This is a genomic window from Embleya sp. NPDC020630 (assembly GCF_044334985.1).
In the GTDB taxonomy this organism is placed as follows: Bacteria; Actinomycetota; Actinomycetes; order Streptomycetales; family Streptomycetaceae; genus Embleya.
Genome location: NZ_JBIRUB010000001.1, coordinates 458790 through 516460, shown reverse-complemented (window position 1 = coordinate 516460; position 57671 = coordinate 458790). Strand labels below are relative to the sequence as shown.

Genomic DNA, 57671 nt, shown 5'->3' with positions numbered 1-57671 from the left:
ACGGCCGCCGACGCGGATCCGGCCGGCCTCGTGCGCGCCCTCGCCGCGGACGTCACCCGGCTGCGCGCCGAGGTCGACCCCGAGCCGCCGCTGGGCGTCCAGGAGGCCGCCGCCGCGCTGCAACACCTGGCCTGGCTGTTCGCCGACGAGGCCGATCGGGCCGCGCTGGTCGAGGAGTTCGCCGCCCTCCAAGCCGGTCTGCCGACCCGGATCCTGGTCGCGCCCAACGGCCCGTACCTGGTCACCAACGCCACGCGCGTCACCGACCGGCTCGGCGAACCGATCCCGGTACTGCCGCAGACCGCGCTGTGCCGGTGCGGCGAGTCGACCACCAAACCGCTGTGCGACGGCAGCCACGCCCGGAACGGGTTCACCGGCGCCAAGGACCCCGGCCGGGTGCCCGACGAGCGGCGGACGTACCCCGGCGCGCCCGTCGCGGTCACCGACAACCGCGGCATCTGCGCGCACTCGGGCCTGTGCACCGATCGGCTCTCCACGGTCTTCCGGCAGAAGGAGGAGCCGTTCGTGGCGCCCTCCGGCGACCGCATGGACGAGATCGTGCGCACCGTGCGGGCCTGCCCGTCCGGCGCGCTCGACTACCTGATCGACGGACAGTCCCCGCCGCCGCAACCGCGCGACCCCGCTATCGAGGTCTCGCAGGACGGCCCGTACCGGGTGACCGGCTCGATTGCGCTGGTCGGCGCCGACGGCGAACCGGAACCGCGCGGTCCGGGCGCCCCGACCGAGCACTACAGCCTGTGCCGGTGCGGCCATTCGCAGAACAAGCCGTTCTGCAGTGGCATGCACTGGTACGTGAACTTCGCCGACCCGCCGCGCTCCGAGGAGCCCACGCTCTACGAATGGGCCGGCGGACTGCCCGCGCTGACCCGCATGACGCACATCTTCTACGACAAGTACGTACCGCAGGATCCACTGCTCGGCCCGCTGTTCGCCCGGATGGCACCCGACCACCCCGAGCGGGTGGCGGCCTGGCTGGTCGAGACCTTCGGCGGCCCCAAGCTGTACACCGAGCAGTACGGCGGCTACGACCACATGGTGGGCGAGCACGCCGGCAAGGCGCTGACCGAGGAATGGCGCACCCGCTGGACCCAGTTGATCGGCCGGGCCGCCAACGACGCGGGCCTGCCCACCGACGCCGAGTTCCGCGCCGCGTTCGTCGCCTACGTCGAGTGGGGCTCGCGCATCGCGGTGGAGAACTCCCAGCCCGGCGCCCGACCGCCGGCCCACATGCCCGTACCCCGCTGGTGGTGGGTCTGCGGCGCCACCCCCGGCGCCCGGGTCTCCGCACTGGCCCCCGTCGCGACCGAGGAGACGACCGGCATGCCCCTGCCGACCGAGGACCAACCGATCGGCTTCGCCGAGCACATCAAGCCGCTGTTCCGGGAGATGGACCGCAAGTCGATGAGCTTCATGTTCGACCTGTGGTCGCACGACGACGTCAGCGCGCACGCGCAGGCCATCCTGGCCCGGCTGCGCCAGGGCAGCATGCCCTGCGACGGCGCCTGGCCCGCCGACCGGGTGGACGTCTTCGCCCGCTGGGTCGACGAGGGCACCCCGGCGTAGTGCCGGTACGCGCCGGTGCCGGCGGTCCGCACCACGGGGGCCGACCGCCGGCGCCGGTCGTACTCACCCGGCACACCGGTCGGTTGCCGACCGGCCTCGGGCATGTCCCGGTTCCACGACAGCGGTTGCTTGTCGACCCGAACCGCGAACGTCCCCGGTAGGCTCGGCGCACGTACGGAATCTGTGGTGCGGAGGCAGGCGGCGTGACATCCATATCCGCGGGGCACGCGGGCGAAGGCGACGAGAACGCTTGGCGGTTGCCGCGACTCGACGAGATCGAGAGCAGGCTGCCCACCCGGATCGACACGACCGTTCCGCATACCGCCCGGATCTACGACTATCTTCTCGGCGGCAAGAACAATTTCGCGGTCGATCGGGCCACCGCCGACACCATCGTCGCGGCGATCCCCGACCTGCCGGTCAGCCTCCGGCTCAACCGGCTCTTCCTGCGCCGCGCCGTGCGCTACGCGGCCCGCCGGGGCATCCGCCAGTTCCTGGACATCGGCACCGGGATCCCCACCTCGGGCAACACCCACGAAGTGGCCCACGAGATCGCCCCGGACGCCCGGGTGGCCTACGTGGACAACGACCCGATCGTGCTCGTGCACGGCCGGGCGCTGATGACGGACGCGGATCCGGGCCGGACCACGTTCACCCAGGCCGACCTGCGCGCGCCCGAGGACATCCTGTCCGCACCGGAGGTGCTGGAGGTCATCGACTTCGACCGGCCGGTGGCGCTGATGCTGGTGGCGATCCTGCACTTCATCCGGGACGACGAGAAACCGCACGACATCGTCGCCCGCCTCCGCGACGCGCTGCCCTCCAAAAGCATGCTGCTGCTCTCGCACGCCTCCTTCGACGCCAACCCGAACCAGGGCCGCAAGGGCGCCGAGGGCTGGAAGAACGCCTCCGCCGAGATGACCATGCGCCCCTACGACGAGATCCGCGCCATGTTCGCCGGATTCGACCTGGTCGAACCCGGATTGCGCACCCACTGGAACCCGGACGGGGAGCCCGAACACCCGCTGGACGAGGTCGAGAACGTCTGGGGCTACGGCGCCGTCGGCATCAAACCCTGACCCCCGCGACACCGCACGGACTCGCGTGCGCGCGGCGATTCACGATGCGGACGGGCCGCCCGCGCCCGACGGGATCCGACCCGCGATACTTACCCGTCGGATTCCCGGGTTCGCAGGCAAGGAACGTCGTGTACACATCCCGAATGGCCGTGATCGCCATGGCGGTCGTCCTCTGCTGCGCCACGCTCGCCGGCTGCGCCGGTGTCGGTGACGCGCTGGAGTCCAACGTCGACCGGGACGCGCGGGACCTGGTCCGCGAGTCGGCGAGTCTGGTCCGCGGTGCCGACGACATCCGCATCATCGGCGACCAGGTGCTGACCTCCACCAGGCGCGTCGACTTCGACCTGTGCGTGCGCGAAGGCCGGGACTACCGGGGCACGTTCGAGATCAACGGGCGCCCGGGCGAGGCGATCGTGGTCGGCGGGAAGTCCTACCTCAAGGCCGGCGCCGAGTTCTGGGAGTGGGCCGGCACGAGCCTGCCCGACACCGCCGCGAACAGGCGCAAGTACGCCGATCGTTACGCGATGCTCGCGTACGATCCGACCAATCCCCTGGACACGGTCGGCGTGGTCTTCGCACCCGGCGCCGACGGCTACACCAAGGGCGAACCGGTCACCATCGACGGCCGTACGCTGATCCCCCTCACCCGGGTCGACGGGGAGGGGGACGCGCAGGGTCGGCGGCGGTCGCGCACGGTCTATGTGCGGGCGTACGGCAAGCCGTATCCCGTCGTCATCCGCTCCGAGGGCACCCGTCCGCAGAATGCGAGGATCACCCGCAGCGAACGCTCGTGCGTGCCCGCCGCACCCCCCGCGGGCGAGGTCGTGGATCGCCTGCCTGCGGGGAAGTAGCGGCTCGGGTCGGTGACGTCAGCCGTGCAGGGCCTCCGCCGGACGGCGGCCGAGGATCGACTCGGCGATCTCGCCGCTGCGGATGGCGAGATTGGACAGGAGCGAGGAGGTCAGCCCGTGGGTGTGCTCCGTACCGCCCTGGAGATAGATACCGCAGCGCAGTTCGGGCGAGGTGACCAGTCGGTAGTCGCGGCCCACCCGATGCCGGCCGGCCTCGTCGCGCAGGCAGTACCGATCCAACTCGCCCAGCAGGCGGCTCGGTTCCATCGCCTCGTAGCCGGTGGCGAACACGATCGCGTCCACGTCCAGTTCGGGCGACTCGTCGTCGAGCAGCGACAGCAGTGACACGCGCGTCTCGTCGCCCGCCCGCTTGACCTCGTCGACCCGGGTCAGGTTGAGGAAGTGCAACCGCTCGGCCCCGCGCACCTCCTCGTCGTACGAGCGCCGGTACAGGTCGCGGATCACCTCGGCGTCGACCACCGAATAGTTGGTGTTTCGGTGGTACTGCCAGAACGCCTCGCGGGTGCGGTCGGTCCCGAAGTAGTACGCGTCGACCGCGTTCGGGTCGAACACCTGGTTCGCGAACGGGGTGTCGTCGGCCACGCAGTAGCCGTACGACGGGATGATCGAGTAGACCCGGGCATGCGGGAGTTCGTCGTAGAGGAACCGGGTGATCTCGGCCGCGCTCTGGCCCGCGCCGACCACCGCCACGGTGCGCAGCCCGGTCGGGTCGGTCCGGCCGTACTTGTCCAGGAACTCCGAGCTGTGCCAGACCCGTTCGTCGGCCTGGATGCCGTCGGGCAGACGCGGTACCAGGCCGGTGGAGATGGCCACGTTGCGCGCGTCGACGGTGCGGGTCCCGGAGCCCTCGCGGATCTCCAGGCGCAGATGCTCGGCCGAGGCCGGGTCGACGCCCGCCGGCAGCCGGATCGCGGTCACCTCCGAGCCGTAGTGCACCCGGTCGGTGAAGCTCGCCTGCGCCCACTCCAGGTACTGGTGGAACTCCTGGCGGGTCGGGAAGAAGTCCTGGTTGTTGACGAACTGCGTGAGCCGGCCCACCTCGTGCAGATAGGACACGAAGCTGAACCGGGACGCCGGATTCCGGAACGTGGCCAGGTCCTTCATGAACGAGATCTGCATGGTCGCGGTTGGCAGCAACATATTGCGATGCCAGCCGAACGCACGCTGCCGCTCGAAGAATATCCCCCCGGGTCCGTCCGGGGATCCGTCTCCACCGGCACCCCCGTACTCCTCCAGGGCGATGGCCAGGGACAGATTGGAGGGCCCGAATCCAATGCCCGCCACGTCGTAGATTTCATGTGCAAAAGTACCCATAGAATACTCTCTCGCTAGCGTGGCGGCGACAGGGGCTTCGGTAACTTCGACGGGTCGGTCACGGAAACCGGGAAGGGACCCTGGTCGGGCGTCCTGGAATTCAGCGGAAAACTTCGTCGAGCGTTGTCGGCTGTTCCCGCATCTCTCGACCGGAGAACCGGGAGAAACGCATTCGGTATTGCGCCGGGAAGCACCGCAGCTTCAACTTAGAGGGGCCGAGCACACCTTTCAAGGGCTCGGTCGCAATGCAGCGGAGTACGCCGTCCTGCCGACGGGACAACACCCCCGCCGCGGCGGCACCCCGCTCGTATCCATACCAAGGACTCCGGCTCCGTCGTCGTGGAGCCGCGCCCTGCACCAGGTCACCGAAAGGGTGAGTTCCGGATGTTCGTTCCCGGGCAGTATCGCGAACCGGACGGTTCGTGGATGGTCGAGCTGATCCGCAGTAATCCGTTGGCGCTCGTGGCACTGAACGGCAGCCCCGAGGACGGGCCTTTCGCCACACACCTGCCGGTGATCCTCGATCCCGAGCGGCACACCGAATGGAGCGACGACCTGGTCGGTGTCACGTTGCTCGGACACATGAACCGGGCGAATCCGCATTGGCGGGCGCTGACCGACGGCTGCACCGTGCTGATCACCTTCACCGGACCGCACGCGTACGTCTCGCCGACCGTGTACGAGATCACGCCGGCCGCACCGACCTGGAACTTCACCTCGGTTCATCTGCGCGGCACGGTGGAGAAGATCGATTCACTGGACGAGACGCTGGGCGTGGTGAAGTCCACCGTCCGGGCCTTCGAGAGCGAGCACGGAACCGGATGGGACATGACCGAATCGGTCGAGTACTTCCGCAGCATCGTGGCCGGCGTGGGCGCCTTCCGGATCCGGGTGACCCGGGCCGACGGCATGTTCAAGCTCAGCCAGGAACAACCCGGCGAGGTGCGGGACCGGGTGCAGCGCTCGTTCGACGAGCGCGGGTGCACGCGGCATCGCGCCACGGCCGAGTTGATGAGCCGCCTCCCCTGACCGTGGCCCCGACCTGCCGATGGGGCCCGTGCTCGACCCGGAGCACGGGCCCCTCGGCCCACCGGAGCGGGAAGTCGGGCGGGGCGTACCGGACTTCGGGCCGCCCCCGCGCCGACCTGCGTCCGGATCGGTCAGACGCCGACGCCGGCCTCCTGCGGCACACCCTCCTGTACGTCCTCCAACGCGACCTCGATGGCGTCCTCGAGCACCCGTTCGGCGGCGTGGTCGAGAGTCGCGAGCACCCATTGCTCGAAGTCGATCCCGGAGTGTTCGGCGGCCTTGTGCCACCACTGGATACGATCACCGGGCACCGCGAGACGACGGGTCGCCTCGATCTGCCGGCCGTCGCGCCCCTCGTCCGCTCGCGCGTCGCGGATAGCGTTGCGCAGCTGCTTGGTGGTCCACTTCATCTGTTCCGCGCGATCCAGCCACAGCTCCTGTTCACCGATCGGCAACGAGGCCAGCTCGGCATGATGCTGGAAACTGAGCGCGGATCGCCGACGATCGAAGTCGAATCTCCTGGAGACCCACGCATAATTCCGAAGCGTCTGGTAGCTTAACCCCGCTGCGCGTATCCCTCGCTGATACAGGTCGGTATAGTGATCTTTTCCGTATACCAACCAGTCGCCGAGCCACCACGACGAGGAATCAAGTATTCCCGAGAGCTTACGCCCGGCTTGCTCCCAATCCTCGAAGGTCATGTCGGCCGGGATTTGCAGACCCACCTTTGTGGTGAGCAATCGTCCGCAATGCGGCGGATGTTCCCTGACAGCTCTTCGCGGGCGGGCGACCACTCCCGGCCCCGAGTGCAACTGGGCCTCTCTCTCGCGTTCGTGAACTCTCGTCTGGTTCGCCACCATGCCTCCATGTGCGTGCATGCTCGAACAAGCAAATAATGCGCAGGTCATAACCGCTGTTTGCGCAGTGCGTTGCCCCAGGGAGTTCTGCTACGGGGTGTGCCCGATATCCGATCTGCATTCAGCGGACCATCGGCCCCGCCGCGGGCTCCGGTGTCGCCGGTCGCCTACGGATCACCCCCACCCGGGTGATCGGCGGCACGACTTCCGGAAGCATGCGGCTACACCACGCAGAGGGCGCGGTGTCAGGGTCGGACATGGTCGACATGTGTACGAATGCGTGCATCAACGGTTTGCCCCGTTCGCCTCTTTACAGATCCCCGTTGGCGTTGCGGCTGTCGGCGGCACACCCCCGCCGACTCCCGAAGATCCACATTCAGAGTGGTGCTCTTCGGGCCTACCCGAGTAGATCTCAGCAGGTCCCGGAAATCAAGGAACCAACCACCAACACTTCGCGACCGACCGGCTACGCAACTGTTTGGTTGGTGTTCATCGACATTTTGCCGACGGCGGAAATGAATCGACCAACCGGATCGTCCCGCAACCCAACCCATAGGAAAGGCAATCGGTTGGCCGTGGGTTCGGATCCGGCGTACTCGATCGTTCGCTTCGGCCACTCTCGCGGGGCGGTCACTATAGACGAAATGAACCGCTCCGCACTCGGCTACTCATGCGTATTGACGCCTTCCTAACGCACGACCCGCCGATATTCACGACGGGACGCACCCGAGACATCCGATCACCACCCGGATGGTTTTTTCGAACACCAGGTCGAAGCCTCGATCGGCGCCGCGCCGGCGGCGCGATCCGGCCGGCGAACACGCGGGGTGGCGGGGTCGCAGCGGGGTGCGACCGGACGGGAAGAAGTGCCGGAACGGCCTCGAAGGAGCCGCCGGGGTGTGCGACGTGTCGCGCGCGGGAGCGGGCGCGGGAGTCGTGAGGCGCGGTCCGGGGTGCGGATGTGGGTGCGGATCCGGGTTCGGCCATGAGCGCGGGCGTGAGCGCGGGCTCGCTCGCGCAGGCGTTCGACTCGGTCGTCCAGGGGGCGATCCGGCGCACCCGGGGGGGGTCGGCCGGGCCCCGGGGCCGGCGGTGGCACCGGGCGGGGTTCGGCGACCCGACCGACCCGACCGTGCCGGCTCGGCTCGGCTCCGGGTGTGTCCCCCGCGCGACCCGCCGGCCCGGGACCCCGCCCCCACCGCTTCGGGGCCGCGACGCTCGCTTCGGTGGGAAATTTGGCCGCGAGTCCGCCGGAATGCGCGATTGTCGTTCTCCGGCGCGATCCGTCGTGGAGCCCTTCACGGTGCCGCGTCGACCGAAACGGCGGCTGTCCTGTCAACGGGACGGATATCGGTCGAACCTCGTGCTAGTTTCGATCGGCGGCAATCCCGCTCTTTTCCGGTATGCCCGCATCATCGGGCGCACACCGTGTTTTCCTCCGGTGTCGCACACCGCCGAATTCGGCATTGATTTCATCCCCCGGACACAATCACGGAGAAAAAGGGAATCAACGTGCCCCAGCCAGAGACCGAACGACCCACACAGGACAACCGAACGGTTGGACCGCGTCGCTATCTGATGTGCCGGCCGACCTACTTCGACGTCACCTATTCGATCAATCCGTGGATGGACCCGAGTGTGCCCACGTCGGCGGACACCGGTCTGGCCCAGTGGAAGCGCCTGCACGACGCCTACGTCGCGCTCGGGCACGAGGTGGCGCTGATCGAACCGGTGCCCGGACTGCCCGACATGGTGTTCTCGGCGAACGGCGCCACCGTCGTGGACGGCCGGGTGCTGGTGGCCCGGTTCCGCCACCCGCAGCGCGTCGACGAGTCCGCCGCCTACCTCGACTGGTTCCGCGCCGACGGCTGGGCCGAGGTCCACCAGGCCGAGTACATCAACGAGGGCGAGGGCGACTTCCTCCTGGTCGGCGGGCAACTGCTGGCCGGCAGCGGCTTCCGCAGCGATCCGCGGGCGCACGACGAGGCCCGCGAGTTCTTCGGTCTGCCCGTGCTGGGCCTGACCCTGGTCGACCCGAGGTTCTACCACCTGGACACCGCGCTGTCCGTGCTCGGCCCCGACGAGATCATGTACTACCCGGAGGCGTTCGACGAGGCGGGCCGCCGCGCCTTGGCCGAGCGCTTCCCGGACGCGATCCTGGCCGACGAGGCCGCCGCCGCCACGTTCGGGCTCAACGCGCTCTCCGACGGCCGGCACGTACTGCTCCCGGAGCGCGCCGTCCCGCTGCTCGGCCCGCAGTTGCGCGAGCGCGGCTACATCCCCCAGGGGATCGACCTGACCGAACTGCTGAAGGCCGGCGGCAACACCAAGTGCTGCACGCTGGAACTGCGTCGCTGATCGACCGGTTGTCGCAACGGTGCCGGCCGGGTCGCCCGAAATGCCCGGATCCCGTCGACGGGACGGCCCTCCGGCCACGCGCCGGCACCGTCGCGGCCTCCCCCGACACCGCGTCGGCGCCCGGGCGCCGTCGATGGCGCCGGACCGACCCGGCCGAGGCGGGCTCCCGGTTCCCCTAGGGTATTGCCAGTTCCGGGGACGGTGTGTGCGGTTCCGGAACTCGGATCCCGACTACGGGGTGAGGAGGCCGTCGCGGATGTCCGATGTGGACACACCGGGGTCGGGCCCGCCGGGTGCCGACGACCCGCCGGGTGGCGACGAGGAGACCAGGTTCGTCGCGATGCTCTACCGCGAGTATTCCCGACCGCTGCTCGCGGTCGTCTCGCGGTTGAACGGCGGCGACCGCCAGCGGGCGGAGGACAGCGTGCAGGAGGTGCTCGTCCGCGCCTGGCGCAATCGGGAGAAGCTGGATCCCGCCGCTCCGCTGCTGCCGTGGCTGGTCACCGTGGCCCGCCGCCTGGTCATCGACGAACAGCGGGCCCGATCGGCCCGCCCGCCGGAGGTCGGCGACGAGCCGTTGGCCACGCTGCCCACCGGCGACGAGGTCGACCGGCTGCTGCGTTCGGTCGTGGTAGGCGACGCGCTGGACGCGCTTTCCACATCGCACCGGGAAATTTTGATCGAAACCTTCTTCCGCGACCGTACTGTCAATCAGGCGGCCGACGTACTCGGCATCCCGGCCGGTACGGCGAAGTCGCGCGTGTACTACGCGCTGCGCGCCCTGCGGGTCGTCCTGGAGGAGAGGGGGGTGTCGTCATGAGCGTCCAACCCGAACACGCGGATGTCGGCGCGTATGCCCTCGGACTGCTGGAACCGGCCGACCGGGAGGCGTTCGAGGAACACCTGAGCACGTGCGACCGCTGCCTGGACGAGCTGGCGGACTTCTCCGGCATGGCCACGCTGCTGACCGAGCTGCGCGACCAGGGGGTGTACGAGCTGCCGGAGGCGAGGGGTGAACCCGAGCCGGCCGGGTCGGCCGTATCCCCGCCGGAGGCTCCGGCTCCGGAACCGCCGACGCTGCGGGTGGCCGCTCCGGCTCCCCGGGCCGGCTCGACTCGCTCGGACTCTTCGGCCGGCTCGGCCACTCCGGCCCCCTCGGCTCCCGTGGACGAACTCGCCGCGCGCCGGGCGGCCCGCCGGACGCCGCGGCGCTCGTTGCTGGTGGCCGCGTGCGCGGCGCTTTTGGCGATCGGCCTGGGCGCCGGCGTACTGACCGGGCGGACCTGGTTCAAGGACGACTCGTCCACCGCGACCCGGGCGGTGCCGGGCGACCCGATGGCGGTGATCGCCGCGAACGGGCAGGTGGTGGGCGCGACCGGGCCGAACGGCGGCGCCGCCGCGCGGATCGCCCTGGAGAGCAAGGCGTGGGGCACCAACCTGGCACTCGAACTGCGCAACGTCCGAGGCCCGTTGAAGTGTTCGCTGGTCGCGGTGGACAAGGCGGGGAAGGAGCAGCAGATCTCCTCCTGGATGGTGCCGCCGAAGGGCTACGGCGTCCCGGGCTCGGAGGCCCCGCTGGTGCTGCAGACCGGGACGTGGACCACGAAGGACAATCTGGCCCGCTTCGACGTACGCACATCCGACGGGGGCACGCTGGTCAGCGTGCCGGTGTAGCGGCGGCGGTACCGGTGCCGGTGCCTCGGGACAACCCGTCCCGGGGCACCGGCACTTCGGACGGGTCCTAGGCGAAGCGGCCCTGGAGCAACCAGACCCCGGGCGCGCCGGGGTCGGCGACCGGGTCGCCGAGCAGGCCCCAGAATCGCTCGACCACGGCGGCCCGCGGCACGTCGGCCACGTCCATGCCCTCGGGGAAGACCGAGCTCAGCACCTCGAGCACCTCGCCGATGCGCTTGCGGCGCATCCCGATCAGCCGGGTGATGTCGGGCAGTTGCGTCTTCCACCGGCCGACCACGGCCTCGGCCAGCAGGTTCTCCAACTCCGGGCCCACGCCCGACACTTCGGCCAGGCCCTGCATGGACAGGCCGAGCGCGCGAACCAGGAATCCGGTGCGCTCCTCGTCGGCCCGCCACTTGTTCGCCCGTTCGAGCCGGGTGTAGCCCACCTCCCGCATCCGCACCCGGTTGGCCAGTTCGGCACGGGTGAGGCCGGCCGCGATCCGGTGGTCCTGGAGGTTGGTCGGGCGGCCGCCCATCAGTCGGCTCACGGGCACGACCAAGGACTTGGCGAGGGCGAGCAGTTCGGCTTCGTTCGGGCGTTCCGTACCGGCTTCCCACTGGGCCACGGTCGACGGCATCACCCGCAGCTCGTACGAAGCCAATGTCGCGGCCACACGCTCGCAGGTTAGCGCCATCACCCCCCGTGCGGAGGCGGCTGCGGACGGCGAGAAAGCCGGTGGGACATCGAGGTCATTGGGGTCGGTCACGCGGCAAGCATAGAAAGTCCGGGCCGCGACTCCGAGCCGACGCCCGGGTGTTGGGGCGGACCGACACCGACGGCGAGCCGAACCGACCGGCCATCCGGTCCGGATCGATCGACGACCGATCGGGTCCGGATCATTCACGGACGGTACCCGGCTGCACGCGGTCGGTTCGCACACTCCTGGCGACTTCGACGAAGCACCCGAGCGACGTCCCGATCACCGTCCGTACACCCCACTCGGGCATAAGTCCGGAAAAAGTCCAACACCGTTTCGATGCGCTCCTGTTCGCCGGTCGAACCGGGCATAATTCGACGCCGAAATTCCCCCCTCCCGAATTGACTAAACATGCCGTCGCCACGATTCTTGCGTGCGGTGGCCCAGGGGTGGGGAGCCCGGTGAACAGGCCCGGGCTGCGGGGGCCGCTTTTTCGTGAGGGAGTCGTCTTTTCATGTTCCTGGCACAGCGGGGTATATCCCGCGCGGCGTCGGCGTGTGCCGTCGCAGGTCTGGCCGCCGTCGCGCTCGTCGGGTTCGCGCCCGTCGCGCAGGCGGACACGGCCGCGCTGCAATTCCGTGGGCACGTCGACCGCACGGAGGGCGCGGTCGCCCTGTCCGGCTTCCGGTGGCTGCAGCAGACCGAGCTGATGATCCTGAGCGCGGAGGGACGCCACGCCCCCCAGGTTCTCGTGTACTGCATCGACCTGGAGACCTCCGTCCACGGCGGTGTCGACTACCGCGAGGGGGCGTGGGCCGACTCCTGGCTCAAGGACACCGCCAAGGTCGCGAAGATCAACTGGGTGCTGAACCACTCGTACCCCAAGATCAACGACCTCGACGCGCTCGCCAAGGCCGCCGGCCTGCCGGACAAGAAGCACCGGCTCGACGCGCAGGAGGCGGTCGAGGCCACCCAGGCCGCGATCTGGCACTACAGCAACGGCGTGAACCTGTCCGGCTCGGGCAACGGCCAAGATGTCGAGGCGCTGTACAACTACCTGACGGGCGACGCCAACAAGGGCGAGGCGGCCGAGCCCGGGGCCTCCCTCGAACTGGCGCCGACCACGACCAGCGGCAAGGACGGCGACACGCCGGGCGTGGGTCCGGTCACCGTCAAGACCACCTCGACCGAGCCGGTCGCGGTCAAGCTCGACGGCACCGTCCCGACCGGCGTCTCGCTGGTCGGCAAGGACGGCAACCCGCTCGGCACCGCCGGCAACGGCACCGAGTTGTACGTCAAGGTGCCGAAGAGCCAGAACCCCGGCGAGGCCCGGATCTCGGCCTCGACCAAGGCCGGCGTCAACATCGGCCGGGTGTTCCTGGCCAAGGACCGCAAGCACTCGCAGACCCTGATCGCGGCCGGTTCGCAGCCGTTCTCGGTCAGTGCCGCGGCCCAGGTCAAGTGGAGCCACCAGCCGGTTCCGGTCCCCTCGTCGGCGTACAAGGAGGACTGCGTCCAGGGCGGGGTCACCGTCACGCTGAAGAACACCGGTGACGGCCCCGCCGACTTCAAGCTCAACGGCGAGAAGGTGACCGTTGCGCCGAACTCGACCAAGACGCAGTTCGTCAAGGTCGCCGAGGACACGAACTACACCATCACCGTGACCGGTCCGGGCGGCTACGCGCAGACCTACACGGGTCGGCTCGACTGCGTCGAGACCCCGACGGTGCCGCCTACCACGACGCCGCCGACGGCTCCCGCGAGCACGACGCCGCCGGTGGTGACCACGCCGCCCGCCACCTCGAAGCCGCCGGCCTCGACTACCCCGCCGACGTCGAACACCTCGGCCCCGGCGACCACCTCCGCCCCGGCGACAACTTCGGCTCCCCCGGTCACGCCGACCATCCCGCCGAGCACGTCGGCGCCGGCCACCACGGGCGCGCCCGCCACCACGGGCGCACCGGCGACCTCCTCGTCCGCCCCGGTGGGCAGCGCGAGCCCGAGCGGCAGCCAAGCACCCACCAAGCCGATCGTGGAGCCCGGCACGGACAACCCGCCGATCGAGGTGCCCTGGCTCCCGGTCGCCCCTGCGGGCAGCCGCAAGGACCTGGCCAACACCGGTGGGGACGACTCCAACGTCGTCCTGATCACCGGCGTCGCCGCCGGCCTGCTGCTGGCCGGTGGAGGCGCGCTCTACCTGAACCGCCGCCGCGGCCGTCACGAGGTGTGACGCTCCACCGAGGTGATCGCACCACCACGCAAGGCAGTTGAACCGGGCGCTGTCGCAAGGTGACCCGTTCCGACGACGAAGGCCCCGCCGTGTGGCGGGGCCTTCGTCGTGCGCCGACTCCTTTTCCACACCACTTCGAATGCAATCCCTATTTGTCGACAGCACGATTCATTTCCTGAATCACGCCACGCGAGGGCATTCGAAATCAGCCGTAGGAAGCCGCGGTTCGGACCGTCCCGAAGCGCGGGAAGATGCGCTCGACGGTGAAGTCGTGCTCGTCCGCCGCGAATCCGGACATCGCGTCGGCCACGAACTCGACCTCGTAACCGTGGTCGTCGGCCGCGCGGGCCGTGGACTCCACACCCATGGTGGTGACCAGGCCGGCCAGCACGAGTCGTTCCACACCGCGCGCCCGCAACTGCGCGTCCAGGTCGGTCCCGTGGAACGCCCCGACGGTGTGCTTCACGATCGTCACGTCGCCGGGGCGGACCAGCCCCTCAGCGAAGTCACTTCCGGGTGGCTGCTCGGCGACGCCGGGTCGGTCCACCCGCACCAGGACCACCGGGTTCGCGTCGGCCCGGAAAACGTCGGCCAACCGGCGGCAGCGGGCGAGCACGTCCTCGCCGGAGTGCGGTGCCACCGGCAACGCGACGATGCGCGGCATGAGATCGATGAGAATCAGGGCGGTAGTCACGGTCGTGATCGTAGACACGCCGTCCGCTCGACGCCGGACCCGGGCGGCCGGCCGCCGTAACGGGCCGGCCCCCGGACGTCGGGGCGTCGGCGCCTACCGGCCGGTGGCCAGGTTCGCGCCGCCGGTGCAGTCCGTCACCGTCCCCGTCATGAAGCCGTTGCCCACGAGCATCCGGATCACATCGGCCACTTCGTCGGCGTGGCCGACCCGGCCGACCGGGGTCGCGGCGCTGATCCCGGTGAAGAGTTCGGTGCGGGCCTCGCTCGGAATCGTGTCCCACCACGGGGTGTCGATCACGCCCGGCGAGACCGCGTTGACCCGGATCGGCGCGAGTTCGACCGCCAGCGGCGGCACCATCGCCTCCAACGCGCCGTTGATCGCGGCCAGTCCGGCGGTACCGGGGAAGGCCGCCCGTGCCGACGCCGCGGTCACGAACGTCACCGAGGCGTGCGCGGCCAGCCTGGGCAGCGCCGCCTGGACGATCCGGACGAACGGCCAGAACTTGCCCGCGAAGCCGGCCGCCAGCTGCTCCAGGTCCAAGCCGGCGATCGGGCCGCTGCCGGCGGCGCCGCTCAGCGCCAGGACCAGGTGGTCGATCGGCCGCTTCGACGCCGCGAAGAACTCGGTCACCTCGGCCTGATCCGCGCCGTCGAGCCGGTATCCGGTGGTCTTGCCGCCGATGCGCTCGACGGCGGCGTCCAGCCGCGCCCGGTCGCGGCCGGTGACCACGACCTCCGCGCCGTCGGCGGCCAGCAGGGCCGCGGTCGCCTCGCCGATTCCGGAGGTGCCGCCCATGACGACGACGTGCTGACCATGCAGGGAACGGGACAGAGCCATGACGGTGCCTTGCCTTCTCTTCATACGACCCGATGCAGACGACGGGAGGGCGCTCGCTTTACCGAGACCTTCCGTCTCGCCAAAGCATTACCGAGACCGATGGTCTCGTCAAGCGGCTATGCTGAGCCCATGACGAACCCCGACGACGACAACGACGACCCCCCGCGCCGAGCACACACCGGCAGGCGCCGCAACGAGGACGCCCGCCGCGCGATCCTGGACGCGGTGCTCGTCCTGCTCGCCGAGTCGGGCGGCGCACCCGTGACGATCGACACCATCGCGCGCGCGGCCGGCGTCGGGAAGCAGACGATCTACCGCTGGTGGCCCTCGAAGGGCGCGGTCCTCCTCGAGGCCCTGATCGGCCTGGCGGGCGACGTTGTGTCACCACCCCGGGGCGAGACGCTGCGCGCCGATCTGACGTCCTTCGTCACCGCCACGTTCCGCGGCGCCCGGGCCGAGTCGACGGCCGCCGTACTGCGCTCGCTGGTGCGCGAGGCGGCGCGCGATCCGCATGCCGCCGACCTGGTCCGCACCTTCACCGAGACCCGCCGGGACGCGCTGCGCGCGCTGCTGGCCGGGCACCCCGACGAACTCGCGCCCGAAGCCGACCTCGACCTGATCGTGGATCAGATGTACGGACTGTTCTGGTACCGCTTCCTGCTCGCCCACCGCCCCCTGTCGGACGAGGCCGCCGCCGCCCTCGGCGCGACCCTCGCCGCCCAGGCCAAAGCGGGATCCGCCCGCCCCTGAGGGGCCCGGCCCCGCGTCACTCCCGCGCGGCCGACTGCGCGAGTCGTCGGTGGATCGCCGGTCCCTCGGCCGCCGCCGTCACGACGAGGATCGCGGCGGTCGCGCCGATCAGGCCCGCCACCGGCAGCACCCCGGCGGCGGGCAGCAGCGCCGACACCACCACGGCGGCGGCGATCCTGATCCACACCGTCGCATCGCGCGAGCCGGCGAACGCCGCGCGTACCCCCGCCCCGGCGACCAGGAACAGCACGATCCCACCGAGCAGGCACGCGGCGGTCGCCGTGGAAACGTGCCGGTCGTCGCCGCCGACGACCGTACCGATCGCCGCGCCGGTCACCGCGATGCCCAATTGGATGGGCAGATGCCCGAAGACGTACACGTCGCGCAGGATCGGGCTGGTGGCGATCTCCTCGTGGCCGCCCACCCGGGTCGCGCTCGCGTTGAAGTACATCCACCAGACGCACGCGCACAGCGCGAACGCGCTCAGCCCGATCAGCCCCGTGGACACCGCGTCGCGCCCACCGTCGGCGAGTCCGCCGGTGCAGCCGAGCACCGCCTCGCCGATCACGATGATCGTGAACAGCCCGAAGCGCTCGCGCAGATGCTCCGCGTCGTGCGAGGCGGCGGCGATCCGGCGGCGGGCCAGGAACGGCAGCGACAACTCGCCGACCATCGCAACCGCCCAGAGTCCGTAGCGCACCGAGTCCCGAGGCACCAGCAGACCGAGGACCCACACCGAACCGGTCAGCGTCGACATCGTGCCGAACGAGCGCAGGATCGGCCGAAAGCTCGGGTCGGATCGAGCACCCCAGGCGTACGAGAACACGATCACCCCGCGCGCGCCGAGGTATCCGGCGACGAACCCGACATTCGCCCCGGTCCCGTGTCCGACCCCGCCGACGAACACCGCCATCGCGGCCACGGCGGCCATGCCGACCATGGTGATCAACCGATGCGCGGAGTCGTCCGGATCGAAACGATTGGCCCGCACCGTGTACAACACCCAGGTCCACCACACCGGCACGAACAGTGCGGCGGCTCCCACGACCGATCCGCCCGTGGGGTGCTCCCCCACCCGGTGTACGACCTGCCCGACGGCCGCCACGAACACCAGGTCGCAGAACAACTCGAACCAGGTGGCCCGCCGCTCCCCCACCGCCTCGCTCACCCGAATCCCCCCACAGACCGGCCCGATACGCCGGCCGATCCTATGACCACCCCGTACACGCCGGAGGCGCCGGTCGGGTGCTCCCCCGACCGGCGCCCACGCGGCGTGCGGCGTGCGTCAGGCTTGGACCAGATGCGAGCGTTGCCGACCGAGCCGGTCGATCTCCAGTTCCATCACGTCGCCCTCGGCCAGGTACGGGAACCGACCGGACAGCGCGACGCCCTGCGGCGTCCCGGTGTTGACGATGTCACCGGGCTCCAGCACCAGATACTGCGACAGGTGGTGGATCAGGTACGCCACGCCGAAGATCATGTCGGCCGTGGTGGAGTCCTGCCGGGCTTCCCCGCCGACCCACGAACGCAGCCCGAGCGTCTGCGGATCGGGGACCTCGTCGGTGGTCACCAGCCACGGGCCGAGCGGGTTGAACGTCTCGCAGTTCTTGCCCTTGGACCACTGCCCGCCCGACTGCTCGAGCTGGAAGGCGCGTTCGGAGACGTCGTTGCTGATCGTGTACCCCGCGACGTGTGCCAGGGCCTCCTTCGGCGAGGCGAGGTAGCGGGCCCGGCGGCCGATCACGACGGCGAGTTCGACCTCCCAGTCGGTCTTGACCGCGCCGCGCGGGATCAACACGTCGTCGTACGGACCGACCACGGTGTGCGGCGTCTTGTAGAACAGGATCGGCGTGGTCGGCGGCTCGGCGCCGGATTCGGCCGCGTGCGCCGCGTAATTCTGGCCGATGCACAGGACCGCGCCGGGGCGGGCCACCGGGGCGCCGACGCGCAGGCCCGCGACGTCCAGCTCCGGCAGTGTGCCCGCCGCCGCGGCCTCGCGGACCCGCTCGACGCCGTCGGAGGCGAAGAACGCGCCGTCGATGTCGGCGGTGAGCCGGCTCAGGTCGAAGTGGCGGCCGTCGGCGGCGAACAGCACGGGGCGTTCGTTGCCGGGCTCGCCTACGCGCATCAGGCGCACGGTGAACTCTCCAGATACGTATGGGTACAGGGGATGGGGATGACGACCGGAAGCAGACCACACACCGCACACGGCGGATGCCACACGGCACACGGCAACGAACGGCCTGCCTCAGCCGACGCGGATCAGCGCCTCCGGGCCGACCTCGTGGTTGAGTGGACGACCCGTCAGATAGCGCTCCACCTCGTCGACGACGATGTCGCCTTGTCGGCGGCGACACTCGACCGTACCGGCGGCCTGATGCGGAGTCAGCAGCACGTTGGGCAATGCCCGAAACCCATGCCCGACGGGCAGCGGCTCGGCGTCGTACACATCCAGCGCGGCATCGATCCGCCCGGTACGCAACGCGGCCAGCAGCGCGTCCTCGTCGACCAGCCACGAACGCGCCGTATTCACCAGCCCGGCGCCGTCCGCCAGCAGGGCCAACTCGCGCGCGCCGATCAGGTGTCGCGTCTCCGGCAGCGACGGCGCGTGCAGCGCGACGATCCGGCTCGTGGCCAACAATCGGTCCAGCGGGACGAGTTCGGCCCCGATCCGGGCGGCTTCCGGCGCGCTCAGGGTGGGGTCGGCGACCTGCACCCGAGCACCGAGGGCGCGCACCACCTCGATGTACGCCCGACCGGTGCGGGACGCGCCGACCACACCGATCCGGGCGCCGAACACCTCGTGCCGCGGCGGGGCCACCGACGCCTCGGCCCATTCCCGTCCGCCGCGCAGCGCGTGGTCGTAGCGATGGGTCCGGTGCAGCAGCGCGAGCGTGAAGGCCAGGGCGACCTCGGCCACCGACCGCGCCATGCCCTGCCCGGCCTGGGTAACGCGCACGCCGCGCGCGAAGGCGTCGGCGCCGACGTACGGGGCGATCGCGGCGCCGGTGTGCGCGAGCAGCCGGACCCGGGGCGCCGCCGCGAGCAGTTCACCGGTCAACCGCGGCATGCCCCAGGAGGACACCACCACGTCCGCCCGCGCGAACGCCGCCCGCAGGGCCGGGAGATCCCGGGGATCGTCCACGACCACGATCCGCCCGACACCCCGGAGCCGCTCGGTCAGCGCCTCGATGTGGGGTTCACCCGAATCGCCGGCCGCCGCCTCGCCGAAGAACTCCGCCCGCAGTCCCGGCGACACGGCGACCGCCACCACGGCCGGCCCCCCGTCCGCCCCGGGCCGGTCGAGGCGCGCCTCACCCGAGCCAGGCATCGAGGTGCTCCCGGACGAACGTGTCGTCGGTCAGCCACGGATACGCCGAGGCCACCCGATCGATCTCCGCGGCCTGCCCCGGCGACAATGTCTCGGCCGGGTCCAGGCACCAGGTCCCCGCCAGCAACCCCTGCCGCCGCAGCACTTCGTGCACCCCGGCGATGCAGCCCCGGAACCCGCCGCGCACGTCGAAGACGGCCGAGTTCGCGTCGGTCAACTCGGGCGCCTGTCGCAGCAGTTCGACCATCGTCTCGTGATCGCCCGCACGCGCCCGACGGACTCGTTCGAGCAGGGTGACCGCCGTCGACGTCCACACCGCCCACTGGCCGAGCAGCCCGCCGGCGAACCAGCGGGGCCGGTCGCCGGCCCGATACGGGGTCAGCAGGTCGGTGATGATCGCGTCGTCGTTGCCGGTGTACAGCGCGACCTCGCCCGCCCGGTCCGCCGAGGCGATCGCGCCGAGCACGTCGGCGGTCCGGTAGCGGTCGAACGGCGCTATCTTGATCGCCGCCACCGACGGGATGTCGGCGAACGCGCGCCAGAACCCCGGGGTCAGGAACCGCCCGCCCACCGCGTCCTGGAGGTAGAAGCCGATCACCGGCAACACCTCGCCGACCGCGCGGGCCCGGTCCAACAACCCCTGCTCGTCGGCGCCCGGCACCGCCGGGCTCAGCAGCACCGCGTCATAGCCGAGCGAGGCGGCGAGTTCGGCCTCGGCCACCGCCTGCGCGGTATAGCCGCACGCGCCGGCCACCCGCACCACCGGCCGCCCCGCCTCGCGCGCCACGGTCTCGGCGGCCAGTTCGAGCACCGGCCGCAGCAGCCCGACCTCGGGCTTGCGGATCTCGAACTGCGTGGTGTGCACGCCGACCGCGATGCCGCCCGCGCCGGACGCGAGGTAGTACCGGGTCAGCGCCCGCTGCCGCCGCTCGTCGAACCGCCCCTCGGCGTCCAACGCGAGCGGATGCGCGGGAATCACCGTGCCCGAAAGCAGCAGCTCGATCGGCGAGTCGATCGGCGAGTGGGGAGCACTCGACGCGGCCGTATCGGAATTGATCACGTTGTGCCTCAGAACTTTCCGTCGCGGACCTGGAACTTGGTGGCCTTCCCGGACAGCGGATGACCGCGCCGGATCCAATCCGCCTGCCAGGCCACGAGCGTGCGCAGGGGGACGTCGGGATAGCCGAACAGCTCGTGGCAGCGGCTCGCGTCCGACAGCAGCGCACTGCCCGACTCGACGCCCGCCACCACCGCTTCCCGCCCGAACCGCGCACCGAACAGGGCCGCGAGGCGTCGCACCGACGCGGTCTCCGGACCGGTGAGGTTGATCGTGAACGGTACCGCCGCCGCGTGCCCGAGGCAGCGCAGCGCGACCTCGTTCGCGTATCCCTGCCACACCACGTTGGCCTGACCCGTCGTCACGTCCACCGGCTCGCCCGCGTACACCGCCGCCGCGATGTCGGCGAGCACCCCGTACCGCAGATCCACCGCGTAGTTGAGCCGGATCAGCGCCACCCGGGTACCCCGAGTGCTCGCCGCGTGCGCGAACACCCGTTCCCGACCCAGGCACGACATCGCGTACTCGCCGACCGGCCCCACCGGGTCGGTCTCCACGCTGCCCCCGGAGCCGACCGCGACCAGCGGATACACATTGCCCGTCGAGAACGCGGCGATCCGCGCGGCCGGGTAGCGGCGCGCGATCCGGTCCGGCAGCGCCGCGTTCACCGCCCACGCGTGCTCCGGCGCGCCGGCCGAGCCGAACTTGGCGCCGACCATGAACACCACGTTGCCGGCGTCGGGCAGTTCGGCCGGGTCACCGTCCATCAGGTCGAACGCGACGGTGCGTACGCCGTCCTCCTCCAACGACCGGGCCGCCGCCGGGTCCGACCAGCGCGAGACCGCGTACACGCTCACGTCGCTGCGACCGGCCGCGTCCAGCGCCCGCCGGGCCAGTCGGCACAGGCTCGGGCCCATCTTGCCGCCGGCGCCGAGCACGACCAGGTCGCCCTCGATCCCGGCCAGGTCCGCGATCAGCCCGGCCGACGGCGCCGCGAGCAGTTCCTCCAGTGCGGCCTCACCGTCCGGGAACACCGATCCGGTCGGCCCTGCCTGCGCCGGTTCCGCCATCCCTACACCATTCATGACGCGTGATCAGCTCTCAGCCCTTGATTCCGGTTGCCGCCACGCCCTCGGTGACGTAGCGCTGGCCCACCAGGTAGGCCATGAAGATGGGGACGAACGCGACCACCGAGCCCGCGAGGACCACGTTGAGCGGCACGTTCTGTTGTTGCAGCGACGCGATGCCGACGGTCAGCGTGCGCATGTCCGTGCTCTGCCCGACGATCAGCGGCCACAGGAAGTCGTTCCAGTGCCACAGGAAGACGAACGTGCCGAGCGTGGCCATGATCGGCTTGATCAGCGGCAGCACGATCCGGACGAAGATCTGGAACTCGGAGGCGCCGTCGATCTTCGCCGCCTCGAACAGCTCGTCCGGCAGCCCCTGGATGAACTGCCGCATCAGGAACACCGCCTGCGCGTTGGCCAGCGACGGCAGGATCAGACCCCAGTAGGTGTCGACGCCGTTCATCTTCGCGATCAGGACGAACGTCGGGATCATCGTCACGTGGTACGGGACCATGACCATCGACAGGAACGACCAGAACATCGCCTCGCGGCCGGGGAAACGCTTCTTGGCGAAGGCATATCCGGCCAGCGCGGAGAGCAGCAGCGTGCCGAGCACGCCGACGATCGAGTAGATGAGCGTGTTGATCAGCCACTGGGGCACGTCCTGCGAGCCGAGCACGTCGCTGTACGCGCTCGTGGTCAGGTTCCACGGCAGCAGGCTGCCCGGGAACTCGACCGCGCCGGACGGCTTCAGGGACAACACGACCATCGCGTAGAACGGGAAGATCGTGGCCAGCGCCACCACGCCGAGCAGCACGCCGCGCAGTACCTTGCCGCGCCGCGTGCCGCGCAGCGCGTAGGGCACGGTGTCCTGTTCGCGTCCCGCGCCGGACCGCTCGCGCCGGCGCAACCCGAGCCGGGAGCGCGGGGATTCGTCCTGCACCGCCGGCACCGACGGCGACTCGGTCACCGTGCGGGCCTCGTGGGTGCCACGTGTGTCCAGGGACATGGTCACTTCTCCTTCCCGATCACCAGGCGCTGGATGACCGCGACGATGAGCGTCAGTACGAACAGGGCCAGGCCGATCGCACTGGCGTAGCCGAGGTCGAAGTACTTGAACCCGGCGTCGTAGAGCTGGAAGACCAGCGTGTAGCTGGCGTTCGCCGGACCACCGCCGGTCATCACGTACACCGCGTCGAACACCTGGAAGCTGGCGGTGGTCTCGATCACGGCCAGGAAGAACAGCGCGGGCTTCAGGCTCGGCAGGATGATGTACCGGAAGCGCTGCCAGGGGCCGGCGCCGTCGGTGAGCGCGGCCTCCTCCAACTCGCGCGGCACGTTCTGCAGGCTCGCCAGCAGGATCAGCATGCCGTAGCCGAACCGCGACCAGATGCCCACGATGGCCAGCGCCGGCACCACGAACACGTCGTCGGCGAGCCAGGATCCGGTGTGACCGCCGACCCAACCCATCACCGTCGACCACGGACCGTCGGTGGAGAAGATCCAGATGAACACCGTGGAGGCGAGCACCAGGCTGGTGACCACCGGCAGGAAGAAGATCGAGCGGAACAGCTTGGATCCGCGGAACGCGCGCCGCGTCAGCAGGGCCAGACCCATCGCGGCGACGATCGTGCCGGGCACGGTGATCACCGTGTAGAGCACGGTGACCTTGAGCGAGGACCAGAAGACCGGGTCGTCCCACAGCCGGGTGAAGTTGTCGAGGCCGGTGAACGTCGGCGAGTCCATCAGCGAGTAGTCGGTGAAGCCGAGCAGCACGCCGGCGATGCTGGGGCCGAAGCGGAACAGCACGAACAGCACGAAGGCGGGCAGGACGAACAGCAGCCCGATCCGGGCCTCGCGGCGTGCGTGCGGCCCGCGTCGGCGGAGCCTGCGGGGTTGTTCCGCGACTGCGGCCACGGGGACCTCCTGGGGCTGGGAAGGCGGATGGAGCACAACGGGAGGGTGGGCGGCCCGCGCGGGGGTCGGGCCGCCCGGTCGGGGTCAGCGCGCGAGCAGCGCGTTCGCCGCCTTGGCCGCGTCGTTCAGCGCGTCCTTGGGGCTCTTGTTGCCGATCAGCGCGGCCTGGATCTCCGGCGCGAGCACGCCCATCACATCCCGCGACTTCTCCTTGAGCGGGCCGGAGCTCATCACGTCGAGCGTCTTGGCCACGTCCGCCTGGAGCGCGTCGCCCGGGTACGGATCGGCGGCCGAGGTGCGGGCCGGGAAGTAGCCGTTGGACTTGACCAGGGCCAGGCTGTTCTCCGGCTTGGACACGAACGAGATCCACTTGCCCGCGGCGTCCTTGTTGGCGCCCTTGAGCATCGCGAACGAGCCGACCGTGCCGTAGCCCGCCGACTTGGCGTCCTTGAGCGGGGGCTTGACCACGATGTTGTCCTTGCCCCAGAACTTCTCCACATCGGCCGGGGTGTTCTGCCAGGTGCAGGCGACCTTGCCCTTGGCCACCGGGGTCTGCTCCAGCTTGGGCGTGGTGGTGACCTGGTCCTTGTCCGTGTAGCCCTTCTCCACCAGGGTCTTGAGGTAGGTCAGCGCCTTGACGCCGGCCTCGGAGTTGAACGCGACCGACTTGCCGTCCGCGGCGAACACGTCCCCGCCCGCCTGCCAGAGCATCGGGTACCAGGTCAGGTTCAGCGTCTGCTGCGTGTCGCCGCTGTAGCTGGTCGCCTGGTAGCCCTTCTCCTTCAGCTTCGGCGCCAGGTTCAGCAGGTCGTCCCACGTGCTCGGGTAGTTCGTCTCGCCGATCGCGGCGAACACCCGCTTGTCGCAGATCAGCGGGTTGGCGCTCATCAGCAGCGGGGTGGCCATCGGCTTGCCGTCCACGCTCACCGAGTCCAGCGCGGCCTTGCGGAAGTCGGCCTTGTCGGCGGGCGGCATGTAGTCGTCGGCGGGCACCAGGCTGCGCGCGTACTTGGGCAGCTGGTCCGGCACCAGGTAGACCACGTCCGGGCCCTTGTTGGCCGCGATGGCCGTGGCGAGCGCGGTGTCCCGGTTGGCCCAGGGGTAGGTCTCGACCTTGACCTTGTAACCCGGGTTGGCCTTGCTGAACGCGTCGCTCAGCCCGGCCCAGTACTCCTTGTTCTTCGCCTCGTCGGCGATCACCGGGTACATCCAGGTGGTGACGGTCTTGCCGCCCGAACCTGGGCCGGACGAGCCGCCGCAGGCGGCCAGGCTCACGGTGAGGGCGGTGGCGAGCACCGGGAGGGCGATCATGCGGGCGGTGCGCGGGCGGATGGTTCTTCTCATGGGGATCGCGTCTCCTGACAGCGAGATGTGACGGGGTGTCAGTTCTGGGGGCCGGGCCGGGCGAGGCCGAGGCGGCGGGGCCTCTCGCCCCGCGCGGGCGCTCAACTTCGCGGCACGGTCTCGGTGTTGCCGCCGAGTCGGGAGCGTTCGACGGCGAAGGCGGCGAGATGGCTGCCGAGCGAGTCGGCACCGTTGGAGCGGATGTGCGCGGGATCGCCGGTGGCGAGCGCCGTGACGAACGCGTCGATCAGCGCGGTGTCCCCGCCACCGTGTCCGTCCGCCGCGTTCGACCCGGACGCGCCCGCGTCGTGGGTGACCACCCGGTCGTCGGCGAAGGTGTGCACAGTGACCTTCTCGCCGTCGCCGCGCAACCAGCCGTGGCTGCCGAAGATCCGTACCTGACGATGCGTCTGCTCGGTGAACGCGGTCATCGTGAAGGTCGCGGTGATCCCGCCGGACAGCTGCATGGCCACCACCTGGTGGTCGACCACGTCGTTGTCGCAGTGGTAGACGCAGCGCCCGTACGGCCCTTCGCGCAGCGCCCGGACCAACTCCGCCTGATCCTCGGGTCCGTGCGCGGCGTCGGTGACGTGGTTGATCGGCCAGGCATCGCCGGTCTCGCGCAGCGCCGGGAAGTACAACTTCGGCCCGGAGTAGGGGCACTCCGGCTCCACCGCGCAGTCCAGGCAGTTGCGGGCCGAGCCCGCCGGCGCGTTCTCGGGCCTGAAGTGGGCGAGGCCGCCGAAGCTCGCCACCGTCTCGATCCGGGCGCCGGTGACGTATCCGATCCAGTCCAGGTCGTGCGAGGACTTGGCCAGGATCATCGGCGACGAATCGGCCTCGCGGCTCCACGGGCCGCGCACGTAGCTGTGCGCGTAGTGCCACCAGCCGACCGGCTCCAGCAGGTCCAGGCTGACGATCGAGCCGAGCACGCCGGAATCCAGGACCCCCTTCACCAGGTCGGTGTAGGGGGTGTATCGGAGCACGTGGCACACCGCGAACGGCACGCCGGCCGAGGTCACGCCCTCGAGGATGCGCCGGCAGTCCGCCTCGGTGGCGGCCATCGGCTTCTCGGTGAGGATCGCGTAGCCGGCCTCGGCCAACGCCAGGATCGGCTCGACATGTTCGCGGTCCTGGGTGGCCACGATCACCGCGTCCGCGATGCGCTCGTCGAGCAGCGGTCGCCAGTCCTCAAACTGCGTGCTCGCCCCGGACGCGGTCCGGGCCGAGGCGCGCGGGTCGGCCACCGCGACCAGTTCGGCGCGGTCGGGGTGCCGGTGGATCCAATCGGTGTAGGTCAGACCCCGGTTGCCGGCGCCGACCAGCGCGAACCGTACGGGTCGGTCGGTGATGGCCGGTCGGTCGGTGCGGGCCGGCGTGGCGGTGTTCGTGGTCGAACCGGTGGCGGTCATGGTGCTTCCCGTGGTGCGAGGGCGGTGCGGATACGAAGGTGCTGCGGGCCCGTACGGGCGGGTCAGATCAGCTGGTTGCCGGCGGTGTGCGCGACGCGCGGGCCCTCGTCGGGCATCGCGGTACGGGTGACGCCGTCCTCGACGCAGCCGCTGTGCAGCAGTGCGCCGGCCCCGCCGAAGGCCGCGCCGGCCAGTTCGAGTCGGCCGCCGGCGAAGGTGTTGCCCGCCGCGCGGTAGCGGTTGGTGCCCTCGCCGATCAGCACGTGTGCGGTGGCGGCGTCGGCGGCGCTGGACACGCAACCGTCCAACTGCCAGCGAACCGTGCGGGCGCCGCCGGTGCGCGAGAGCAGCGCACGGGCCGCGTTGGTGCCGCCGAGCCGGGTGCGCGACAGCGCCACGCTCTGCTCGCCGGTGCCCGCCAACCGCAGCCCGGTGTCCCGCAGTTCGCCGCCGGACACGGCCAGCGCGGCGCCGGTGACGGTGACCGGTGCGGCGTTCGGCGCGCCGATCAGGGTGCACTCGGAGAGGATGAGTCGACCGGCGTTGCGCAGCGCCGCGTTGTCCAGTCCCTTGAGCGTGACCCGTTCCAGGTGCAGGTCGCCGGTCACGTTCGCCTGGGTGATCTCGGCGTCCTTGGCCAGGGTGAACGTGGAGTCGGCGATCACGTTGGCGCGTTGCGACCGGTTGGACGCCTGGGAGACGATCAGCGGCCCCGACGCGGTGCAGCCGCGGATCTGTACGCCGTCCGCGTTGACCCACAGCATCCCGGAGCCGGACAGCGCGGGTTTGCCGATCACCTGCATGTCCTCCAGGGTCAGATCGGTGATCTTCACCCGGGCCACGAACCACGAGCACACGTGCTTGCGGACGGTGATGCGTTTGGCCACCGATCCCCACGCGGCGCCGGAGTTGGCGAACGTCATCAGGCCGGAGTTGCCGGTGTAGACGAGGTCGTGCTCGAACTGACCGTGCGTCACGAACGGTCCCTGGTCGTCGCCGTCGCCGTGACAGTTCGTCACGTAGCAGTAGGCGGAGGCGGTCAGGTCGTTGAGGTGCCGGCTGTTCGCCACGTGGCAGTCCTCGACGTGCCCGTACAGGCAGTAGATCTGCTGGGTGAGATAGCCGGCACCGCCCCAGGTGACGCTGGCCGGGTTGCGCAGCGAGCAGGCGCGGGTGCGGTAGTGCGTACACCAGCGGCGCATGATCACCGGCCAGAACGTGCCGACCGCGTCGACGTGTTCGACGTCGCAGTTGGTCGTGTACTCGTAGGCGATCGGGTGCGATCCGGTGTACTGGTCGCCGTCGGCGATGCCCTGGAAGACCATGTTGCGCACGTGCGCCCGGTCCACCGGTTCGATGCGGGTCCAGGTGAAGGTGCGGCCGGCGGCGAGGTCCCACCCGATCTTGTAGCCGACCCGGATGTGTGTGGCGTCGACGAGTTGGGTGATCTCGACCAGGCGCTGCACCTCCTGCTCGTACTTGCCCTTGCCGGGCTCGGGATCGATGGTGACCGCCCACCAGTCGCCGACCTTGAACGCCGCGCTGTCCGGCACCTCGAACACGTCCGCGAGGTCCGGCATCGGCTGGGACAGCCTGGCCTTGACCACGGTGTCGGTGACCTTGCCCTTGAAGTACAGGACGGCGCCGAACGGGTTGTCGTGGGTGTTCTTCTCGATGCCGGTGGTGCGCACGGTGTGGCCGCCGAAGTCGAGCACGATGCGCGAGCGGGCGAAGGTGTGGCGTTTGACGAACAGCAGGTCGCTGTGGGCCTCGACGCGGTGGATGTACGGGTCGTTGACCATCGCGTCCAGCGCGGCGTCCGCCGGGACCTTGTCGTCGAGGATGCCGAACCGGCGGAAGTCCATCACCCCGTCGTGCACCTGGATCCACCGGCCGTCGCGCCCGGAGGCGGGATCCGCGAGCACGGTGCCCCCGTTGACCGCAAGCTTGGACCGCGGGTCCCAGCGCACCACCATCGCGCCACCGTCGCCCGCCGCGTGATAGCCGGCCACCAACACCATCGCGTCGGCCTCGAGCGGCCTGACGTTCATCCGCAACAACGCGGCCACATTCGGCACACTCATCGACACATCACGCGAACCCGCGCCATGCCGATCGTCGTCGGGAGAAGCCGAGGCAGAACCCACCGCGGCCGTACCGGCGAGCAACAACCCGCCGAGACCGCCGGCGGCGAGCAGCCGACGGCGCGACGACCCGGGAGCGGGGGCCGACGGCGTGGCGGTGGAGGTGGAAGGAGTGGGGGACGTGCTCATCGGGGAACCTCGGCCTTCGACGGAGGATGCTTCCCGTGGCGCGTGCCGATGACGTCGTTTCCCGACCGGGGAGGGAAACGCGCGGCGGATGGCATGGGGTGGGCTGCGCGGCCGTGGTGACGGACCGTCAACCCCAAGGCCGGTGATCGGGCACGATTCGTGGCAGCGAACGTGCGGGCCCTGATGAGTCCAGGAACGTAGGCCCGGACATCGATCCTGGTCAAGCCCCCCTGGCCGACTTTCATCGTCCGTAATCGCGGGAACACGAAGGGGTCGCGACGGATTGTTCCGCCACGACCCCTTCGCCCGGTTGTTCACCCACCGGTTTCAGCCGGCGCCGATGTCGCCTTCGCCACTCTCCGTGCTGCCCAGCTCGCGGCTGACCCGCAGTGCGCCTGCCCGTACCTGGCGGCCCAGTTCCTGGAATCGCCAACCGGGCAGGTCGAGTTTGAGGCCGGTGATGCTGATCGCGCCCACACACTTGTCGCGGTGGTCGCGGACCGGGCTGCCGATGCAGAAGATCCCGTCCGCGTCCTCCTCGTCGTCGAGCGCGTAGCCGGTCGCCCGCACGTCGCGCAGGTGGGCGATCAGGGTCTCGGTGTCGGTGATCGTGTGCGAGGTGCGCCGGGGCAGCCCGGAGCGGTAAATCACCTCGCGCGCCTCGGCCTCGGGCAGCGCGGACAGGATCGCCTTGCCCAATCCGGTGCAGTGCGGCAGCTCCCGCACCCCCATGCGCAGGTCCAGGCGGACCCGCTGCTCTATGCCGACCTGGTCGACCACCACAGCGAGCCCGCCCTCGGGCACCGCGAAGCGGGCGGCCATGCCGGTCTGCCGGGTCAGCTCGGCCAGCACCGGGCGGGCCACGTCGCGCAGCGACACCTGGGCCTGGGCCCGGTCGCCGAGTCGGGCCAGACCCATCCCGAGCCGGTAGCGCCGATTCATCCCCTCGCCGTCGTCGGATACGAGGCCGTAGCCGCGCAGGGTCTGGAGCAGTCCGAAGGTCGCGCTCTTCGAGATCCCGCAGGCCTGACCGACCTCCGTGACGCTCATGCCGTCCCCCGGACCACGTGCGGAGAGCACTTCGAGGATGTCCGCGGCCCGGGCGACGGACTTCACCCAGTACTTCGACTCCTCGACATTCTCGTTAACGCTGTTCGACATAGCAGAACACTTTACCGGTCCAGACCTCTTGACTGCTTTGTACATCCAAATGTAGAGTCCTGCACTGTTCGGCTCTGTCGAACAGTGTTCAGAAAACGAAAATGCACCACCTGCGACGCGTGCCGAAGGCGGATGGCGCCGGAGGTCCACGGCCTGGCAGGGCCGCGGATCCGAACGGTCACGAACGACGCAAGGAGCCCACCGATGAGTGTCGGCACAGCCGCCACCGACTCCCTTCCCGCCCGAGCCCTTCGGGTCATTCCGGGCGGGGTGAACAGCGGTCAGCGCCGGATCCCGGGCCTGACCGACCTGATCGTCACCGGCACGAGCGGGGCGAACTTCACCGACGCCGAGGGTCGCGTCTACACCGACTACCACTCCGCGTTCGGTCCGCCGCTGCTCGGCCACAACGACCCCGACGTACAGCGCGCGGTGGCCGAGGCCGCGACCCGCCTGGACCTGACCGGCGTCGCCGTCACCGAGGGCGAGGTCACCCTCGCCGAGACCCTGGTCGAACTGGTCCCCTCGGTCGAGAAGGTGCTGCTCACCAGCACCGGCAGCGAGGCCACGTTCCACGCGCTGCGGGTCGCCCGCGCGGTGACCGGACGGCGGCTGATCGTCAAGTTCCAGGGCTGCTACCACGGTTGGCACGACGCGGTCAGCCTGAACGTGATCTCCTCGCCCGAGGCGGTCGGCGCGCCCGACCCGATCTCCACCGGGATCCTGCCCGAGGTGCTGGCCGCCACCCTGGTCCTGCCGTTCAACGACCCGGCCGCGGTGCGCGCCGCGTTCGCCGAGCACGGCGCGGACATCGCCGCGGTGATCCTGGAGCCGATCCCGCACAACGTCGGCTGCCTGCTGCCCGACGCCGAGTTCCTCACCACGCTGCGCGAACAGTGCACCGCACACGGCTCGGTGCTGGTCTTCGACGAGGTGATCACCGGCTTCCGGCACGACCTCGGCGGCTACCAGAAGATCGCCGGGATCACCCCCGACCTGACCACCTTCGGCAAGGCCATCGCCAACGGCGCCCCGGTCGGCGCGCTCGGCGGCCGGGCCGACCTGATGGAGCAGTTCAGCACCCGCCCCGGCGCTCCCGCGTTCTTCGCCGGCACCTACAACGGCCACCCGTGGGTGGTCGCCGCCGCCCTGGAGACGCTGCGCAAGCTGCGCGAGGAGCCGGTCCACGAGCACGTGTTCCGCCTCGGCGAGCGGGTGCGCACCGGCCTGGCCCAGATGTACACCCGGCTCGGCGTCCCGGCCGTGGTCACCGGCTACGGCTCGGTGTTCGTGACCTACTTCATGGCCGGCGGCGTACCGCGCAGCTACGACGACCTGCTCGCCAACGACGCGAACCTGTTCATCGGCTACCGCCGCCGATTGCTCGAACACGGCGTGTTCGAACTGCCGTTGAACCTCAAGCGCAGCCACATCTCGTACGCGCACACCGACGCCGACGTGGACCACCTGATCGCCGCCACCGAACTGGCCGTGCAGGACGCGATCAAGGACGGCGGCATCGACGAACTCGCCGGCACCTCCACGATGGGCGGCGCGACCGAGGGGACGGCCCGCTGATGCTCGTCGTCGACCGCACCCGACCCACCGGACCCGCCGGCCGGATCACCCACGTCGAGACCCTGCTCCTGGGCACCGCGTGGCGCGACTTCGGCTACGTCCGCGTGCACACCGACCAGGGCCTGTCCGGCGTCGGCGAGATCACCCACCCCTACCGGGTCGCCGAAACCGCGGCACTGGCCGAGGCGATGGCACAGCGACACCTGATCGGCGCCGACCCGTTCGACACCGAGGAGATCTGGCTGCGCCTGTACCAGGGCGACTTCCTGCGCGGCGGCGACATCGGCGGCATCGTGCTCTCCGGCTTCGACCAGGCCATGCACGACCTGATGGGCAAGGCGCTGGGCGTGCCGGTGTACCGGCTCACCGGCGGCGCCTGCCGGGACAGGGTCCGGGTGTACGCGAACGGCTGGTACAACGGCGAGCGCGACCCTGCCGTGTTCGCGACGAAGGCCAAGGAGACCGTGGCCAAGGGGTATTCGGCGCTCAAGTTCGACCCGTTCGGCGCCGGGTTGCACGAGTTGTCCCGGGCCGAACTGCGCCAGTCGGTCGAACTGGTCGGTGCGGTCCGCGAGGCGATCGGGCCGGACGTGGACCTGTTCGTCGAGGGGCACGCCCGCTTCGCGATGACCACCGCCTCCGCGCTGCTGCGGGCGCTGGAGCCGTTCGACATCGGCTGGTTGGAGGAGCCGATGCCCTGGACGCACATCGAGCGCTACGCGGAACTGCGCGCCCGCGCGCCGTTCCCGATCTCCGGCGGCGAACACTTCCACAACCGCTACGAGTACAAGCAGTTGTTCGCGACCAACGCGGTGGACATCATCCAGCCGGACCTGTCCATGGCCGGCGGCCTGACCGAGGTGCGCAAACTGGCCGCGATCGCCGACACGCACGGTGTGATGGTCGCCCCGCACAACTCCAACTCCCCGCTGTGCACCACGGTTTCGGTGCACGCCGCGCTCGGGATCACCAACTTCAAGATCCTGGAGACCTTCGACGGCCTGCTGGAGCCTTACGTGTTCGACGCGGTGCGCGGCGCACTGCCGGTGACCGCCGACGGCCACGTGGAGATCCCCACCGCGCCCGGCTTCGGCGTCGAACTCGACGACGACGTGTTCGCCGAACACCCGCCGACGCACCGTTTCTGGAACATGTTCTCGGCCGGCTGGGAGAAGAGGAACCGCACATGAACTCCGCGCCGGCGGGCCCCGGGATCGTCGACGTGCACTCCCATCTGTTCCGGCAGTGTTGCGACTTCGACGACACGTTCAAGGCCGAGTCGGCCCGCGCACACGCGGGCGAGGTGGACCTGACCGTGCGCTGGGCCGACTACGCGGCGAGCAGCCCGGCGGACACGCGCACCATCGTGGTCGGCGGCAAGGCCCGGCGCAGCGGGTTGTGGGTCGAGGACAAGGCCGTCGCCGAGTATGTCGGCGCGCAGCCGGAGCGGCTGATCGGCTACCTGTCGATCGACCCGACCCAACCCGGCTGGCAGGACGAACTGCGTTTTGGACACCAGGAGTTGGGGCTGCGCGGGATCAAGCTGATGCCGATGTACGCGGGCTTCGACCCGGGCGATCCGCACTACGACCCGCTGTTCGCCTACGCCGAGGACAACGGCCTGCCGATCCTGGTGCACACCGGGACCACGTTCGTCTCGGCGGCGCCGATCGCCTACGCGCAGCCGAGGTTGCTGGACCCGGTGGCGATCCGGCATCCGGAACTGCGCATGGTGCTCGCGCATCTGGGCCATCCGTTCGAGGGCGAGTGCATCGCGGTGATCCGCAAGCACCCGCACCTGTACGCCGATCTCAGCGCGCTGCACTACCGCCCGTTCCAGCTGTGGCACAGCCTGCGGCTCGCCCAGGACTACGGGGTGCTGCACAAGCTGCTGTTCGGCAGCGACTACCCGTTCACCACGGTGGACGCGTCGGTGACCGGGCTGCGCGAGGTGGCCGCGGTGCCCGGGATCCCGGGTCTGCCGCCGCTGGACCGGGACGCGGTGGAGGCGATCATCTTCCGTGACGCGCTGCCCCTGCTGGGGTTGACGTGAGCGGCGGCGAGGCGGGACGCGCCGTGGACTTCGCGCTTACCGAGCGCACCGCGCTGGTCACCGGCGCGGCCGGCGGCCTGGGCCGCGCGTTCGCGGTCGCGCTGGCCGGGGCGGGCGCCAACGTCGTGCTCACCGACCTGCCGGGGGTCGACCTGGAGCCGACCCGCGCGGCCGTCGAGGCGACCGGCCGCACCGCCCGGGTGATGCCGTTCGACCTGGCCGACACCGCCGGGCTGGCCGGCTTCGTGGACGAGGTGCGGGCCGCGGCCGGGCCGCTGCACATCCTGGTCAACAACGCGGGCACGGCCGCCCTGGAACGGTTCAACGAGATCTCCGTGGCGAGTTGGCGGCGGGTGCTCGCGGTGAACCTGGACGCGGTGTTCTTCCTGTCCCAGCGGGTCGCCGAGCATCAGATCGCGGACCGGGTCGCCGGCCGGATCATCGCAGTGACCTCGAAGAACGCCCACGTCGCCGAGGCCGGGTTGGCCCACTACAACGCGTCCAAGGCGGGTGTGGACCTGCTCGTGCAGAGCCTGGCGGTCGAACTCGCGCCGCACGGGATCACCGTCAACGCCGTGGCGCCCGGCATGGTCGAGACGCCCATCGACGGCGAATTCCCGCTGGACCGGGAGCCGTTCGAGGCCGCCTACCGGGAACGAATCCCGCTCGGCCGCTACGCCACCCCCGACGAGTGCGCCGGCGCGGTGGTCTTCCTGGCCTCGCCCGCCGCGTCCTACGTGACCGGCACCCGCATCGTCGTCGACGGCGGCGTGCTCGCGGACCAGATGCCGCGCATGCGCCACATGCCGCCGTACCGCAGCTCGCTCTGATCACCGGTGTGTGCCCGTCGGCCCGAAAAGCGCCGACGGGCCCGCACCCGACCCCACTTCGTGCACGGATCGAGAAAGTGAGCGGGACCCCATGTCCTCACTCGGTTCTTCCCCTTCGTCGTCGCGCCGTCGGCTGCTGGCCGCGGGCGGATTGGGCGGGTTGTTGCTCGCCGGTACGGCCGCCGCGGGGACCGCCTCGGCTTCCTCCGACGACGATCGGCATGGCGCGGGTTCGCGTGATGTGTCGATGAGTGTGCCGAATGTGGCCGCGTTGTTGCGGATGAACGTCAGGCCGCTCGAGGCCGATGCGATGGTGTTGGTGGCCGGCTATCACGCGGCGGGCGACGGTGGCGCGATGGTGGTGCGCTGGGACCCGCGGTCGAAGCTTGCGGTCAACGGGGGCACCGTGCTCGCCGATCCCGCCTCCGGGCGCGACGGCCGGTGGATCCAGGTGCACGACGGGGTGATGGACTTCCGCCGGTTCGGCATCCTCGACGACAAGGTCCCGGCGGACGCCGCGCTGGACGCGATGGTCAACGACCCGTACATCCACCGCGTCGAGGCGCACAGCGACCTGCTGTTCGTCAAGCGCCACACCTTCGCCCGCTCGCGCATCGTGCTCGACTTCGGCGGCCACACCGTGCGCACCACCGGCATCGAGAAGAACACCCACGACAACCCCTTCGGCGCCGTCCTGTACTTCAAGGGCAAGGTCACCGGCGCGGTCGTGAAATACGCGCTGCCCGAGACCGTCATCGAACTCACCGACGCCTTCCCGGTTCCCGACGCCGGCGCGTTCAGGGTCGGCGAGTGGTGGACGGTCGAGATCGACCCGATCGCCGGCGGCGGCACCTACGAGCGCGAATTGCAGAAGCTGGTCGAGATCACCCAGATCGTCGACGGCACACACATCCGGGTCGACTACCTCAACGGGTGGGAACTGGCCGCCGGGCGCGGCATCACCTGGACCCGGGTGGAACCCGTGCAACGCGCCGACGTCCGGAACATGGTGTTCTTCGGGGCCGGCGCCGGCCCCGGTGCAGACGACGAGTACACCGGCTCGCACCCGATCGCGTACGAGTACGCGGTGCGCTGCGACGTCACCGGGATCGAGGCGACCGGCTCGTTCTGGCCGGTGGTCATGCGCCGTTGGTGCACCCACTTCGTCACCGCCCGCTCGTCGTTGAAGAACCCGCCGACGGTGATGTACGGCGGCGCGGGCTATCTGACCCAGCAGATCTACTGCCTCTACGGCCGGGTCGAGGACTGCGTCTCCAGCAACGCCCGACACCTGAACGACTCGACCGCGTCCGCCTACTGTCACGTCGTCAACTGTCACGGCGACGGCGACGACCAGGGCGGCAACCCCTTCACCACGCACGGCCAGTACGAGCACGACCTGCTCTTCGAGGGCAACTCCGGACTGATGGACATCGCCAACTCGGGCGCTTTGTGGGGGACTTCCGCCAAGCGCATCACCGTGCGCGACCACACCTGCTCGTGGTTCGTCGCGGGTACGAAGATCACCGATCTGACCCTGGAGAACGTCCGGGTGATCCCACGTCCGACCTTCGACCCGGGCGGCACGCTCCAGGTCAACGCCGACGGCGTGCAGATGCGCGGCTGCGTGGCCCGCACGTTCGCGATCGGCCAGCGCTCGACCCGCTCGACCCGGCCGAACATCGTCGAGGGTTGCACGTTCGACCTGCCCGCGAAGCAGGTGCTGGTCCAGACGCCGGTGAGCAACACCGTGCACTTCCGGGACTGCCTGTTCACCGGCGTGGACGGCGCGATCCTGCGCGGCTCGGGCGAGGTCGACTTCGACTCCTGCACGCTCGTCGGCGCGGGGCCGACCGCGGCGCCCCTCGAAGTCGGCTCGGCCGTACTGCGCCTGACCGCGAGCACCCTGACCGACACCGGGATCCTGCTGTCGGCCGTCCGCGACCAGAGCCTGCACGTGGGCGCCGGCACCCGGCTGACCGGCGGCAACGGCGCGGGCGCGCTGCTGTCCCGGGGCGCCGGGGCGGGTGTACTGCGCTGGCACCTGGCCGGCGCGGCCTCGACCACGGACGGTGCGCATGTGCGCCTGACCGGCGGGGTCAACCACTGGATGGCCGGCCAGACCCGGTTCACCGGCGGCCGGTTGGAGCTGCGCCCGGAGGCGTTCGGCGGCGCCTCCTCCGCGCTGCACACCGGTTGTGTCGAGGACGGGGTGACCCGGACCGCGTTGCCGGCGGACGGCGCGCGGGTGGTCACGAGCGGGAACCTGGCGATCTGAGATGCGGCTGCGCCCGAGCACCACGGCCGACGAACCCGCGCTGCGCGCCCTGTGGGCGGTGGCCTTCCCGGACGCACCCGACCTGCCCGCGCTGTACGCGCGCGACGTGGGCCGGCATCCACGCACCCTGGTGGCCGCCGATGACGACGGCATGATCGACGCCGTCGTGCACTGGCAGCCCCGCCCGATCCGCAATCCGGCGGGCGGGGTGGACACGGTCGGCTGCGTGGGCAGCGTGGCCAGTGCACCCAGGGCCCGTGGCCGGGGGTTGATCCGCCGGCTGCTCGCCCTGGCCGTCGACGACATGACGCGCCACGGTTGTGCGTGGTCGTTGATGTTCAGCGGTACGCCGGGGGTGTACACGGGATCCGGTTGGGAGACCTTCGCGGCCCCGTATCTGCGCGGCGTGGCCGGCCCCGAGGCGGCGTGGGGGGATCGCCGGGTGCGCCCGGCCTCGCCCGCCGACCTGCCCGGGATGGTCGCCACGCACGCCGCCTGGAACGCCGACCGGCCGCTGACCACGGTGCGTTCCGCCGCCGACTGGGCGTACCGCTTCCCGCACTGGTACGCGCCGCCGACCCGGGTGCTGGTCACCGAGGAGGGGGACTACGTGGTGGTCCGGCCGGACACCGGCGACGTGCTGGAACTCGCGCTCGGCCCGGGCCGCCCGTACGCGCTGTCCGCGCTGTTGCGGGCGGCGACGCGCGAACTCGGCGGCCCCGGCACGGTGGTGACGCTGCACGTGCCGATCGACGCGGCGCTGACCCGGGCGGTCGGCGCGGTACTCGCCGACCTGAGCACCGGGCACACCACGTTCGGGCTGGCCCGGCCGATCCAGAGCGACCGGGCCCGGGTGCGCGCCACGATCACCGCCCCCGGCGCGATCCACTGGCCGGCGGACGCGTTCTGATGGGCCGTCAGGACCCCGCGATGCCACCCGACTCGGTGAGGAATCACCCCGTGCCGCCGAGTCGGGTGCCGGTCCTGGTCGGCGGCGCCGGCACGCTGGTCTGCGCCGCCGACCCGGACACGGGTGTCCTGACCCCGGTCGGCCCGCCGGCTCCCGTCCGCACCGCGTACGCCGCCGCCCATCCCCGTCTCGACCTCGTCTACGGCGTGGACGAGGCGCCGAGCGGCACGATCACCGTGGTCGAGACGACCGGCGGCGCCCGGATCCGGCAACAGGCCCCATCGCACGGCGAGATCCCCTGCCATCTCGCGGTCTCCCCCGACGGCGGCCGGCTGGTCACCGCCAACTACGGCAGCGGCGACCTGGTCGTACACCGGCTCGCCCCGAACGGCGCGCTCGCGGGTGTGTCCGCCTCCGTCCCGCTGCCGGGGTCGGGCTCCGGCGCGGTCGCCGACCGGCAATCCGCCGCGCATCCGCACCAGATCGTGTTCACGGGCACCGACACGTTCACCGTGGTCGACCTCGGCGGCGACGCACTGCTGACCTACCGACTCGTCGAGGGCCGGCCGCAGTTGCTCGCCACCCGGCCCGTTCCGCCCGGAACCGGTCCCCGGCACCTGTCCGGTCGCTGGCTGCTGGGCGAACTCGACCCGGTGATCCTGGCGTTGCCCGACCTCACCCGCCACCCGCTGGGCGCGCCCGGCCTGCCGTCCGCGATCGTCACCGCGCCCGACGGGGCCCACGTGTACGCGGCCAACCGCGGTCCGGGCACCATCACCACCCTGGCCGCCGACGCCCCGCATACGATGTCCGACCTTCCCACCGGCGGCGCCGCCCCGCAGGACCTGGCCTTCGTCGGCCCGGTCCTGTACGCGGCCGTCCCCGACGCCGACGCGGTCACCGCGTTCGCCTGGACCCCGGGAACCGGCACGCTGCACCCCCTCGGCGTGGCACTGCGCGTCCCGGATCCGCGCTGCGTCCTGCCGCTGCGCCGGGGCCTGCCGGCTTTCCGGATCACCCCCGGCTCGACCGGAAGACCTCGGTCAGGCTGGTGAAGCTGTCCTTGCCGTGCCCGGCCGCGATCCCCCGGCGGAAGATCTCCAGGACCGCCGCCGGCAGCGCCGTGTCCACGCCGGAGTCGCGCGTGGTGTGCAGCACGTGCTCGACGCTCGCCACGCCCATCGCCAGGTTGTCCACGTCCCCGCTGTGGTCGTCCGCATCCAGGCGCGGCGCGTAGAAGGCGAGAAAATCCGGCACCGACGCGGCCGTCGAGGACGCGTACGGCAGGAACTCCTCGGCCGAGATGCCGTTCGCCCGAGCCACCGACAGGGCATGCGTCGCGCTCAGCATCGAGGTCCAGAAGATATCCATCTGGAGCTGGTAGAGCAGCGCGGCCAGACCCGGGTCGGCACCCCGGTAGTCGGTGCCCGTGAGTACGGCCAGCGTGTCCCGGTGCGCCTCGAAGACGTCGGCCGGGCCGCTGTAGAAGGTCGACATCTGCGGTGACCCGATGCCCGAGGGCGGCGACTGCACCCCGCCGGTCAGCTGCCGGCCGCCGTGCCGACCCACCCACTCGGCCGCCTTGCGGGCCTGCTCCGGGGTGTCCGAGCCGAGATTGACCACCACCCGCCCGGCCAGCGCCGCGGCGACCGGTTCGAACAGCGCGTACATCGCCGCGTAGTCGGTCAGGCTCAGCACCACCAGTTCGTTCGCGGCCAGCGCCGCCTCGATCGTGTCGGCCCGTACGGCCCCGTCGGCCACCAGCTCGTCGGCCTTGCTCGCGGTCCTGTTCCACACCGTGACCGGGTGGCCGGCGGCCAGGAACGCGCGGGTCATCGCCTGCCCCATCGGACCGAGACCGATGACCGTGACCGCCTGCTTGTCGCCCATGAGTACTCCCGTTTTCGCGATACGAGCAAAGGAACGCCGGACTAGAACGAACGCTCTATCCAGCCAGAGCAACGTAGCACGCTTCTGGAACGAACGCTCTATTCGGTAGACTCGGCCCGTGCAGACGAAGACGCAGCAGAGCCGACCCGATCAGTCCGAGGCCGCCGCCGAATCGACTCCGCTCGGCACCCGCGAGCGCATCGTGCGCACGGCGTCGCGGCTGATGCAGCGGCAGGGCTACGACGGCACCGGGATCAAGCAGATCTCCACCGAGGCCGGCGCCACGCTCGGCTCGATGTACCACTTCTTCCCGGGCGGCAAGCAGGAGTTGGCGGTCGCCGCGATCCGACACGGGGACGCGGAGTTCGTCGACATCCTGGGCGCCGTACTGGCGGCCGAGCCGGACCCGGGCGCGGCGATCCGCGCGCTCACCCGGAGTCTGGCCGAGGGACTGCGCGCCTCCGACTGGGTCGACGGCTGTCCGGTCACCGCGACCGCGCTCGGCACCGCCGCCGGCCTGCCGGACATCCAGGCCGCCGCCGCCGAGGCGTTCGCGCACTGGCGGGAGGCGGTCCTCGCCAAACTGATCGAGGCGGGCCTGGCCGAGACCGACGCGCGCGAACTCGCGCACACCGTGATCAGCACGCTGGAGGGCGCCGAACTGGCCGCCCAGGTGACCCGCAGCGAGGAACCGCTGCTGCTCGCCGGCACCCACCTGACCAGGCTGCTCGACACCTACCCGCGCACCACCGACGCGGGCTGAGCCCTGGCGGCGCCGGCCTCAGCGCTCGCCCGCGCGCACCACGCCGTTCTCGTACGCGAACACCGCCGCCTGCGTGCGGTCGCGCAGGTTCAGCTTGGCCAGCAGCCGGCTGACGTGCGTCTTGACCGTCTGCTCACCGATCACCAACCGCGCGGCGATCTCCACGTTGGACAACCCGTGGGCGATCAGCGACAACACCTCGGTCTCCCGCTCGGTGAGCTGTTCGATCCGGCCGCGCGGGCCGGCGCTCGGACCGCCGAGCCGGGCGAACTCGGCGATCAGCCGCCGGGTCACGGTCGGTGCGAGCAGCGCGTCACCGGCCGCCACCACCCGTACCGCGTCCGCGAGTTGCCGCGCCGAGGCATCCTTGAGCAGGAACCCGCTCGCCCCCGCGCGCAGCGCCTCGTAGACGTACTCGTCCAGATCGAACGTGGTCAGCACCAGGACCCGGGTCGCGCAGTCGGGGTCGGCGGTGATCTCGCGGGTGGCGGCGAGGCCGTCCAGGACCGGCATCCGTACATCCATCAGCACCACGTCCGGGCGCAGCGCCGCGACCTGCTCGACCGCGTCGCGCCCGTCCACCGCCTCGCCCGCGACCTCGATCCCGGGCTGGGCGCCGAGCAGGACCGAAAAGCCCTCGCGCACCAGCATCTGGTCGTCGGCGATCAGCACGCGGATGGCCATCGTGTCCCTACCGTTCGGTCGTGGTCGCGGTCCATGGCAGGTGTCCCGGCTCCCCCGCCGGCGGGCAGAGTCATTGCCCGTCCGTCGGCAGGAAGACCTCGACGTGGTAGCCGCCCTCGGGAGTATGCCCGGCCTCGAGGGTGCCGCCGATCATCGCGGCCCGCTCGCGCATGCCCATCACGCCGTGCCCGGAGCCGTCGCGCGCGGGCGGCGTCGGGTGCGGCGACGGTTCGTTGTGTATGCGCAGGCCGAGTCCGGTCGGCACGTACGCGACCTCGACCCGCACCCGCGCGCCGGACGCGTGGCGCAGCGCGTTGCTCAGTGCCTCCTGGGCGATCCGGTAGGCGGACAGGTCGACGCCCTGGGGCAGCGGGCGCGGGGCGCCGACGGTGACGCGGTCCACCGTCATCCCGGCCGCGCGCACGTTGTCGATCAGTTCGGGCAGTCGCTCCAGCGTCGGCAGTGGGGCGGGCCGCCCGTCGCGGTCCACCGCCACTGCTCCCTCGCCGTCGCCCTCGGTACGCAACAGGCCGAGCACGCGGCGGAGTTCGGCCAGCGCGTCGACCGCGTTGGCCCGGATTGTGACGAAGCTGCGCAGCAACTCCGGTGGTGGGTCGGCGACTCGGTAGGGGGCCGCCTCGGCCTGGATCGCGATCACCGACATGTGGTGTGCAACGACGTCATGCAACTCGCGGGCGATCCGCGCACGTTCCTCCAGGAGTGCGCTGCGCTCCCGCTCGGTGGCGGTCAGGTCGGACTGTACGGCGAGTTCGCGGCGCGCGTCGCTGCGGCCCCGGAAGGCGACCACGACGATCATCACGGTCGCGGTCAGCAGGGCCACGGCGGGCATCGTGTCCCAGCGCGACGGGTCGTCCTGCGCGTTGCGCACCAGCACCACACCGAGCAGCGCGGTGCCCGCCCACGTCTCCAGCACGGTCCGCACCGGGGTGTGGAAGGCGACGTGGGCCATCACCACCACCTGGGCAACCACGCCGACCGCGCTCCACGGCCACTGCATGGCCACGCCGGACCCGGACTCGCCCGGCGTGGCGGCCAGCGCGCAAACCACGGTCGAGCCGAGCGACATCCACCAGGCCACGACCGGTCGTTGCGGCGCGAGCAGGATCGGTACACCGGTGGCAAGGCCCATGGCGAAGGCCACTCCGCCGGACACCCCGGGATAGCCGGCGAACACCGCTCCCTGGATGCCCACGACGAGCACCACGATGAGGTAGTGCAGCGCCAGGGCGACCGCGCGGCTGCTGAACGGGGCGGGCGGGCGCTCCGTCCGGACCCGGACGTCGAACAGGTCGCCGCGCAGCGTGGTCAACCCCTGCCGCACCAGGCCGACCACACCGGCCCGGACGGTGGTCGAGGTCTCGGCTCCTCCCGCCGCATGCGCGACGTCGATGTCCCGTCCGCCCGATCCGCCTGCCTTCGTGCTCATTCACAGGAGGCTAGAGCCAGGGCCGAAGCCCGGCGTCCCCGGCCCGGATGATCCGGGGTGTCACTCTCAAGAGCTACGCGCGGCGGCCGAGGCGCCGCGCGATCGTCCGCCGGCGGCCTCCCACCGATGAAACACCGTCCACAACACGAGCAGCACGGCGGCGAACGCCGGCATCCAGCCGACCCGCGCGGCCACCCACGGCAGTCCGTCGGGCGCGGTGCCCAGGCCGGGCAGTCCACCGAGGGCGATGCCGACCGAGGTGGTCGCGAGCATCGCGCTCTGGTGCCACAGGAACACCGTCATGGCGGACAGATTGACCAGCGCCACCGCCGCCCAGGTGCGCGGATGCCGGCTCAGTGCCCGGCGCAGCGGGGCCCGGACCAGCAGTGCGAGGCCGCACTGGGCGAGACCGAAGGCGACCGCCGCGAGGGTGGGCGGGTTGAGGTTGGACATCGCCTGGCCCGGGACGCCGACCATGCTGACCGGATAGCCGCACCAGCGGATCAGCGCGGCGCAGCCGAGCGCGCCCACCACCAGGAGCGGGCCGCCCAATCGCTCGATCCGGGCCCGATGCGGACCGGCCCAGAGCACCCCGAGGCTGTACGGGACCAGCCAGCCGGCGAGCACGTTGACCCAGCCGAGCGCGGCGGGCCCGTCGGCGGCGAACCTGGTCAGGTCCACGGCGGCGACCACGGCGAGCGCGAGCGGCGGACCGGCCCGGCCGAGGCGGACCACCAGCGGGGTGAGCAGGGTCAGGCCCGCGTAGACGAGCACGAACCACAGCGGGGACAGCACGAGCTTGCCGAGCGTGTAGAGGGTGTCGCCGGGCACGAAGTCGGCGAGCAGCGCCATGAGTACGGTCCACACCGCGAGGAGCGCGGCGATCGGCCGGCCGAGCCGGGTCATCCGCCGCCGGGCCCACGTGTGCCGGCTCGTGGCGTGGGCGTACGAGCGTGCCCCCACGTACCCGCCGACCAGGAAGAACACGGCCAGCGGCTGGAGCAGCCAGGTGACCGGGGCGAAGTCCGGCAGCCGGCGCAGTGGGCTGTCCGTCTGCCAGTGGTCGGCGCCGGCGGACACGCCCGTGACGATCCAGTGGCCGAGGACCACGCCGAGGATGGCGAACGCCCGCAGACCGTCCACCTCCCGCTCGCGGTCGGCCGGGGTCGATCGCTCGATCCGGCGTACCAGCACGCCCGGCTCAGCCATGGGTCACCTCCGTCGCGCGGCCTCGCACGATCAGCGCGAGGTTGTACAGGGCCCGCCCGCCGGGCCGCAGGTAGTCCGAGTGGCCACCGCCGCCGGCCGCGAAGTCGCGGGCGCCGAAGCCGCGCGAGGTCGGGTCCGCGCCGAAGCCGACGGTGGTGTCGAAGAACGGGATGCTGACGTGCGGCACCACGTCGATCCAGTCCGAGTCGCCGCGACCGGCCCAGACGCGGGCGCCGGTGCCCAGGTCGTCCCGGTCGTCGACACCCAGGCCGGGGCTGCCGAACACGGCGAGGTCGGCCACGTCGATCGTGGAGACCGCCCGCCCGCACACCACCGAGCCGTAGGAGTGGCACAGCAGCGACACCTGCGCGGCGGGCGCGACCGCGTACAGCCCGGCGACGAAGCGGCGCAGTTCGCGCGCGCCGTCGTCGGCCCGGCCGGTGGTCAGCACGCCGAGGCTGATCGTGTGCGGCGGGGAGTAGCCGAGCCAGGCGATCACCGCGACGCGGGCGGTCGGGTCCTGGGTGTGGATCTCCGCGTACAGGGCGCGCGCGCCGCCGCCGGGGGCCGAGTACGGCTTGTCGCCGCGCGTGTCGAAGTGGTCCAGGTCGGTGTCGGCGCCCGGCACCAGGACGGCGATCCGGTCCGCGGCGGCGAGGTCGCCGACCACCTCGACCGCCCGGACCCGGCCGGCGCGGCCGTCGAAGGACAGGAAGGTGCGGGTCGGGTCGGCCATCCGCGCCAGCTTGTCCGCCCGGCCGGTGTGTCCGGTGTCCCGGGCCAGCCCGGCCGCGTCGGAGATGGCTCGCTGGTTGGCGGTGTAGCGCTCGCCCAGGGTGGTCGCGGACATCGCCGGCAGCGTCGGCGGGGCCGCCGCCGCGGCCTCCGCCGCACCCACACCGGGTCCGGCCAGCCCGGCCGCCACCAGCACCGAGACCAGGCCCATTCGCAGCCGACCACGCATCTCCCGCTCCCGTCCTCGAAGTTCCGGACTCGAAGCTAGGAATCGGCGTCCGTAGCCTGCGTCGCGCCAGGGAGTGGACCTTGCGGGTAGCTCTGGGGGACTACATGGGTCACTCGCGTGGTCGGGAGTCGGCGGGAACGGCTGCGGGGCGGCCCGCGCCGCGGGTGAATCGTGCCGGGGGTGGATCGCGCCTCAGGTACCACGCGTGCTCTCCTCCGCTGGGCTGACGGCGCGCCGGGTGCGGCCGGCTACCGTGGCATCCGTGACTTTTCGCTCCGCCGCCGAGTCGATCCGCCGCCCCTTCCCCTCCTGGCCGCAGGCCCGACGCTCGTTCGCCTTCGACCTCACGGTGGCGATCGTGGTCGGGCCGCTGGTTCCCGCGATCGCCCTGGCGGCGCATTTGCACGAGTCGGGTGCGGATGTCGCGAACGCATGGCTGACGTACATGGCCCAGGCGATCGCCGGGCTGATCCTGATCGTCCGACGCCGGCATCCCGAGGTGTGTGTCGCGGTCATCGCGCCCACGCTGCTGCAGGGCCAGTCCTTCGGCGCCCTCTTGGCGGCCTACGCGGTCGCGGTCTACGTGCACGACCGCCGGCGGATGTGGTTGTTGATCGGCGTCCTGTGCCTGGCCACGTGGCAGCCCTGGGATTGGCGGGATCTCGCCAACAACACCGGGAACACCTTCGGAACGCTCACCCCCGCGTGCTACGGCCTCTACATCGCCTCCCGCCGCCGGCTCATCGCGGCCCTCGGCGAGCGTGCCGAACGGGCAGAGCGTGAACAGGAGTTGCGTGCCGAACAGGCCCGCGAGGAGGAGCGCAACCGGCTGGCCGGAGACATGCACGACATCGTCACGCACCGGGTGAGCCTGATGGTCCTCCAGGCGGGCGCGATGCGTTCGCGGGCGGCGGACGACGCGACCCGGCGGGCGGCGGAGGACCTGCGTTCCACCGGGTGTCAGGCGCTGGCCGAACTGCGCGATCTGGTCTCGGTGTTGCGCGCCGCGCGGGAGCGTGACGCGCGCGCCCCGGTGGAGCCGGCGGTGCTGGACGCGTCCGCGCTGGTGGAGGAGTCGGTGGCGGCGGGGGTGGATGTGCGCCTGGATGTGGAGGGTACGGCCCGGCCGGCCTCGCCGGTGGTGGTGCGCACCGCGTATCGGGTGGTCCAGGAGGCGCTGACGAACGTGCACAAGCACGCGCCGGGCGCCTTCGTCCGGGTCCTGGTGCGGCACACCGACGGCGAGGTGCGGATCACCGTGACGAACACCGCGCCCACCCGGCCGCCGGAGATCGAACTGGGCGCGGGTGGCACGGGATTGGTCGGGCTGCATCGGCGGATCGAGCTGACCGGCGGCACGTTCCGGGCAGGGCCGCGGGCGGATGGGGGCTTCGAGGTGGACGCGCGGTTGTCGGTGGGGGCCGGCGCGGCGACGGCGGCCGTGGGTTCCGGGACGCCGGGTGACCCGAACGAGCCGGCACGGAGCGAGACTTCGGCCGATGCCGATGCCGAGGCCAATGCCGATGCCGAAGCCGAGGCCGCGTCGGTCGAGCCGCCGAGCGGGGTCGCGTGGGTGCTGCGCGCGGGTCCGGTACGCCCGGCCCGGGAGCGGTCGGGCCGGGATCGGTCGAAGGCGGGTCGGCCCGCCCCGGAGCACGTGGACCGCCCGGAGCACGCGGAGCGTTCGGGCCGTTCGGATCACCACGATCGCTCGGACTCCGCCTCGGCATCGACACCGGGAGTACTGACGGGATCACGCCCCGAAACCGGCTGATACCCGGAGGATCCGGCCGCGCCGACTTCTCGATCCTCGACACGTGTCACCCGTCTTTCGGTGTTGACTTGCGCGGCCCCCGGATGGACCCTCGGGCCAGCCGCGTCGCACCGTTCGGCCGACCGGCCCCGGGTTCCGGAACCACCCCGAACCCGCCGCCTCGGCACGCCCGGCACGGCCCGCACCGGCACGGCATCGCACGGCGCCCGGATCCGTTTCTCCGCCTCCGCGCCGTGGCGTTCGACATCACCGCTCCACCTTGCTCCTCGGCACGCAGCAGATCGATCTTCCGGAACCGGAACCACCGATTCCGCATGTCGAATTCCCCCGGGCTGCAGGCCCTCGGGACGCCCGAAAGGCATCCTGATGCCCCGACCGAACCAGCCGGACCCGCATCCGAACCCGAACCCGAATCCCGACCTCGACCCGAGCCTGTCCCGTCGCGCGGTGCTCGGCGGCCTCGCCGGCGCCGCGCTCGTCGCGGCCCAGTGGACCCCCGTCGGCTTGGCCCCCGCCGCCGGGGCCGCCGCCCCGCCGTCCCCGCCCGACTTCCCGGCCGGCATCACGCTGGGCGTGCAGCAATACCGGAACTGGTCCGGCGAGATGCGTGCCGACGACGTCTGGACGGCGGTACCCGCGCACCCCTCCGACGTGGTGACCCTGGCCAACTGGGCGCGCGCCAAGGGCTATCGGCTCCGCCCGCGCGGCATGAGCCACAACTGGTCGCCGATCCTGATCCCGCCCGGCGCGGACACCTCGCGCACCCTGATGGTGGACACCACGCGAAACCTGACCTCGCTGGTGATCAATCCGGGCTCGCCCACCACGGTGACCGTCGAGACCGGATGCAGCGTCGAGCGCCTGCTCACCAAACTGGAGGAGGCCGGTCGCGGGATGATCGCCACCACCGCCCCGGGCAAGCTGAGCGTGGGTGGGGTGCTGGCCATCGGCGCACACGGCAGCGGCATCCCGACACCCGGCGAAACCCTGCCCCAGGGCGGCACTTACGGCACGTTGAGCAACCTGGTGACGGCCCTGACCGCAGTCGTGTGGGACCCGACGGCCGGCGCCTACGTCCTGAAGACCTTCCGGCGCGACGACCCCGAGATCGGCCCCTTCCTGGTGCACCTGGGCCGGGCCTTCGTCACCGAGGTCACCCTCCAGACCAACACAAACCAACGGCTGCGCTGCCAGAACTTCTACCACGACCAGATCGGCACCCTGCTCGGCCCGCCCGGCGGCTCCGGCAAGAAACTCGCCGACTACCTGCGCGACTCCGGCCGGGTCGAGGTGATCTGGTTCCCGTTCACCACGGTGCCGTGGCTCAAGGTGTGGAGCGTCGCGCCGAGCAAGCCGTGGGTGTCGACTCAGATCAACGCGCCGTACCCGTACACGTTCGCCAACTTCGTCACCGAGGATCAGGCGAAATTCCTCGCCGACATCGCCACCGGCAACGTCGGCGGAACCGAGGTGTTCACCAACGCCGAGATGGCGGTGGTCGGTTCGGGTCTGATCGCGACCTGGACCTGGGACATCTGGGGCTGGGCGAAGAACACGCAGCTCTTCGTCGAACCGACCACGCTGCGCATCCACGAGGGCGGCTGGGCGGTGCTGACCGCGCGAGCGAACGTACAGCGGGTCCTCAACGAGTTCTTCGTTCGCTACACGGGCCTGTTGAGCGCGTACAAGGCCAACGGACAGTATCCGTGCAACAGTCCGATCGAGTTGCGGGTGACCGGCGTGGACCGGGCGAGCGAGGTCGTGGTCGCGAACGCGGTCGAGCCGACCCTGTCCGCCGCCCGCCCACGCCCCGACCACCCCGAATGGGACACCGTGGTCTGGCTCGACGTCGCCACCCTGCCCGGCTCCCCCGCCAACCACGACTTCTACCGGGAGATGGACTCCTGGATCTGGGCCAACTACACCGGCAACTACGCCTGTGTCCGCCCCGAGTGGTCCAAGGGCTGGGCGTACGGCCTCGGCGGCGCCTGGACCGACACGGCCGCCGTGACCGGCCGCATCCCGAACGCGTTCCGCACCGGCCTGCCCACGACGGCGAACTTCGACACGGCACGCGCCACCTTGAACAAGTACGACCCGGGTCGTGTCTTCGCCAACCCGTTCCTGGACGTGCTCCTACCCTGACCGCCCACCCAACCAGCCGTCATCCAACGACCCGTTGTCGTCGTACACCACGAACTCCCGCTCCACCGAGGCGATTTCGTACCCGGACAGGGCGGCCACCAGGTCCTCCGCAGCCCGGGTGGCCGCCACGTCCCCGACCCCGTGGCAGCGCTGCGTGACAAACCGCTCGGCCCGCCCGTCCGCCCGGACCCGCCGGGCGTTGTACGACAGATGCGCCCCATGCCGCAGCACCTGGGCCACCAACCCGCCCGACTCGGCGGCACGCTCGGCCAACACCAGCTTCACGTGATGCTCGAAGTACATCCCGGCCCCGAGTTCCCGCGCCCTCGCGTCCGTCCGAGGCACGCCCGGATGCCACGGCGCCACCTCGATCTTGGTCCGCGTCACCCGATGCCCGCCCCGCGCCAACACATCGGCCAACTCCGCGGCCCGCTCCCGAGCCGCCGGCAGGGTCGTGGTGGCCCGCTCGGTGACCATCGGCTGTGACACGGTCCGCCCTCGCGCCAACACGATGTGCGTCACCCCGACCCCGACCTCGGCGGCCCACCGAACCAACCCGTCCACATCCGGGGTCCCCACGGTGACATGCGTCTCGAAAAGCCCGACCGCCACCCCGGGAAACCCCGCGCCACCAACCTCACCCGACCCATACACCCGCCCATCCTCCCAGGCGGGGGCACCACGAACGACGCAATAATCGACGACTCCCCGAGCACACGGGTCCGCATAATGGCCCGCATGCCCACCGATGCGGACGCCCTGCTCGCCGCTCTGGACCCGCTCCCGTACCGGGAACGCACCCGAGCACTCGCCCACACCGCAAGGCGCCTGCACGCGTCCGACCAATTTCCCGCTCTCCTGGCCGACTTGGCCGGTCGCGACGGGTACACCCGCAGCCTCGCCCTGACCCTGGCGATCATCGGCGGCGATGTCCCGCACGTGATCCGGGCCACCCGAGACCCCGACCCCACTCTGGCCGGCCGCGCGGTAAGCGCCGCCCGCACCCTCCCCATACCCGACCGGGTCCTGGCCGACCTGCTCGACGACGCCCCCGCCGTGCTGCGCGCCTCGATCTACCGCGTCCTGCGCACCGGGCGGCGCACCGCGTTGGCCGATCGGCTGATCGGCGACGTGCTCGCGCTGCACGGACCGGTCGAGGCGGCCCGGGTGTTGTCGGCCTGCGGTCCGACCACGGCGCTCGCGTACGCGGACCTGCTCGGCCGAGCCGGGGCCGCGGTGATCCGCCGCCACCCCGAGATCGGCTGCGCGGACGCGGAACGCCGACTCGCCGCGCTGCCGGCCTCCGATCGCGACGCGTGGTGGGCGGGGCCGGGCGCCGACTTGGTCGCGGCCGGTGCGCGATTCCCGCTGCGCGTCCTGGACCTGATCGAGCGTCACCCCCCGCGCGGGCCCCTGCACTGGGCGTTCGTCACTCGGATCGGGTGGTTCGTCGCGGCCGACCGGCCCCGGGTCCTGCGCCTGTTGGCCGCCTCCGAGCGGCGCGGGCCGACCGTGTCCAGGCTCAGCGGGTGCGCACTGCGCCGACTGGTCGGCGCCGGTCCGGACTCGCCCGAGTTGATCGCGCTCGGTCGTACGTTGCGCACCGACGAACGTGCGCTGGTCCGGCTGCTCAAGGCGATGGCGCCGGCCGTGCGGGGCGAGTTCCTGGACGCGGTGCACGCCGATCGGGATCGCACCCGGGATGTGCTCCCCGGCGACCTGCTCGACCTGCTTCCGCACGACCGCCGCCGGGCCGAGGCGCGCCGCATGCTCGCGCTGCCGGCGATCGCCGAGAACGAATCGCGCCGGTCGGCGTTGCTCGCGCATCTGCCGTTCGCCGAGGTGGAAAGCGAACTGGTCGCGGCGACCCGGCGGTCCGACCCGAGCGCTCGTGCCGAGGGTTACCGGCGGTTGATCTCCTGCGCCGCCCGTACCCGCGATCCCGACACCTTCGGCGCCGTGTTGCGCTCGCTGACCCGGTTGCGCAACGAGCAGGACCCGGTGCGTCGCGCGGCCCTGTCGGCGCTTGCCGACGTGCATCCCGCGCTGTTCGGCCCGGATGCGCCGGATGTGCTCACCACGCTGACCCGGGACGCGCTGGATGCGCGCGACCTCTCGTATCCGACCCGGGCCGCGCTGATCGATCTGGCCGGCCGGCTGCTCACCCATCACGTGCTTGGCGCGGCGCCGGAATCGGTCGACTGGGCGCTCGGCGTCTTCGAGCAGGTGGCGGGTCGCTCCGGCACGATCCCCCTGACCCGCCTGGTCGAGGGGCTGCGCCGGGGGCGCGAGCGGGGGATCCTGGCCGCGTTGCTGCCCGGGATCCGGGCCCGGGTCGATCGGGGCGACCACCGGTTGCTCTTCGCCCTGGCGTACGCGTTCGGCCGGCGTGCATGGGACCTGGAGGCGTTGCAGGAGCTTTTGGGCCGGGCCGCCCGCGACCCCCTCCCCGAGGTCGCCCGGGCCGCGATCCCGCCGTGGCTGGCCGACCCCCGGCAACGGACCCACCGTGTCGCGGAGTTGGTTGCCTGGGATCCGTCGACGGGGACCCGGTCGGACGTCCTGTCCGCCCTCGTCCGGCACCGCACCGATCTGCTCGATCCGTATCTCGCGGGACGGCCGCCGCGAGGCCGGTTCGCCCCGAAGGACGTGCGATGGGTACCGGACCTGTCGCCCGACGAGGTGCGCCGACTGCTGCCCCGACAGCGCCGGGCGTACGCGGCCGGGCTGGTCGCCCTCGCCGACGACGCGGGGCAGCACGTGGCGACCCGGGTGCGGGCGATCCATCGGCTGGCCCGGGTCCCGGAGTTCGGCCGGGCCGCGTTGCCCAAGTATCTGGACGCGGCGGAAGTTCCCCTGGTGGAGGCCGCTATGAGTGGGCTCACCCATACCGACGACCCGGGCGCGGCGCTGCCCACCCTGCTGGGCCGCGTCGGCGACGACCGCGCCAGGGTCGCGGCCTACGCGCTGTCCCGGGCCGCCCGCTACGTACCGCCGAGCGTGCTGGAACCCGCGCTGTGTGCGGTCCTGTTCGGGCCGGCCAGGGTGACCGCGCGCAAGGAGGCGGCCCGGATCCTGTCGGCCACGGGGGTGCCCGGTGCGGTGGACCTGCTGGCCCGAGCCTGGTCGCTTCCGGATCAACACCGCGATGTGCGCCTGGCGATCCTGTCCCGGCTGGCCGACCGGCCCGACCATGAGGCGGCCCGGGCGGTGTTGCGGGAGGCGGTCGAGGGTCCGCGTGAGGCGGCGCTGATGGTGCTGACCACGCGACCGGACAGCCTTCCGCCCGGTTGGCGGGCCCATTACGCGGAGTTGATTACCTTCGCGTGTGCGAGCCCGGACCCGGAAGTCGCCCGAGCCGCGTATCGGACCTTTCCGCACTGGGCCCGCCACGCGCCCGCCGGAGTGGCCGCGATCCGCGACGCGGTCCTGGACCTGTCCGGGCACGTCGGGTGGCGGGAGGCCGCGGACGCGCTGCATGTGCTGACCGTCGACGGCGCGGCCCCGGGCGCCTACCTCGCCGTGATCGAGGCGCTGATCGCCCTCGACCGGGCCCCGGATGTGCCGAACGCCGAAGCGGATCGGGACCGCCCGGCCCGCCGTCGGCTCGAGGTGCTGCTCGGCTGGGCACGGGCCTGGGCGGAGCGCGAACCGGTCCACTCCGAGCCGGTGTTGCGCCCGGTCCGGGTCGTGTTGGCCGCCGAACCGGAGTTGCGCTTCGCGGCGGCGCGTCTGACCGCGTCGGGCATCCCGCTGACCGGCGACGCCGTCGAGGCCGATCTGTCCGCCCTGGTCGCCCTGTGCGCCGATCGTCCCCTCGCCGCGCTCGGCGCCGCCGACGTCCTGCGCGATCGGCTGACGCGGGCCGGCGCCCCGATCGACTCCGCCACACTGCGGCCGGTCGCCCGCGCCCTGGCGGCGAACCCGGCACCGGCGGCCGGGCTGTTCGGCTGCACGCTGGTCCGGACCGTCGGCGCCGCCGCCGGTTGGCCGATCGCATGGCGGGCCCTTCTCCGCGTGTTGCGCGCCCATCCCGATCCGGACGTGCGCGAGACGGCGTTGGCGGTGAGCACCGGACGCGAATAGGGCGAACGGCCCGGTCAGCTCTGCTCGGTGCGCAAAAGCCGCAGGAACGCCTTGATGCCGGAGATGACTTCCTGGTTGTCCGTCAACTGGCTGATGGTGTCCTCGAAGCGGCGGCCGAGGGCGTCCACCTTGCGGTCCGCCTCCTGGAAGCGCCTCGTGGTGTCGGCCGCCGCGAAGACCGTCGTCTCCTTGAGCTGCTCGATGCTCTCCAGCAACTCCTTGGTGCGGGTCTCCAGGGCCTCGACCTTGGCCTTGAGCGCCGTGACGTCCTGGTTGACCGCGAGCACGTCGTCGCGGGGGTGGGTCACCTCGCGCAGCATGGCGCGCAGCCGCTGGGACAGGTGCTCCGCATACGCCTGACCGGGTCGAAACAGGGTGCTGAGCAGGTAGAACCCGGCGAACCAGTAGCCCACCACACCACCGGAGATCCAGGTGATCAGCGCGATCACCGCGGCGGAGAGCACGTGTGCGCCGATCGCGCCGCAGAGCAGTCGACGGGCCATCCGGCGGGCCTCGACGTCACGCCCCTCCGGTACCGCCAGGCCCCGCTCCCGGCTGATCGCGATCTCCGTGATCACCCGCTGGGCCCGGAAGTACAGGTTCCACGGCGCGGTCAGCACCAGGATCAGCCAGAACAGACACACCGCCCCCGCCCCGAGCGAGAGCAGATCCGCCAATGACGTGTCCTCGACGAAATACAGCACGATGCCCAACGCCGTCGTGCCGACGAACAGCAGAACCGCAAGCAGCCTGGTCGCACCCACCCGAATCGCACTCCCACCCCACCCGGCGCCCGGCCCACCCGAGCACGCTGCTCGGACTGTAGAGCACGAAGATCGGCGTGGTCGGGTTCAGCCGTCGGCAACCGATCCGTCGGGGTCGGGAATCCACGAACCATGGATACCGGCCGGTACCCGGCGCGGCAGTTCGACGACCGCGATCGGCGGCGCGGTGATCCTGCGCGCGTCGAGCACCAGCAACTCCGAGGCGTTCCGGGCGAGATCACCGACCACGGTGAGCAGGTAGCCGTCGTCCTCGGCGGTGCCGCCCTCGGCCGGCACGAACACCGCCTCGCCGGGCATACGGTCGCGCCCCTGCCCGGCGATCCACCGCTCCCCGCTCACCCGGTCGTACTTGACGATCGCGTACTCGCGCAGTCCCGCCCCGGGAAAGGCCGACACGTAGCCGAATCGGTGCGGCCGGCCCACCGCGCGGGCATCGATCTTGGGGAACTCGACCACCAGCGAGTCCAGTTCCTGCTCGCCCGCGACTCCCGAGGCCGGGTCCAGGATCCATCGGTGCGAGGTCGCGCCGACCACGGGTGATTCGGGGTAGCCGGGCGCGCCCACCCACCACCGCCAACTCGTCTCCCACGCGGCGCGATCGAACCTCGGCGCCTCCAGCACGATCCGCCCGCGCGCGTCCTCGTACGCGTTGGCCACATGCAGCACCATCCCCGGCGACACCTCGAACCAGGTCGGTACGGCCGGGCCGGTGCGTGGCATCACGCCGATCCGGGGCGCGTAGGACTCGCTCCAGCGGTAGGGCACACCGGAGGACTCGGCCGGGTTGAACACCACCGGCAGGTCGAGCCAGACCACATGACGTCGCGTCAGGCCGAAGTCGTGCATCAGCGACGGCCCCGCGCCGCAGATCACCTCACTGCGGATGATCCGCCCCCGGGGCGAGGCGACGTGGTAGGTGAGATACGGCGGGGTCGGCGAGTAGCCGAAGAAGTGCAGTTCGCCGGTGCCCGGATCGGTCTTGGGATGCGCGGTCATCGCGGTGGTCAGCCCGCCGGCGAAGTCGTACGGACCGACCGTGTCCAACTCGCGGGTCACCTCGAACGGGAGGTTGGCCTCCTGGAGCGCGAGCAGCCGCCCGGCGTGTTCGACGATGTGCGTGCCGGCGATGCTCGCGGTCAGGTCCACGCTGCCGTCCGCGCGCACGTACGGCGCGCCGTTCCACGCTGGGGTGCGTACCCACCGGTTGCGGTACCACTCGGCCCGGCCGGCCCGCAGCCGGATGCCGTGCAGCATGCCGCTGCCCCGGAACCAGTGCGACGGCACGTCACCGGGTCGCGGGTTGTGCCCGTTGCGGATGTAGCGACCGTTCAGCTCCGGCGGAAGCATGCCCCGAACCTTCAGGTCGCGCCGGTCGATCTCGTCGGCGACGGGTGCGAAGTGCTCGGCGAGATAGGGCTTTCGCAGGTCCACGACGGCGCGCTCCGATCACCTGGGTCGGCGACTGTAGCACCTGCCGCCGCCGATCCGGCACCCGAGGTGAACGCGCGCTCGCCGACCCGTGCGCCCCGAAAGAAGTCCGCAACCGGCCGGAAACCGACACCACTTCGAGGTAGACGTGACAAAGCCTCGGCAATACGCGAAGGCGGGCCGGGGCACCCGCCCCGACCCGCCCACCGCCGCGCGCCCGTTCGGCTAGCGCGCGTCCAACTCCTCGGCCAGCGCGGTCGCGAAGGCGTCGATGTCCGCCTCGGTGGTGTCGAACGCCGTCATCCAGCGCACCTCGCCGATCGACTCGTCCCAGGTGTAGAACCGGAACCGCTTCTGCATCCGCTCGGTCACATCCGCCGGCAGCACCGCGAACACCGCGTTGGCCTGCGGCATCCGGGACAGCGTCACGCCCTCCAGGCCGGCGACCTTCTCGGCGAGCAGCGCCGCCATCGCGTTCGCGTGCCGCGCGTTGCGCAGCCACAGGTCGCCGGAGAGCAGCGCCTCGAACTGCACCGATACGAACCGCATCTTGGACGCGAGTTGCATCGCCGCCTTGCGCAGATACTTGATGCCGCGCGCCGCGTCCGGGTTGAGCACGACCACGGCCTCGCCGAACATCAGGCCGCTCTTGGTGCCGCCGAAGGACAACACGTCCACGCCCACGTCCGTGCTCAGCGCGCGCAGCGGCACGTCCAGCGCGGCGGCGGCGTTGGCCAGGCGCGAGCCGTCCAGGTGGGCGAGCATGCCGTGGTCGTGCGCGTGCGCGACCAACGCGGCGATCTCGTCCACCGTGTAGACCGTGCCCAGTTCGGTGCTCTCGGCGAATGAGACAACCCTCGGCTGGGCCCGGTGTTCGTCGCCCCAGCCCCACGCGTGCGTGTCCACGAGTTCGGGGGTGAGCTTGCCGTCGGGGGTGGCCACGGTGAGCAGCTTCAGGCCCGCCACCTTCTCCGGCGCGCCGCACTCGTCCACGTTGATGTGCGCGGTGGTGGCGCAGATCACCGATTCCCAGCGGTCGGTCATCGACTGCAGGCCGACCACGTTGGCCCCGGTGCCGTTGAACACCGGGAACACCTCGGCACGTTCGCCGAAGTGGGCGCGGAAGACCTCGGTCAGGTGCTCGGTGTAGACGTCGTCGCCGTAGGAGATCTGGTGTCCGCCGTTGGCCGTGCCGATCGCGGCCAACACCTCGGGATGTATGCCCGCGTAGTTGTCGCTGGCGAAACCGCGCGCGTCGGGGTCGTGACGCGGGGTCAGGGGGCGTTCAGGCACAGTCGTTTCCCGTTCAGGTCGATGGCCGGGGTGCTCCACAGACCCGCGATCTCGGCGGCGAGATCGGCGACGTCGGTGAATCCGGCGAACTTTGCGTTGGGTCGGGCGTCGCGCATCTCGTCGTTGACGAGCGCCTTGACCACCAGGATCGTGGCCGCCGCCTCGGTGTCGGTGAACGCGTCGGCGAGCGCGAGGGTCCAGGTCTCCGCCGCGGCCTTGGCGGCGGCGTAGCCCGCGTTGCCCTGGGTCGGCTGTCCGGCCGCGGCGGCGGAGATCAGTACGAACCGGCCGCGCGGGCTGCGCGCGAGCGCTTCGTGGAAGGCCAGCGTGGTGTGCTGGAGAGTACGTACGAGCAGGTTGTGCAGCAGGGCCCAGTCGTCGAGCGAGTTGTCGCCGAACTTCTTGCCGCCGCGCCAGCCGCCGACCAGGTGCACCAGCCCGTCCACCCGGCCGTGCTCGCGCTCGACCTCCTCCGCCCAGCGGCGGGTGGCGTCCGGGTCGAGCAGGTCCACCACCGCGCCGTGCGCCCCGGGCGCGGCGTCCACGCTCGCCCGCAATCGTTCGGCGTTCGCGTCCGCGCCGTACACGTGCGCGCCGGCGCCGACCAGCCGTTCGAGCACCGCCCGTCCGGTGGGTCCACCCGCGCCCGCGACCGCGATCACCGCGCCTTCGAGACCGTTCATCACTGCGACTCCTCGTTCACGTGCCGTTCGTCCTGCCCCGTACCCCGGTGGGCGCCTGCCGCACCCATCACGTCGGTCGCGTCCGTCGCATGCGCACGGTCACGACACCGCGGCCTCCCGCTCGGGCGCCTCGATCGGGCCCACCGGCGAGGCGTCGGCGGTGATCCCGCGTGTGGACGCGATCACGTCGCGCAGCCGCCGGTTCAGCGCCTCGTAGAACATGCTCAGCGGGAACTCGTCGGGCAGCACCGCGTCCACGAGCGCCTTCGGCGGGCCGTCCATCGGCAGCGCGGCGGTCCCCTTGGCCCACACCGACCCCGGGTGCGACGGCACATACTTGGCGACCAACTGGTAGCCGGCCAGCCAGTGGCCGACCTTCGACCGGTCGACTCCCTCGCGGTAGAGCCGGTCCACCTCGTCGAACAGGCCGAGCACCGCGTCGGTGATCCGGTCCCAGTCGATGGTGAGCCGGTTGTCCGACCAGTCGAGCACACCCGCGCGGTGCAGGTAGGCGAACAACAACTGCCCGCCGAGCCCGTCGTAGTTGCGCACCCGCCCACCGGTGACCGGGAAGCGGAACAGCCGGTCGAAGATCACCGCGTAGCGCACCAGCGGCGCGGTCGGCTCGCCCTCCGCGGACAGCGCGACCGCCTCGCGGAACGCGGTCAGGTCGCAGCGCAGCTCCTCCAGGGCGTACATCCAGAACGGCATGCGCTGCTTGATCATGAACGGGTCGAACGGCATGTGCCCGCGCATGTGGCTGCGGTCGTGGATCAGGTCCCACAACACGAACGCGTTCTGGGCGAGCTGCTGGCTTTCGACCAACGCCTGGGCCTCCGGCGGCAGTTCCAGCCCGAGAGTGTCCGCCGCGGCGGTCCCGACCCGGCGGAAGCGGGCCGCCTCACGGTCGCAGAAGATGCCGCCCCAGGTGAACCTGGGTACTTCGCGGACGGCCACCGTCTCGGGGAAGAGCACCGCGGAGTCGGTGTCGTATCCGTCGGTGAAGTCGACGAACGCGAGCGGCACGAACATCGCGTTGTCGTAGCGCGTCGCCTCCAGGTCGGCCAGCCACTGCGGCCACACCACGCGCAGCAGGACCGCCTCGACGTTGCGGTTCGGATTGCCGTTCTGGGTGGTCATCGGGAAGACCACCAGGTGCTCCAGACCGTCCCGCCGGTTCTGCTCGGGACGGAAGGCGACCAGCGAGTCCAGGAAGTCCGGGCGAGCGAAGTCGGCCTCGGCCCAACGGTGGAAGTCGGCCACGACGGCGTCGAGGTACGCCTCGTCGTACGGGAACAGCGGGGCGAGCGCCGCGATGGCGGCGGTGATGT

At 71.2% G+C, this 57671-nt stretch carries 47 protein-coding genes (2 of these 47 cut by a window edge); 20 read left to right on the top strand and 27 right to left on the bottom strand.

The window, feature by feature from the left end:
- From ACH4XV_RS02150 to ACH4XV_RS02140, 3 genes are all read left to right on the top strand, one after another.
- On the top strand, positions 1–1584 hold the 3' portion of the coding sequence (locus ACH4XV_RS02150) for a CDGSH iron-sulfur domain-containing protein (protein ID WP_395786245.1). Its footprint begins 192 nt before the window's first position; the window shows 1584 of its 1776 coding nt (coding positions 193–1776); its start codon lies beyond the left edge, outside the window; it ends in the stop codon at positions 1582–1584.
- 203 nt (positions 1585–1787) lie between these two features.
- A complete protein-coding gene (locus ACH4XV_RS02145) occupies positions 1788–2663 on the top strand; it encodes an SAM-dependent methyltransferase (protein ID WP_395786243.1) in 876 nt (291 codons plus the stop codon).
- A gap of 128 nt (positions 2664–2791) precedes the next feature.
- Complete coding sequence (locus tag ACH4XV_RS02140; RefSeq protein ID WP_395786241.1) at positions 2792–3514, top strand: hypothetical protein; 723 nt, start codon at positions 2792–2794, stop codon at positions 3512–3514.
- Positions 3515–3532: 18 nt separating this feature from the next.
- Here the strand turns inward: ACH4XV_RS02140 and ACH4XV_RS02135 are convergent, their stop codons facing one another.
- Positions 3533–4849: a lysine N(6)-hydroxylase/L-ornithine N(5)-oxygenase family protein gene (locus ACH4XV_RS02135; RefSeq protein WP_395786239.1), complete on the bottom strand. Its 1317-nt coding sequence runs from the start codon at positions 4847–4849 to the stop codon at positions 3533–3535.
- 384 nt (positions 4850–5233) lie between these two features.
- Between ACH4XV_RS02135 and ACH4XV_RS02130 the strand changes: the two genes are divergently transcribed.
- Positions 5234–5878 (top strand): FMN-binding negative transcriptional regulator, encoded by a 645-nt coding sequence (locus tag ACH4XV_RS02130; RefSeq protein WP_395786237.1) that lies wholly within the window; start codon positions 5234–5236, stop codon positions 5876–5878.
- Between the two features lie 131 nt (positions 5879–6009).
- On the opposite strand, the gene ACH4XV_RS02125 is transcribed toward ACH4XV_RS02130, so the two are convergent.
- Positions 6010–6579, bottom strand: coding sequence for an LmbU family transcriptional regulator (locus ACH4XV_RS02125; RefSeq protein WP_395786235.1), 570 nt, complete (start codon positions 6577–6579; stop codon positions 6010–6012).
- Between the two features lie 1668 nt (positions 6580–8247).
- Here ACH4XV_RS02125 and ddaH point away from each other — a divergent pair.
- The 3 genes from ddaH to ACH4XV_RS02110 all read left to right on the top strand — a co-directional run bounded on the left by ddaH (position 8248) and on the right by ACH4XV_RS02110 (position 10767).
- Positions 8248–9093 carry a dimethylargininase gene (gene ddaH, locus ACH4XV_RS02120; RefSeq protein WP_395786233.1) on the top strand — a complete coding sequence of 282 codons (846 nt, stop codon included), beginning with the start codon at positions 8248–8250 and terminating at the stop codon, positions 9091–9093.
- Positions 9094–9349: 256 nt separating this feature from the next.
- Entirely contained in the window at positions 9350–9913 is a 564-nt protein-coding gene (locus ACH4XV_RS02115) for a sigma-70 family RNA polymerase sigma factor (protein WP_126635762.1), read from the top strand.
- Entirely contained in the window at positions 9910–10767 is an 858-nt protein-coding gene (locus ACH4XV_RS02110; protein ID WP_395786231.1) for an anti-sigma factor family protein, read from the top strand. Before ACH4XV_RS02115 ends, ACH4XV_RS02110 begins: the two co-directional genes overlap by 4 nt.
- 67 nt (positions 10768–10834) lie before the next feature.
- On the opposite strand, the gene ACH4XV_RS02105 is transcribed toward ACH4XV_RS02110, so the two are convergent.
- Positions 10835–11443: a hypothetical protein gene (locus ACH4XV_RS02105; protein WP_395786229.1), complete on the bottom strand. Its 609-nt coding sequence runs from the start codon at positions 11441–11443 to the stop codon at positions 10835–10837.
- 538 nt (positions 11444–11981) lie between these two features.
- On the opposite strand from ACH4XV_RS02105, the gene ACH4XV_RS02100 reads away from it, so the two are divergent.
- Positions 11982–13697: a Cys-Gln thioester bond-forming surface protein gene (locus ACH4XV_RS02100; protein ID WP_395786227.1), complete on the top strand. Its 1716-nt coding sequence runs from the start codon at positions 11982–11984 to the stop codon at positions 13695–13697.
- Positions 13698–13902: 205 nt separating this feature from the next.
- On the opposite strand, the gene ACH4XV_RS02095 is transcribed toward ACH4XV_RS02100, so the two are convergent.
- Together ACH4XV_RS02095 and ACH4XV_RS02090 are read right to left on the bottom strand one after the other, a co-directional pair.
- On the bottom strand, positions 13903–14391 hold the full coding sequence (locus tag ACH4XV_RS02095; protein WP_395786225.1) for an isochorismatase family protein: 489 nt from the start codon (positions 14389–14391) through the stop codon (positions 13903–13905).
- A 93-nt stretch (positions 14392–14484) separates the two neighbouring features.
- A complete protein-coding gene (locus ACH4XV_RS02090) occupies positions 14485–15228 on the bottom strand; it encodes an SDR family oxidoreductase (protein ID WP_395786223.1) in 744 nt (247 codons plus the stop codon).
- A 129-nt stretch (positions 15229–15357) separates the two neighbouring features.
- Between ACH4XV_RS02090 and ACH4XV_RS02085 the strand changes: the two genes are divergently transcribed.
- Entirely contained in the window at positions 15358–15978 is a 621-nt protein-coding gene (locus ACH4XV_RS02085; RefSeq protein WP_395786221.1) for a TetR/AcrR family transcriptional regulator, read from the top strand.
- A 16-nt stretch (positions 15979–15994) separates the two neighbouring features.
- Here the strand turns inward: ACH4XV_RS02085 and ACH4XV_RS02080 are convergent, their stop codons facing one another.
- The 11 genes from ACH4XV_RS02080 to ACH4XV_RS02030 form a co-directional block, all read right to left on the bottom strand.
- Positions 15995–17146 carry a low temperature requirement protein A gene (locus tag ACH4XV_RS02080; RefSeq protein WP_395786219.1) on the bottom strand — a complete coding sequence of 384 codons (1152 nt, stop codon included), beginning with the start codon at positions 17144–17146 and terminating at the stop codon, positions 15995–15997.
- A gap of 117 nt (positions 17147–17263) precedes the next feature.
- Positions 17264–18115 (bottom strand): fumarylacetoacetate hydrolase family protein, encoded by an 852-nt coding sequence (locus ACH4XV_RS02075; RefSeq protein ID WP_395786217.1) that lies wholly within the window; start codon positions 18113–18115, stop codon positions 17264–17266.
- 111 nt (positions 18116–18226) lie between these two features.
- The gene (locus tag ACH4XV_RS02070) at positions 18227–19309 is read right to left on the bottom strand and encodes a hydroxyacid dehydrogenase (RefSeq protein ID WP_395786215.1); all 1083 of its coding nucleotides are present in this window, start codon (positions 19307–19309) and stop codon (positions 18227–18229) included.
- The gene (locus tag ACH4XV_RS02065; protein WP_395787038.1) at positions 19293–20324 is read right to left on the bottom strand and encodes a dihydrodipicolinate synthase family protein; all 1032 of its coding nucleotides are present in this window, start codon (positions 20322–20324) and stop codon (positions 19293–19295) included. The genes ACH4XV_RS02070 and ACH4XV_RS02065 overlap by 17 nt, the downstream gene beginning before the upstream one ends.
- 53 nt (positions 20325–20377) lie before the next feature.
- Positions 20378–21436 (bottom strand): NAD-dependent epimerase/dehydratase family protein, encoded by a 1059-nt coding sequence (locus tag ACH4XV_RS02060; RefSeq protein WP_395786213.1) that lies wholly within the window; start codon positions 21434–21436, stop codon positions 20378–20380.
- 31 nt (positions 21437–21467) lie between these two features.
- Positions 21468–22442, bottom strand: coding sequence for a carbohydrate ABC transporter permease (locus ACH4XV_RS02055; protein ID WP_395786211.1), 975 nt, complete (start codon positions 22440–22442; stop codon positions 21468–21470).
- A gap of 2 nt (positions 22443–22444) precedes the next feature.
- Positions 22445–23350 (bottom strand): carbohydrate ABC transporter permease, encoded by a 906-nt coding sequence (locus ACH4XV_RS02050; protein ID WP_126635752.1) that lies wholly within the window; start codon positions 23348–23350, stop codon positions 22445–22447.
- Between the two features lie 84 nt (positions 23351–23434).
- Positions 23435–24694, bottom strand: coding sequence for an ABC transporter substrate-binding protein (locus tag ACH4XV_RS02045; protein ID WP_379998272.1), 1260 nt, complete (start codon positions 24692–24694; stop codon positions 23435–23437).
- Between the two features lie 101 nt (positions 24695–24795).
- Positions 24796–26106 carry a Gfo/Idh/MocA family protein gene (locus tag ACH4XV_RS02040; protein ID WP_395786208.1) on the bottom strand — a complete coding sequence of 437 codons (1311 nt, stop codon included), beginning with the start codon at positions 26104–26106 and terminating at the stop codon, positions 24796–24798.
- A gap of 62 nt (positions 26107–26168) precedes the next feature.
- Positions 26169–28379 (bottom strand): peptidase C14, encoded by a 2211-nt coding sequence (locus ACH4XV_RS02035; protein ID WP_395786206.1) that lies wholly within the window; start codon positions 28377–28379, stop codon positions 26169–26171.
- A gap of 327 nt (positions 28380–28706) precedes the next feature.
- On the bottom strand, positions 28707–29540 hold the full coding sequence (locus ACH4XV_RS02030; protein WP_395786204.1) for an IclR family transcriptional regulator: 834 nt from the start codon (positions 29538–29540) through the stop codon (positions 28707–28709).
- Between the two features lie 204 nt (positions 29541–29744).
- Here ACH4XV_RS02030 and ACH4XV_RS02025 point away from each other — a divergent pair, with 204 nt between their 5' ends.
- From ACH4XV_RS02025 to ACH4XV_RS01995, 7 genes are all read left to right on the top strand, one after another.
- On the top strand, positions 29745–31118 hold the full coding sequence (locus tag ACH4XV_RS02025) for an aspartate aminotransferase family protein (RefSeq protein ID WP_395786202.1): 1374 nt from the start codon (positions 29745–29747) through the stop codon (positions 31116–31118).
- Positions 31118–32308 carry a mandelate racemase/muconate lactonizing enzyme family protein gene (locus ACH4XV_RS02020; RefSeq protein ID WP_395786200.1) on the top strand — a complete coding sequence of 397 codons (1191 nt, stop codon included), beginning with the start codon at positions 31118–31120 and terminating at the stop codon, positions 32306–32308. Before ACH4XV_RS02025 ends, ACH4XV_RS02020 begins: the two co-directional genes overlap by 1 nt.
- Positions 32305–33171, top strand: a complete 867-nt coding sequence (locus ACH4XV_RS02015) for an amidohydrolase family protein (protein ID WP_395786198.1) — start codon at positions 32305–32307, stop codon at positions 33169–33171. The genes ACH4XV_RS02020 and ACH4XV_RS02015 overlap by 4 nt, the downstream gene beginning before the upstream one ends.
- A complete protein-coding gene (locus ACH4XV_RS02010) occupies positions 33168–34001 on the top strand; it encodes an SDR family NAD(P)-dependent oxidoreductase (RefSeq protein ID WP_395786196.1) in 834 nt (277 codons plus the stop codon). Before ACH4XV_RS02015 ends, ACH4XV_RS02010 begins: the two co-directional genes overlap by 4 nt.
- 247 nt (positions 34002–34248) lie before the next feature.
- Positions 34249–36279, top strand: a complete 2031-nt coding sequence (locus ACH4XV_RS02005; RefSeq protein WP_395786194.1) for a peptidase C14 — start codon at positions 34249–34251, stop codon at positions 36277–36279.
- Position 36280: 1 nt separating this feature from the next.
- Positions 36281–37189: a GNAT family N-acetyltransferase gene (locus ACH4XV_RS02000; protein ID WP_395786192.1), complete on the top strand. Its 909-nt coding sequence runs from the start codon at positions 36281–36283 to the stop codon at positions 37187–37189.
- A 50-nt stretch (positions 37190–37239) separates the two neighbouring features.
- The gene (locus tag ACH4XV_RS01995; RefSeq protein WP_395786190.1) at positions 37240–38244 is read left to right on the top strand and encodes a lactonase family protein; all 1005 of its coding nucleotides are present in this window, start codon (positions 37240–37242) and stop codon (positions 38242–38244) included.
- On the opposite strand, the gene ACH4XV_RS01990 is transcribed toward ACH4XV_RS01995, so the two are convergent.
- Entirely contained in the window at positions 38204–39079 is an 876-nt protein-coding gene (locus tag ACH4XV_RS01990) for an NAD(P)-dependent oxidoreductase (RefSeq protein WP_395786188.1), read from the bottom strand. The genes ACH4XV_RS01995 and ACH4XV_RS01990 overlap by 41 nt on opposite strands.
- Positions 39080–39278: 199 nt before the next feature.
- Here ACH4XV_RS01990 and ACH4XV_RS01985 point away from each other — a divergent pair, with 199 nt between their 5' ends.
- Positions 39279–39842 (top strand): TetR/AcrR family transcriptional regulator, encoded by a 564-nt coding sequence (locus ACH4XV_RS01985; RefSeq protein ID WP_395787037.1) that lies wholly within the window; start codon positions 39279–39281, stop codon positions 39840–39842.
- An 18-nt stretch (positions 39843–39860) separates the two neighbouring features.
- Here the strand turns inward: ACH4XV_RS01985 and ACH4XV_RS01980 are convergent, their stop codons facing one another.
- The 4 genes from ACH4XV_RS01980 to ACH4XV_RS01965 all read right to left on the bottom strand — a co-directional run bounded on the left by ACH4XV_RS01980 (position 39861) and on the right by ACH4XV_RS01965 (position 44146).
- Entirely contained in the window at positions 39861–40526 is a 666-nt protein-coding gene (locus tag ACH4XV_RS01980) for a response regulator (protein WP_395786186.1), read from the bottom strand.
- Positions 40527–40596: 70 nt separating this feature from the next.
- Positions 40597–41973: a sensor histidine kinase gene (locus ACH4XV_RS01975; protein ID WP_395786184.1), complete on the bottom strand. Its 1377-nt coding sequence runs from the start codon at positions 41971–41973 to the stop codon at positions 40597–40599.
- Positions 41974–42039: 66 nt separating this feature from the next.
- Positions 42040–43182 (bottom strand): acyltransferase, encoded by a 1143-nt coding sequence (locus tag ACH4XV_RS01970; RefSeq protein ID WP_395786182.1) that lies wholly within the window; start codon positions 43180–43182, stop codon positions 42040–42042.
- On the bottom strand, positions 43175–44146 hold the full coding sequence (locus ACH4XV_RS01965; RefSeq protein ID WP_395786180.1) for an alpha/beta hydrolase: 972 nt from the start codon (positions 44144–44146) through the stop codon (positions 43175–43177). The genes ACH4XV_RS01970 and ACH4XV_RS01965 overlap by 8 nt, the downstream gene beginning before the upstream one ends.
- 262 nt (positions 44147–44408) lie before the next feature.
- Here ACH4XV_RS01965 and ACH4XV_RS01960 point away from each other — a divergent pair, with 262 nt between their 5' ends.
- A complete protein-coding gene (locus ACH4XV_RS01960) occupies positions 44409–45920 on the top strand; it encodes a sensor histidine kinase (RefSeq protein WP_395786178.1) in 1512 nt (503 codons plus the stop codon).
- A 366-nt stretch (positions 45921–46286) separates the two neighbouring features.
- Positions 46287–48065, top strand: coding sequence for a cholesterol oxidase substrate-binding domain-containing protein (locus tag ACH4XV_RS01955; protein WP_395786176.1), 1779 nt, complete (start codon positions 46287–46289; stop codon positions 48063–48065).
- Here the strand turns inward: ACH4XV_RS01955 and ACH4XV_RS01950 are convergent.
- Complete coding sequence (locus tag ACH4XV_RS01950; protein ID WP_395786174.1) at positions 48057–48554, bottom strand: hypothetical protein; 498 nt, start codon at positions 48552–48554, stop codon at positions 48057–48059. The genes ACH4XV_RS01955 and ACH4XV_RS01950 overlap by 9 nt on opposite strands.
- Positions 48555–48803: 249 nt before the next feature.
- Here ACH4XV_RS01950 and ACH4XV_RS01945 point away from each other — a divergent pair, with 249 nt between their 5' ends.
- The gene (locus ACH4XV_RS01945) at positions 48804–52151 is read left to right on the top strand and encodes a hypothetical protein (RefSeq protein ID WP_395786172.1); all 3348 of its coding nucleotides are present in this window, start codon (positions 48804–48806) and stop codon (positions 52149–52151) included.
- A 14-nt stretch (positions 52152–52165) separates the two neighbouring features.
- Here ACH4XV_RS01945 and ACH4XV_RS01940 read toward each other — a convergent pair whose 3' ends face one another.
- The 5 genes from ACH4XV_RS01940 to ACH4XV_RS01920 form a co-directional block, all read right to left on the bottom strand.
- Positions 52166–52915 carry a hypothetical protein gene (locus ACH4XV_RS01940; protein ID WP_395786170.1) on the bottom strand — a complete coding sequence of 250 codons (750 nt, stop codon included), beginning with the start codon at positions 52913–52915 and terminating at the stop codon, positions 52166–52168.
- A gap of 87 nt (positions 52916–53002) precedes the next feature.
- A complete protein-coding gene (locus ACH4XV_RS01935; RefSeq protein WP_395786168.1) occupies positions 53003–54367 on the bottom strand; it encodes a carotenoid oxygenase family protein in 1365 nt (454 codons plus the stop codon).
- A gap of 222 nt (positions 54368–54589) precedes the next feature.
- On the bottom strand, positions 54590–55657 hold the full coding sequence (locus ACH4XV_RS01930) for a threonine aldolase family protein (protein WP_395786166.1): 1068 nt from the start codon (positions 55655–55657) through the stop codon (positions 54590–54592).
- Positions 55639–56340 carry an SDR family NAD(P)-dependent oxidoreductase gene (locus ACH4XV_RS01925; protein ID WP_395786164.1) on the bottom strand — a complete coding sequence of 234 codons (702 nt, stop codon included), beginning with the start codon at positions 56338–56340 and terminating at the stop codon, positions 55639–55641. Before ACH4XV_RS01925 ends, ACH4XV_RS01930 begins: the two co-directional genes overlap by 19 nt.
- A gap of 99 nt (positions 56341–56439) precedes the next feature.
- Positions 56440–57671: the 3' portion of a DUF6421 family protein gene (locus ACH4XV_RS01920; RefSeq protein ID WP_395786162.1), read on the bottom strand. It continues 154 nt past the right edge of the window; the window shows 1232 of its 1386 coding nt (coding positions 155–1386); the start codon falls outside the window, past its right edge; its stop codon occupies positions 56440–56442.

Bases quoted from the DNA above. Each gene is read 5' to 3' on its own strand.
- ACH4XV_RS02135 (WP_395786239.1), bottom strand. From the start codon at position 4,849: ATGGGTACTTTTGCACATGAAATCTACGACGTGGCGGGCATTGGATTC.
- ACH4XV_RS02130 (WP_395786237.1), top strand. From the start codon at position 5,234: ATGTTCGTTCCCGGGCAGTATCGCGAACCGGACGGTTCGTGGATGGTC.
- ACH4XV_RS02125 (WP_395786235.1), bottom strand. From the start codon at position 6,579: ATGACCTTCGAGGATTGGGAGCAAGCCGGGCGTAAGCTCTCGGGAATA.
- ACH4XV_RS02115 (WP_126635762.1), top strand. From the start codon at position 9,350: ATGTCCGATGTGGACACACCGGGGTCGGGCCCGCCGGGTGCCGACGAC.
- ACH4XV_RS02110 (WP_395786231.1), top strand. From the start codon at position 9,910: ATGAGCGTCCAACCCGAACACGCGGATGTCGGCGCGTATGCCCTCGGA.
- ACH4XV_RS02100 (WP_395786227.1), top strand. From the start codon at position 11,982: ATGTTCCTGGCACAGCGGGGTATATCCCGCGCGGCGTCGGCGTGTGCC.
- ACH4XV_RS02090 (WP_395786223.1), bottom strand. From the start codon at position 15,228: ATGGCTCTGTCCCGTTCCCTGCATGGTCAGCACGTCGTCGTCATGGGC.
- ACH4XV_RS02085 (WP_395786221.1), top strand. From the start codon at position 15,358: ATGACGAACCCCGACGACGACAACGACGACCCCCCGCGCCGAGCACAC.
- ACH4XV_RS02070 (WP_395786215.1), bottom strand. From the start codon at position 19,309: ATGCCTGGCTCGGGTGAGGCGCGCCTCGACCGGCCCGGGGCGGACGGG.
- ACH4XV_RS02060 (WP_395786213.1), bottom strand. From the start codon at position 21,436: ATGGCGGAACCGGCGCAGGCAGGGCCGACCGGATCGGTGTTCCCGGAC.
- ACH4XV_RS02055 (WP_395786211.1), bottom strand. From the start codon at position 22,442: ATGTCCCTGGACACACGTGGCACCCACGAGGCCCGCACGGTGACCGAG.
- ACH4XV_RS02045 (WP_379998272.1), bottom strand. From the start codon at position 24,694: ATGAGAAGAACCATCCGCCCGCGCACCGCCCGCATGATCGCCCTCCCG.
- ACH4XV_RS02040 (WP_395786208.1), bottom strand. From the start codon at position 26,106: ATGACCGCCACCGGTTCGACCACGAACACCGCCACGCCGGCCCGCACC.
- ACH4XV_RS02035 (WP_395786206.1), bottom strand. From the start codon at position 28,379: ATGAGCACGTCCCCCACTCCTTCCACCTCCACCGCCACGCCGTCGGCC.
- ACH4XV_RS02030 (WP_395786204.1), bottom strand. From the start codon at position 29,540: ATGTCGAACAGCGTTAACGAGAATGTCGAGGAGTCGAAGTACTGGGTG.
- ACH4XV_RS02025 (WP_395786202.1), top strand. From the start codon at position 29,745: ATGAGTGTCGGCACAGCCGCCACCGACTCCCTTCCCGCCCGAGCCCTT.
- ACH4XV_RS02020 (WP_395786200.1), top strand. From the start codon at position 31,118: ATGCTCGTCGTCGACCGCACCCGACCCACCGGACCCGCCGGCCGGATC.
- ACH4XV_RS02015 (WP_395786198.1), top strand. From the start codon at position 32,305: ATGAACTCCGCGCCGGCGGGCCCCGGGATCGTCGACGTGCACTCCCAT.
- ACH4XV_RS02005 (WP_395786194.1), top strand. From the start codon at position 34,249: ATGAGTGTGCCGAATGTGGCCGCGTTGTTGCGGATGAACGTCAGGCCG.
- ACH4XV_RS02000 (WP_395786192.1), top strand. From the start codon at position 36,281: ATGCGGCTGCGCCCGAGCACCACGGCCGACGAACCCGCGCTGCGCGCC.
- ACH4XV_RS01990 (WP_395786188.1), bottom strand. From the start codon at position 39,079: ATGGGCGACAAGCAGGCGGTCACGGTCATCGGTCTCGGTCCGATGGGG.
- ACH4XV_RS01980 (WP_395786186.1), bottom strand. From the start codon at position 40,526: ATGGCCATCCGCGTGCTGATCGCCGACGACCAGATGCTGGTGCGCGAG.
- ACH4XV_RS01975 (WP_395786184.1), bottom strand. From the start codon at position 41,973: ATGAGCACGAAGGCAGGCGGATCGGGCGGACGGGACATCGACGTCGCG.
- ACH4XV_RS01970 (WP_395786182.1), bottom strand. From the start codon at position 43,182: ATGGCTGAGCCGGGCGTGCTGGTACGCCGGATCGAGCGATCGACCCCG.
- ACH4XV_RS01965 (WP_395786180.1), bottom strand. From the start codon at position 44,146: ATGCGTGGTCGGCTGCGAATGGGCCTGGTCTCGGTGCTGGTGGCGGCC.
- ACH4XV_RS01955 (WP_395786176.1), top strand. From the start codon at position 46,287: ATGCCCCGACCGAACCAGCCGGACCCGCATCCGAACCCGAACCCGAAT.
- ACH4XV_RS01945 (WP_395786172.1), top strand. From the start codon at position 48,804: ATGCCCACCGATGCGGACGCCCTGCTCGCCGCTCTGGACCCGCTCCCG.
- ACH4XV_RS01925 (WP_395786164.1), bottom strand. From the start codon at position 56,340: ATGAACGGTCTCGAAGGCGCGGTGATCGCGGTCGCGGGCGCGGGTGGA.